Origin of the sequence: Streptomyces sp. SKN60 (assembly GCF_026236535.1) — a bacterium.
GTDB lineage: Bacteria > Actinomycetota > Actinomycetes > Streptomycetales > Streptomycetaceae > Streptomyces.
On sequence record NZ_JAHTMW010000019.1, the window covers coordinates 110,840 to 152,374 of the forward strand.

Here is a 41,535-nt window from a genome sequence, read left to right on the forward strand (position 1 = left end):
AAGTGAGCGAGGAAACATCCACCATGTGAAATCGGCCCTCTGCCTCGGAACTCATGTGAGCTATTGTGCTTGGCAGAGGATCCGGGCAATGCAGCCCCCGGGTCCTTTTGTGTTTTCCGACCGTTGTTACGGACAGGTGAACAAAAGCTCTCGGGGCGCGAGGGCCGAGGAGGAACCGACGTCATGGACGATCGACCCCGTACGAAGCACGACCGACCGACGAGCGTGGCAGGTGGGACGCGATGAGTTCTCTGCTGCTCCTCACCAACGCTCTGCAGCCGTCGACCGAAGTGCTGCCCGCCCTCGGTCTACTGCTCCACAACGTGCGGGTGGCCCCCGCCGAGGGCCCGGCCCTGGTGGACACCCCGGGCGCCGACGTGATCCTGGTGGACGGGCGGCGTGACCTGCCACAGGTGCGCTCGCTCTGTCAGCTGCTGCGCTCCACCGGCCCGGGCTGTCCGCTGATCCTGGTCGTCACGGAGGGCGGTCTCGCCGCCGTCACCGCCGACTGGGGCATCGACGACGTACTGCTCGACACGGCGGGGCCGGCCGAGGTGGAGGCGCGGCTGCGCCTGGCCATGGGCCGGCAGCAGATCGGCGTGGACGACTCCCCCATGGAGATCCGCAACGGCGACCTGTCGGTCGACGAGGCCACGTACAGCGCCAAGCTGAAGGGCCGGGTCCTGGACCTGACCTTCAAGGAGTTCGAACTGCTCAAGTACCTCGCCCAGCACCCGGGGCGGGTCTTCACCCGGGCGCAGCTCCTCCAGGAGGTGTGGGGGTACGACTACTTCGGCGGCACCCGAACGGTCGATGTGCACGTACGGAGGCTCCGCGCCAAGCTCGGCCCGGAGCACGAGTCGCTGATCGGCACCGTCCGCAACGTCGGCTACCGCTTCGTGACGCCGGAGAAGGCGGACCGCTCGGCCGACCGTTCGGCCGACCGTTCGGCGGATCGGTCCACAGATCGTTCGGCCGACCGTTCGGCGGACCGATCGGGGGATCGATCGGCGGACCGATCGGGGGATCGATCGGCGGACCGATCGGGGGACCGTTCCGAAGGGCGCGCGGAGGCGCGCGTCAAGGCGGACACGCGGGAACTCACTCCGGTGGAGGACCGTTAACGTGGCGTATGCCACAGCGCGACCTGCCGGTAGGTAGGTCACCCCGCGTAGACTTCCGCGCGTGGCCAAGGTGACGCGGGATGACGTTGCGCGACTGGCGGGTACTTCTACCGCGGTCGTGAGTTACGTGATCAACAACGGACCCCGGCCGGTCGCCCCGGCCACGCGCGAGCGTGTCCTCGCCGCCATCAAGGAGCTGGGCTACCGACCCGACCGGGTGGCCCAGGCGATGGCCTCCCGGCGCACCGACCTCATAGGCATGATCGTGCCGGACGCCCGGCAGCCCTTCTTCGCGGAGATGGCGCACGCGGTCGAGCAGGCCGCCGCCGAGCGCGGAAAGATGGTCCTGGTCGGCAACTCCGACTACCGCACCGAGCGCGAGATCCACTATCTGCGGGCCTTCCTCGGCATGCGGGTGTCCGGTCTGATCCTGGTCAGCCAGGGCATGAGCGAGCAGGCCGCGAGCGAGATCGAGGCCTGGGACGCCAAGGTCGTGCTGCTGCACGAGCGGCCCGAGGCGATCGACGACGTCGCCGTCGTCACCGACGACATCGGCGGCGCGCAGCTCGCCACCCGGCACCTCCTGGAGCACGGGCACCCGTACGTGGCGTGCATGGGCGGCGTGCCGAACACCCCGGCCGTCGGCGACCCGGTCGCCGACCACGTCGAGGGCTGGCGGCGGGCCATGCTGGAGGCCGGCCGCCCGGTCGAGGGCCGGCTCTTCGAGGCCCCGTACAACCGCTACGACGCGTACAAGATCGCGCTGGAGATCCTGGCCGGGCCGCAGCGGCCGCCGGCCATCTTCTGCTCGACCGACGACCAGGCCCTCGGCGTGCTGCGGGCCGCCCGCGAGCTGCGCATCGACGTGCCGAGGGAGCTGGCCGTGGCCGGCTTCGACGACGTGAAGGAGGCGGCGCTCGCGGATCCGCCGCTGACCACCGTCTACTCCGACCGCCCGGCGATGGCCCGGGCGGCGGTGGACCTGGTGCTCGACGACTCGCTGCGGGTCGCGGGCTCGCGGCGGGAGCGGGTGAAGCAGTTCCCGTCGGCGCTGATCGTGCGCGGCTCCTGCGGCTGCGAGCACTGACCCCGTAAACCCGGCCCTGCCTGACCCGTACACGTCGAGTCTTTATTTCGGGCATACAGGCTTCTGTCGGGCTTCTCACCCCGTCCTCAGACGGTTCTCATGTACGGCTCCGAGAGTCGTAGCCATGACGGACGACACACAGCCCCAGCCGCAGCAGCCCCAGCCGCAGCAGCAGCCGTACTACCCGCCGCGGCCCCCGTACGAGCCGACGTACCCGACGTACGACACGACGTACGCCCAGGCCCCCGCGCCCTCGCCGCGCCGCCGTGCCAAGCGCGGGGTCGGTCTCATGGCCGCCGTGGCCATCGCCGCGGCGGCGGTCGGCGGCGGAACCGCGACCCTCGTCGAGCGCTGGACCGACGGCGGGACCGCGACCGCGTCCGGCGCCGTGAGCGGCACCAACGTCTCCGCGAGCAGCAAGGGCACCGTCGCCGGCGTGGCCCAGGCGGTGTCCCCGTCCATCGTGGAGATCTCGGCGAGCTCGAACTCCGGCAAGTCGACCGGCTCGGGCGTGATCATCACCTCCGACGGCGAGATCGTCACCAACAATCACGTCATCTCCGGCGCCTCGCAGATCAGCGTGCAGCTCAGCGACGGCAAGACGTACACCGCGAAGGTCGTCGGCACCGACCCCGACAAGGACCTCGCGCTGATCAAGCTGCAGGGCGCGTCCGGACTGAAGACCGCCACGCTCGGCGACTCGTCCAAGGTGCGGGTCGGCGACGAGGTCGTGGCCATCGGCTCGCCCGAGGGCCTGACCGGCACCGTCACCAGCGGCATCGTCTCGGCGCTCGACCGCGATGTGACCGTCGCCAAGGAGGACGGCGGCCAGGACGGCGGTCAGGGCGACGGCCAGGGTCAGCAGCAGTGGGACCCGCGCCAGGGCTGGCCGTTCGAGTTCGGCGGGCAGCAGTTCAACGGCGACACCGGCTCCTCGAAGACCACGTACAAGGCGATCCAGACCGACGCCTCCCTCAATCCCGGGAATTCCGGCGGCGCGCTGATCAATATGAACGGCGAGATCATCGGCATCAATTCGGCCATGTATTCGCCCAGTTCTTCGAGCGGCTCCACGGCCGGCAGCGTCGGCCTCGGATTCGCGATCCCGGTGAACACCGTCAAGGCCGACCTGGACCAGCTCCGCTCTGGCGGCGACAGCTGAACAGCACCCCGGCCGCGTGCGACGCTGACCCCATGACCGGCCCACAGAACGATGCACGGAACGATGTCGAACGCATCCTCGTCGTCGACGACGAGCCCGCCGTCCGCGAGGCCCTGCGGCGCTCCCTCGCCTTCGAGGGGTACGGGACCGAGGACGCCGTCGACGGGCTCGACGCGCTCGCCAAACTGGAGTCGTACGACCCCGACCTCGTCGTCCTCGACGTCCAGATGCCCCGCATGGACGGGCTCACCGCCGCCCGCCGGATCCGCGCGTCCGGCTCGACCGTGCCGATCCTGATGCTCACCGCCCGCGACACCGTCGGCGACCGGGTCACCGGCCTCGACGCGGGCGCCGACGACTATCTGGTGAAGCCCTTCGAGCTGGACGAGCTGTTCGCGCGGATCCGCGCCCTGCTGCGGCGCAGCTCGTACGCGGCGCAGCAGGCGGCGGCGACCGCGGGCGCCGTGGCCGAGGACGTCCTCGCCTTCGAGGACCTGCGGATGGACCTGGCGACCCGCGAGGTGACCCGGGCCGGGCGGCCGGTGGAGCTGACCCGTACCGAGTTCACCCTCCTGGAGATGTTCCTGGCGCACCCGCGGCAGGTGCTCACCCGGGAGCAGATCCTCAAGACCGTGTGGGGCTTCGACTTCGAGCCGAGCTCCAACTCCCTGGACGTGTACGTGATGTATCTGCGGCGCAAGACCGAGGCGGGCGGCGAGCCGCGCCTGGTGCACACCGTGCGGGGCGTCGGCTACGTCCTGCGCGGCGGAGGCGCCGAATGACCAGCCCCGTCGCCTGGTTCCGGGCCCGGCCGCTGCGCTCCCGGCTCGCGCTGCTCACCGCGCTCGCGGTGGCGGTCGCGGTCGCCGCGGTGTCGCTGGCCTGCTGGTTCGTGACCCGGGCGCAGCTGGAGCACGAGCTGGACTCGGGGCTGCGCGGCACCAAGGTGGACAACGGCTATCTGACGATGGTGATCGCCGGCTGCCGGACCGGGCGCCAGGCGCCGCCGCTGCCGCCGTACACCGTGCAGCTGGTCTTCACCGACGGCACGGTGTGCACGTCGGGCAAGGCGCCGATCCCGGCGCAGGCCTCGGACGTGGGGGTGGCGCGCCGGCTGCTCGACGACGCCCTGCACACGACGAAGGACGGCGACGGGCGCGAGATGCGCGTCTACACCTACGCGGACCCGTCCCGGCCCGACGCGGCGGTGTCGCTGGCCCGTCCGCTGTCCGAGATCGGCAACTCGATGAACACCCTGGCCTGGGTGCTGTTGCTGGTCTCCGGGATCGGCGTGGTCGGCGCGGGCGCGGCCGGGCTGTGGGTGGCGCGCACCGGGCTCGCGCCGGTGGACCGGCTGACCGGGGCGGTCGAGCACGTGGCGGCGACCGAGGACCTGACGGTGCGGATCCCGGTGGAGGGCGAGGACGAGATCGCCCGGCTCTCGCGCTCGTTCAACGCGATGACGGCGGCGCTCGCGACCTCCCGGGACCGGCAGGCGCAGCTGATCGCGGACGCGGGGCACGAGCTGCGCACGCCGCTGACCTCGCTCCGTACCAACATCGAGCTGCTCGCGCGCAGTGAGGAGACGGGCCGCGCGCTGCCGCCGGACGACCGGCGGGCCCTGATGGCCTCGGTGAAGGCGCAGATGACGGAGCTGGCGGCGCTGATCGGCGACCTGCAGGAGCTGTCCCGGCCGGAGGCGGCGGCGCTCGGCCCCCTGGAGGTCGTACCGCTGCACACCGTGCTGCGGTCGGCGCTCGACCGGGCCCGGCTGCGCGGTCCGGAGCTGCGCTTCGAGACGGATCTGGCGCCCTGGTACGTACGGGCGGAGCCGGCGGCGCTCGAGCGCGCCCTGGTGAACGTCCTGGACAACGCGGTGAAGTTCTCGCCGCCGCGCGGCACGGTCGAGGTGCGGCTGATGCGCGGCGAGCTGACCGTGCGGGACCACGGGCCGGGCATCCCGGCGGACGAGCTGCCGCATGTCTTCGACCGCTTCTGGCGCTCGCCGTCGGCGCGCAGCCTGCCGGGTTCCGGTCTCGGCCTGTCCATCGTGGCCCGTACGGTCGGGCAGGCGGGCGGCTCGGTCGCGCTGGCCCCGGCGGCGGACGGGGGCGGCGGGACGGTGGCGACGGTGCGGCTGCCGGGGGCGCCGACACCGCCGCCGGAAGCGGTTGGTGGGACCGGTGGGTCAGTTGTGGCGGATGAGGGACTCGACGAGTCCTGAACGGGTGTTGGGGTAGTCCATCGGGACGATCCCGAGGCCCTTCCAGCCGGCGCCCTCGCCGTCGATGAGGGAGTGCACCTGCGGGTTGAGCCGGTCGGCGTTCCAGCGGGGCGGGAGGCCGGCGGCGGTGGAGACGAAGTTGACGTAGAAGGGGCCGGGCCGGCCGGCCGCCTCGCGGAACTGGTCGCGGATCTCGGGCCACTTGGCGAACGGCTCGGCCTGGTAGTCGTCCTGCACGTCGAAGTACCGCCCGTCGGCCCAGCGCAGCCCCGGCAGGCCCGCGTTGTCGGCGAGCAGCACGACCTTGCCGCGGGCCTCGCCGAGGGTGGGCACGCCGTCGCCGATGCGGAACAGCGGGCGCCAGCCGCGGTTGTCGAGGTAGTCGTCGAAGATCGCCCGGAAGGTGGCGTCGGAGTCGGTCGAGTACTCCTGCTTGACCCGCATCAGGACGGTCTCGGAGGGGTGTGCGGCGAGGAAGTTCCAGCAGGCCACGAGGACGTCGCCGAACATCATGTTCTGGTAGAAGGACCCGTGGTGGATGGCGAAGGAGCCGCCGGTGACCCGGCAGCGGATGTCCAGGAAGCGGATGCCGCTGTCCAGTTGCTGGGCGATGGTGGTGTTCTGGCACTCGGTCCACAGCCCGCCGTAGCGGGCCCCGGAGTCGTGCGTTCCGGGGATCGTGAGCTTCTGGAGCGGGGTGGGGTCGCCGTGGGCAGCCATCCAGTCCTGCGTCCCGAGGGCGGTGGCCGCCCGGGCGGAGGGGGTGCCCACGAGGAGTGCGGCACCGGCTGCGGCGGCGCCCGCGAGAAAGCGTCGTCGGTCCATGGCGGCACTATGACAGCGCTTGACGTGCCCCTGCCAGACTCGTGCGCGCCCCACTTACCGCCGGGTACGCCGGGACGCCGGGACGCCGAAGGGTGGCCCACCGTCGCGGGACGGTGGACCACCCTTCGGCTCAGGCCTCCGCGGCCTCGGCGTCTCAGTCCGTGTAGTAGCCGAAGACGTCCACGATCACATCGGTCGAACCGGCCCGGTTGTAGAAGGTGATCCGGCCGTTCACCACCGGGACGATGACCTGGTTCGCCACCGTCTGCCCCGCCCCCAGGTTCAGGTTCGAGTTCACCGGCCGATCGGTCAGGGTCGGGTGCACCGCGATGTACGTCGACGCCGTCGCGTTCGTTGCCGTCACGTTCAGCACCACGGCGGACGCGCCGGTGGCCGGGACCCCGCCGATGCCGGCGATCTCCAGGACCGCGGACTGGTCGGGGCCGAGCTTGAGCGCCATCCAGTTCTCCCGGGTGTCCATCACCCGCTGCGGCGGCAGCGGCCGGAACCGGTCGCCCGGCCCGCTCGCGGTGAAGTACCCCGACACGTCGGCCAGCAGATCGACGCTGCCCGCGTGGTTGTACAGCGTCACCTTGCCGTCCCTGACCGGTACCACGACCAGGTTCGCGACCGTCTGGCCCGCCACCACGTTCAGGTTCGAGGCGCTCGGGCGCGGCGACCCGTAGGGGTACACCGACACGAAGCTCGACGCCGTCGGGCCGGTCGCCGTCACGTTCAGCACCACCGCCGACACACCGGTCGCCGGCACCCCACCGCGGCCCGCCACCTGGACGCTCACCGTCCGCGCCGCGCCCACCTTGGCCTTCGGCGCGCCGAGGCCGCTACGGGTGTCCAGGACCCGGGCCGGCTCGACCGGCAGGAAGCGGTCGCCCTCACCGCTCAGCGTGTAGTAACCGGCCACGTCCGCGACCAGGTCGACCGCGCCGGCGTGGTTGTACAGCGTCACCTTGCCATCCTTGACCGGCACGGTCACCAGGTTCGGCACGGTCCGGCCGGCGGCCGCGTTCAGGCTGGACGAGGTCGGGCGCTGTGTCCCGTACGGGTACACCGAGACGAACGTCGACTGCGTCGGGTTCACCGCGGTGACGTTCAGGACCACCGCCGTGACGCCCGCCGAGACCACGCCCCCGCGCCCCGCGACCTGCAGCGTCACCGTGCCGCGCGGCCCGACCTTGGCCTTCGGCGCGCCGAGCCCGCTGCGGGTGTCCAGGACCCGGGCCGGCTCGACCGGCTCGTACGTCCCGAGGCCGCCGCGCGTCAGGAACACCTCGCCGACGCGGCGCGGTTCGGGCCCGGAGCCGTCGGCGGGAGCCGCGGTCAGCGTCCACTCGTACCGCCCGTCGGCGAGCGCCGCCCCGTCCTCGCCCTTGCCGTCCCAGCCGGCCTTCACCAGCCCCCGGGCCTCGCCCCCGGTCAGCGTCCGGACGACGGCACCGGTCCGGTCCTTCATCGTCAGCGTCCAGGACGCGGCGGGCTTGTTCAGCCAGAAGCGGCCGGTCCAGGAGGCGCCGGCGGCCGACTCCAGGTCGAGGACCTGCGGGGTGTCGGCGTCGATGACGGACACGGCGGAGGCGGGGACGCCGGAGGGGACGACGTGGATCCGCTGCTGCGCGTCCGCGTAGTAGAGGTGGCCGCCGAAACGGTCCACGGTCCAGCTGTGGTTGTCCTGCGGGAGGGTGGCGACCAGGCGGGTCGGCCCGGCCTCGCGCAGCGGGGTGAGGGAGAGCTCGTGCCCCTTCGTGTGGACGATGAAACCGTTGCCGAGCTGCGCCGTGTCGTGCGCGGGCAGGGGGATGTCGAGGGCGGGGCCGTACTGCTGGACGCCGTCCTTCCCGTTGGCGCACCGCCAGTACAGGTAGCCGCCGTTCACCTGGAGATCGGTCAGGTCGCAGTCGGACACCGTCCGCGACCACTTCCAGGCGCCGGTGCGCACGTCGAACGCCTCGACCTCACCGGTCCGGCTGCTCTCCTCCCAATAGGTGTCGCCCTCCATCGCGACGGCCCGGTCGGAGAGGACGCCGCCCGGTCGGCGCAGGAGGACCTGCTGGGTGTCCAGGTCGGCCACCTGCCGCTCGCCGCCGGCCTCCGGAGCGGTGACGTAGGTGACGTAGCGGCCCGACACCTGCCAGACCCCGCTGGGCCGGGGAAGTCCGGTGAGGGCCGTGCCGGGCAGCTGCTGACCGGCCTCGACCACACGCAGGGACCCGTCCGAGCCGCTGAACACCGTGCGGCCGTCGCCCGTCTGGGCCCCCTCGCAGTCGACCTGGGCCCCGCAGACGCCGTCACCGGTGAGCTCCCGCTTCGGCCCGGCGGCGAGTTCCCCGCCGGTCGTGACCATGCGTTCCCGCACCCGGGGAGTCGTGTAGGGCAGCTGCTCGTACGAGAGCAAAACGCCCTGGGCCGCGCTCATCCGCCCGATCCGCGCCGGCGCCGGCGGGATGTCGGCGATCTTGCCCGCGACGGGCGCGCCGCCGTTCTCCCCGGCCCGTACCGCATACGCCATGCGCTCGTCGCCGCTGCCGGAGCGCGCCGCGACGACCCGCCCGTCGGGGCCGGCCACCGTGTCACCGGTGATCCGGTCGAGGACCTCCTGCTCGGCGCCGCCGGCCAGCGGACGGGCGACCAGACGGTCACCGCCCTCGCCGGGGACCCGGGCCAGGATCCGGTCGCCGAGGAGGGCGACCGGCTTGCCGCCGGCCCAGTCGGCCTCGTGGAGCGGGGCGGAGAGGTCACCGGTCAGATCCCAGACCTGGACGCGCCCGGCCTCGGTGAACCGGAAGTAGTACCGGTCCGCGACGACGTCGCCTGTGGTCCCCTTCGGGGGCATCGGATGCAGGGTGAGGGACCGGTCCAGCCACACCCGCCGCTGGATGCCGTCGAGCCGGTAGCTCAGGAAGGATCCGTACGGGCTGTGGGCCGCTTCGGCGGTCGCCTCGGTGGCACCTTCCGGAAGCGAGACGCTCCGGTCCTGCACGGTGCCGCTGCCCTGGTCGAGGGTCAGCAGATGCCAGATCCGGCGGTCGGCGGTCTCGAACGTCAGGAGCGACCGCCCGACCATGGCGGCGGTCTGCTGCCCGCTGGGCGCCTGGACGGTCTGCGTGGTGTTCGTCGCCGGATCGTAGAGGCGCGCGAAGGTGCTGCCCAGGATGGCGATCATGTCCGTGCCCGTGGGCCGCGGCGACAAGAACGGGAGCTTCGTCCGGGTGCCGTCGGCGTACGAGATCCAGTGGTATCCGCCGTAGGCGCCGCCCTGGACGAACCCCGTCAGCCCGACCACGGGGAACCTCCCCGCGTACGGATCCGCCGACAGCTCCGCCGGGATCACCACCTCGCCCGGCGGCTCCGCCGCCTCCGCCGCCACCGCCGTCCCCATGCCCGTCCCCACCGGTCCCGCCGGTGCCACCGACAGCAGTGCCGCTCCGAAGGCGACCGCTGCCACGGCCGTCGTCACACGACGGCCCGACCACGTTCTGATCACGCTGTGAACCCCTCCCCAGTGGTCCCAAGTCGCCCGAGGCTACCAGCATTTCGAACGCGTTCACGCGGAGATACGGCCGCGGAGACACGCACCCGGAGATACGCCGAAGGGCGGCGCCCGCCACGCGGACACCGCCCCTCTGACTGCTGCGATGACTACTGCGATGACTACTGCAGTGACTACTTCACGATCGTGATCCGGCCGAGCGCCGGCGGCGCCAGCGGGGCGCTCGCCGAGGAGTGGGCGGTCATGTAGGCGACGAGCACGTCCAGGTCGGAGGCGCCGACCAGCTTGTTCTTGTGCTCCTTCAGCACGGGGAAGCCGTCGCTGCCGGCCGCCAGGAACTCGTTCATCGCGACCCGGTAGGTCTTCGCCGGGTCGATCGCCTCGCCGTTCAGCTTCACCGAGTCGACCACGATCCGGTCCGCGCCGGTCTTGGTCGTGTCCAGGGTGTACGTGAAGCCCTTCGACACCTGCAGGTACTTCGGGGCGGCCAGGTTCGCGCCGCTGACCTGCTGCTGCAGCGTGGTGATCAGCTGGGCGCCGGTCAGGTCGACCGTCGTCATCATGTTGGTGAACGGCTGGACGGCGTACGCCTCGGCGTAGGTCACCACGCCGTCGCCCTCACCACCGGACTGCGCGTAGGTCAGCGGCATGCGGATGCCACCCGGGTTCATCAGCGCGAGCTGCGCGCCGCCCTTGTCCGCCGGGGCCATGGCCTCCAGCTGCGCGTCGGCGATCAGGTTGCCGGCCGGCCTCTCGACGTCGGCGAACGGCTTCTTGGGGTCCGGGAGCGGGTTCTCGATGTCGGCCGAGATGTGACCCACCGGACGGTTCGCGACCGGCGCGGACAGCGTCTTGTAGCGGCTGATCAGGTCGGTCATGTCCTTCGCCGGGGTCACGTCACGGGTGACGACGTGGTTCGCGGAGGCGACGGCGGTGCGGACGATGTCCTTCGTACGGCGGTCGTAGGTCAGCGTCGTGTCGGTGTACAGCCGGCCGAAGGAGGCCGCCGAGGTGACGGTGCGCGGCTTGCCGGACGGGTCCGGGATGGTGCACGCGTACGACTGGTGGGTGTGGCCGGTGACCAGGGCGTCGACCTGCGGGGTGACGTTCTTGGCGATCTCCACGATCGGGCCGGAGATGCCGGCGCCCGCGCCCGGGGTGTCGCAGTCGTAGTTGTACGCGCCGGAGGCCGGCATGCCGCCCTCGTGGAGCAGCGCGACGATCGACTTCACGCCCTTGCGCTCCAGCACCTTGGCGTACTTGTTGATCGTCTCGACCTCGTCGCCGAACTTCAGGCCCTTGATGCCGTCGGCGTTCACGATGTCCGCCGTGCCCTCCAGGGTCACGCCGATGAAGCCGATCTTGATGCCGTCGCGCTCCCAGATGTAGTACGGGTCCAGCATCGGACGGCCGGTCTTCTCGTCCGTCACGTTCGCCGCGAGGTACGGGAAGTGCGCGCCGGAGAAGGTCCTGCCCTCCTCGTAGCAGCCCTCGACCGGGTGACAGCCGCCGTTCTGCAGACGGGCGAGCTCGCGCCCGCCCTCGTCGAACTCGTGGTTGCCGACGGAGGTGACGTCGAGCTTCAGCTTGTTCAGCGCCTCGACGGTCGGCTCGTCGTGGAAGAGGCCGGAGACCAGCGGCGAGGCGCCGACCATGTCGCCCGCGGCCGCGGTGATGGAGTAACGGTTCCCCTGACGGGCCTGGCGCAGGTGCGTGGCGAGGTACTCGACGCCGCCGACGCCCTCGATGGTCTTGGTGGTGCCGTCCTCGTTCAGCTGCGTGAGGCGCCCCGAGGAGCCGGTCGGCGGCTCCAGGTTGCCGTGGAGGTCGTTGAAGGAGAGGAGCTGGACGTCGACCATCCGCCCCCAGCCCTTGCCGTTGCCGTACCCGGCGTCCGCGGCGCGGTCCTGCGAGGCGCCGGCCGGCATCGCCGCCACGAGCGCGCCGACGGTGGCGAGTCCCGCCCCGAGGGCGAGGATCCGCCGCCCCGCCTTGTTCTTCTTCCGTGTCGCTGCCATTTCTCCCCAGTTCCCTGAACGACTCCGGTGTTGCCCGCGCAGCCTAGGGTCAACGCGCGTAGCGCAACAGGGGGGTGCGGGTTACGAGCTGGTTGACTTTGCTCACGTCTCGCCGCCCCCGGCCCTCCCTACCTGACAGTCTCCGGGTGATCTCCCACAGGCCGCCGCGCCCCCGCCGTACGCTCGGAGGCATGACTTCCGACGCGGCGCCGGCCCTCGAACCCGGACGGCAGATCAAGAGTTACGAAGAGCTGAGCCCCGAGCAGATCAGTGATGTCCTCGACCTCCTCGAGGCCGCCGACCGCGCCGACGGCGTGCACGCCGTGTCGGAGCAGGGGCGGCTGTATCTGCGGCACGGGCGACGGGAGGGGGTGCGGCACTTCCTCCTGACGGTCGGCCCGCATCTGTACGGCTACGCCCAGCTGGAGGAGACCGATCCGGTGGAGGCGCCGGCCGCGGAGTTGGTGGTGCACCCGGCGCACCGGGGCCGCGGGCACGGCCGGGCGCTCGGCACCGCGCTGCTCGACGCGTCCGGGAAGCGGCTGCGGGTCTGGGCGCACGGCGGCAAGTCGGCGGCCCGGCACCTCGCGCAGGTGCTCGGCCTGACCCTGTTCCGCGAACTGCGCCAGCTGCGCCGGGCGCTGGTGCCGCTGGACATTCCGGAGCCGGTGCTGCCCGAGGGCGTGACGGTGCGCACCTTCGTACCGGGTCAGGACGACGCGGCGTGGCTCGCGGTGAACGCGGCGGCCTTCGCCCACCACCCCGAGCAGGGGTCGCTGACCCAGCGGGACCTGGACGACCGGATCGCGGAGCCGTGGTTCGACCCGAAGGGCTTCTTCCTGGCGGAGCGCGAGGGGAGGCTGGTCGGCTTCCACTGGACGAAGGTGCACGCCGAGGAGCAGCTGGGCGAGGTGTACGTGGTGGGCGTGCTGCCCGGCGCGCAGGGCGGCGGCCTGGGCAAGGCGCTGACGGCGATCGGCCTGCGGCATCTGGCGGCGGAGACGCTGCCGACGGCGATGCTGTACGTGGACGCCGACAACACGGCGGCGGTGCGGGTGTACGAGGGCCTGGGCTTCCGGACCCACGAGGTGGACCTGATGTACCGCACGGAGTCCTGAGACCCCGTCAGTACGGCGGAGCGAGGGGGCGGTTGACACCGCCCCCTTCTTTGCACCACCCTTTCACTACTTGATTAGTGAAAGGGTGGTGCAAGCACACGTGCTCGCCTACCGGATCGACCGCCGCAGCGGGGTCGCCACCTATCTCCAGATCGTCCAGCAGACCAAACAGGCCCTCCGCATGGGCCTGTTGGAGCCCGGCGACCGGCTGCCGACCGCCCGCGAGGTCGTCGAGGCCACCGCCGTGAACCCGAACACGGTCCTCAAGGCCTACCGGGAGCTGGAACGCGAAGGCCTGGTCGAGGCCCGCCGCGGCCTCGGCACCTTCGTCCGCGCCACCCTCGGCACCCTCGCCACCGGCCCCGCCGACTCGCCGCTGCGCGGCGAACTCGCCGACTGGGCCCGGCGGGCGCGCGAGGCGGGCCTGGAGCGGGACGACGTGGCCGCGCTCTTCACATCCGTACTGAACGAATTCTTCGAGGGGGACATGTGAGTGAGGACATCGCGCTGAGGGCGGAGGGCATCGGCGTACGGTACGGAGGACGGGCCCGGCCCTGGGCGCTGCGCGACTGCGACCTCGCCCTCCCCGCCGGCCGCGTCTGCGCCCTGGTCGGCCCCAACGGCGCCGGCAAGTCCACCCTCCTCGCCCTCGCGGCGGGCCTGCTCCGCCCCACCGAGGGCACGATCACGGCCCCGCCCCGCGCGAAGCTGGCGTACGTGGCGCAGGACAAACCGCTGCACCCCCGGCTGTCCGTCGCGGACACCCTGCGGATGGGCCGCGAGCTGAACCCGGGCCGCTGGGACGAGACCACCGCCCGCCGGGTCGTCGACGGCGGCGGCTTCTCCTCCGACACACTCGTACGCCGCCTCTCCGGCGGTCAGCGCACCCGGGTCGCCCTCGCCCTCGCCCTCGGCAAGCGCCCCGAACTCCTCCTGCTCGACGAACCGATGGCGGACCTGGACCCGCTGGCCCGGCACCAGCTGATGGGCCTGCTCCTGGCCGACGCCGCCGAACACGGCACCACCGTCGTCATGTCCTCGCACATCCTCACCGAGCTGGAGGGCGCCTGCGACCACCTCCTGCTGCTCCAGGGCGGGCGGATCCGCCTCGACGGGGCCGTCGACGAACTCCTCGCCGCCCACACCCTGCTCACCGGCCCCGTGGCCGACCTCGCCCCGCACACGGTCGTCGAGTCCCGCACCACGGGCCGCCAGCTCACCGCGCTGATCCGCCACGAGGGCCCCGTCGAGGGCCCCTGGGAAACCAGCGAACCCTCCCTGGAGGACGTCCTCCTCGCCCACCTCCGCACCACCGAAGGAGCCGCCGCGTGAGCGCTCTCGCCCTCAAGGGCCCGTACTGGGTGACGGTCCGCCAGTACCGCCGGACGCTGTGGCTGGCGGTCGCGACGGTCGGCGTCTCCCTCGGCGTGATCGGCGGACTGCGGATCTGGGACGCCCAGACCCCGGACCGGTACTACGAGGACGGCGGGCACTACGCCCCCGACGACAACACCGCCTTCGAGCTGCTGCGCGTGGGCATCGAGTACGCGGGCGTGTACCTGCTCCTCCTGCCGCTGCTCGCCGGCGCCTTCGTCGCGGGCCCGCTCGTCGCCCGGGAATTCGAGTCGGGTACGTACCGGCTCTCCCTCACCCAGTCGGTGAGCCCGGCGGCCTGGCTCCGCGCCAAGCTCCTCACCACGACCGCCGTCGCTCTCCTGGCCACGCTCGCCCTCATGGGCGTCCACCGGATCGGCTGGGTCCGGGTCGGCGGCGTGTGGAACCTCAACTGGGCCGACCGCGGCCCGTACGAGGCGAACGGCATCGTGCTCTTCGCGTACGTCCTCGCGGCCATCGCCGTCGGCGCCCTCGTCGGCCTGGTGATCCGCCGCACCCTCGTCGCCATGTCGGTGACCGGCCTGGTCATGGGCGTGGTCCTGCTGGTCCTGGGCGCCTTGCGCTGGTCCTTCCTGCCGGTGAAGACGGTCACCGGCCCGGCGGGCCCGACGCTGTGGACCCCGGAGAACGGCCTGATGATGGACGGGGGGCTGCTCACGTCCTCCGGCGCCCGCTTCGACCAGTCGGTCTGCTGGGACGAGGTCGAACGGATCCCCGGCCTGGACAGCATGGAGGACGGGGGAATGAAGCTGTTCGAGCGCTGTCTCGCCCAGCGCGACGTCACCGGCCAGTACGTCGACTACCACCCGCACTCCCACTTCTGGCCCACCCAGCTGATCGAGGCCGGCATCCTCCTCGCCCTCGCCGCCCTCGCGGCCTTCGCCGCCTTCCGGGTCCTGCGCGCCCGGCTTCCGTAGGAACGCCCCCGGCGGGGCCCCGCCCCGGCCCCGCCCCCGATTCCCTCACGTCACGTCCCCGTTACCAACCATTCAGACGCGCTTGCGACGCTCACGCAATGAAGCGCTCCGTGCCCGCCCACCCGAGGGGCAGACTTCCCAAAGGAAGACTCCCTTCCCCCACGGCCCGCTCCGACGCGCCCGACCAGCCCTTCGCGCGGAAGAATGGGGCCATGAGCCAGCAGCCCGCCGAGGTCCCGGTCCAGTCGTCCACCCCGTCGTCCGCCAAGACGTCCACGAAGACGACCGCGAAGACGCCTGCCAAGTCGCCCGTGAAGACGCCCGCGAAGGCGTCCGGCACGACGCCCGTCACGGCGCCCGTCACGACGCCCGACAAGGCCGCGAAGCCCGAGACGCAGCCCTCCCTCGGCTCCATAGCCGCACACCGGCCGCACGCCGTCAACGGCGCCGCCCTGAGCGACCTCGCGCCCGACCTGGACGCCGACCTCGACGCGTACGAGGAGGACGGCTCCGGCGGCGAACTGCCTCAGGGCCGGTTCCTGGACCGGGAGCGCAGCTGGCTCGCCTTCAACGAGCGGGTCCTGGAGCTCGCCGAGGACCCGAACACCCCGCTCCTGGAGCGGGCCAACTTCCTCGCGATCTTCGCGTCGAACCTCGACGAGTTCTTCATGGTCCGGGTCGCCGGCCTCAAGCGCCGCATCGCCACCGGCGTCGCCACCCGCTCCGCCTCCGGCCTGCAGCCCCGCGAGGTGCTCGACCTCATCTGGACCCGCTCGCGCGAACTCATGGCCCGGCACGCCGCCTGCTACCAGCAGGACGTCGCCCCCGCCCTCGCCGACGAGGGCATCCACCTGATCCGCTGGCCCGAGCTCACCGAGAAGGAGCAGGCGCGCCTCTTCACCCTGTTCCGCCAGCAGATCTTCCCGGTCCTCACCCCGCTGGCCGTGGACCCGGCGCACCCCTTCCCGTACATCTCCGGGCTCTCCCTCAACCTCGCCGTCGTCGTGCGCAACCCGGTCAGCGGGCACCGCCACTTCGCCCGCGTCAAGGTGCCGCCGCTGCTCTCCCGCTTCCTGGAGGCCTCTCCCGAGCGCTACGTCCCCCTGGAGGACGTCATCGCCGCGCACCTGGAGGAGCTGTTCCCGGGCATGGAGGTGCTGGCCCACCACATGTTCCGGGTGACCAGGAACGAGGACCTGGAGGTCGAGGAGGACGACGCCGAGAACCTGCTCCAGGCCCTGGAGAAGGAGCTCATGCGGCGCCGCTTCGGCCCGCCGGTGCGCCTGGAGGTCGAGGAGTCCATCGACCCGTACGTGCTCGACCTGCTCGTCCGCGAGCTGAAGATCTCCGACGCCGAGGTCTACCCGCTGCCCGGCCCGCTCGACCTCACCGGCCTCTTCGGCATCGCGTCCCTGGACCGGCCCGAGCTGAAGTACCCGAAGTTCGTCGCCGGCACCCACCGCGACCTCGCCGAGGTCGAGTCGGCGTCCGCGCCCGACATCTTCGCCGCGGTGCGCGAGCGCGACGTGCTGCTCCACCACCCGTACGACTCCTTCTCCACCTCCGTCCAGGCCTTCCTGGAGCAGGCGGCGGCCGACCCGGACGTCCTCGCGATCAAGCAGACGCTGTACCGGACCTCCGGCGACTCGCCGATAGTCGACGCCCTCATCGACGCCGCCGAGTCCGGCAAGCAGGTCCTCGTCCTGGTCGAGATCAAGGCCCGCTTCGACGAGCAGGCCAACATCAAGTGGGCCCGCAAGCTGGAGGAGTCCGGCTGCCACGTGGTCTACGGCCTGGTCGGCCTGAAGACCCACTGCAAGCTCTCCCTGGTGGTACGCCAGGAGGGCGAGACGCTGCGCCGCTACAGCCACGTCGGCACCGGCAACTACCACCCCAAGACCGCCCGCCTCTACGAGGACCTCGGGCTGCTCACCGCCGACCCGCAGGTCGGCGCCGACCTCTCCGACCTCTTCAACCGGCTCTCCGGCTACTCCCGCCGCGAGACCTACCGGCGCCTGCTCACCGCGCCCAAGTCGCTCCGCGACGGCCTGGTCTCGCGGATCAACAAGGAGGTCGCCCACCACCGGGCCGGCCGGCCCGCGTACGTGAAGATCAAGGTCAACTCGATGGTCGACGAGGCCGTCATCGACGCCTGCTACCGCGCCTCCCAGGCCGGAGTGCCGGTGGACGTCTGGGTCCGCGGCATCTGCGCCGTGCGCCCCGGCGTCGAGGGCCTGTCCGAGAACATCCGGGTCCGCTCGATCCTCGGCCGCTTCCTGGAGCACTCCCGGGTCTTCGCCTTCGGCAACGGCGGCGAGCCCGAGGTGTGGATCGGCAGCGCCGACATGATGCACCGCAACCTGGACCGCCGCATCGAGGCCCTGGTCCGGGTCACCGACCCCGCCCACCGGGCCGCCCTGACCCGGCTCCTGGAGACCGGGATGTCCGACACCACCTCCTCCTGGCACCTGGGCCCGGACGGGAACTGGACGCGGCACGCGACCGACCCCGAGGGCCAGCCGCTCCGGCACGTCCAGGAGATGCTCATCGACGCGCGGAGGCGCCGGCGTGCACAACCCTGACATCACCTCGGCGGCGATCGCGCCGGACACCGGCGCGTCCGGTTCCGGGTCCGGGTCCGGGTCCCGGTCCGGGTCCGCGGCCCCGTCCGCGACCTCGCCCGAGGTCTACATGCCCGAGGCCGCCGCGGGCGAGCTCTCCGCGAGCGAGGTGCTCGGCCCCTATCTGCACGGGCGGGCCGCGGACTTCCTCCGCGGCCTGCGGCTGCACACCGAGAGCGGCGCCGACTCGGCCGGCTCCGAGGAGGCCGCCCGCACCCTGCGGGCGGCCGCCCGCCGGATCAGCGGCACTCTCCACACCTTCCGGCCGCTGCTCGACCCCGGCTGGGCCGACCAGCTCCGCGCCGAGCTGGCCTGGCTCTCCGGCACCCTCGCCCTGGAGCACGCCAGCACCGCCCGGCTCGTCCGCCTGGTGGACGCGCTGTCCCGGCTGTCGAGCGACGGACCCGTGCCCGCCCCGCGCGGCGCGGACAGCGCCGCCCGCGGCCTGGCCGTCGGCGCCGCCCGGGCCGGCGCCCTGCTCGAACGGCAGCTGACCCTCGCCCGGACCCGCGCCCACTCCGCCGCCCTCCAGGCCCTCGGCTCCTCCCGCTTCCACGCCGTCGCCGACGCCGTCGCCCTGCTCGCCTCCGAGGTGCCGTTCGGCCCGGCCGGCGCCGCCCGCGCCGCAGAGGTCCTTGAGGCGCCCGCGAGCGTCGTCGAGCACCGGCTGCTCGACGCGATCGGCGCCCTGCCGCTGGCCCGCGCCGCCCACCCGTACAACGCCGAGGCCCTCGCGCTCGCCGCCGGCGAGGCCCAGGACGCCCCCTGGCACCAGACCCGCGGCCTGCTGCGGCTGCACCGCTACGCCGGCGAGGTGCTGCGCGGCACCGATCCCGACCCGGTGCTGTACGAGGCGGCCCGCGCCCTGGACCGGCACAGGGACGCCGCCGAAGCCGCCGCCGCGGCGGCCGCCGCCGCCCGCACCCCCCGGATCGCCCCGGCCACCGCGTACGCCCTCGGCGTCCTCCACGCCGACCAGCGCCACGAGGTCGAGGCCGCCCGCTTCGCCTTCCAGCGCGCCTGGACCCGCGCCACGGCGGCGGTGCCGTGACCACCCCTGCCCCCGTCCTGGCGGCGGGCTGCGTCCTGTGGCGCCGGGCCCCGGCCGGCGAGGGCATCGAGATCGCCCTCGTCTTCCGCCCGAAGTGGTCCGACTGGTCCCACCCGAAGGGCAAGCTGAAGCACGGGGAGGATGCGCTGGCGGCGGCGGTGCGGGAGGTACGGGAAGAAACCGGTATGGCCTGCGTCGTGGGCATCGAGCTCCCCACCGTGCGGTACCTGGTACAGGACCGCCCCAAGGAGGTCCGTTACTGGGCGGCCGAAGCGACCGACGGCTCGTTCGAACCGAGCCGCGAAGTCACGCAGATGCTGTGGCTCTCGCCGGAGGCCGCCCGGGCCCGTGTCACCCGGGACAGGGACAGGGAACTGCTCGACGCATTGCTCACGGCACTGAGGGCCGGGCAGGCGTCTCCCGGTGCCATGAAGGGATGAGCAGGGACGGGTCGAACGGAGCCTTGTCGCTGACACCCTCTGGCACGGGGAGGACGAGCACCGACGTGAGGACCCGCGCGATCACCTCCCGCTTCTCGCGCACCTCGAGAGGGCGCCATTTCTCTCGGCTCCAGCCGCGCAGGAGGTTCTCCTTGGCATGCAGCTCCACATGCTCCCGCCACTCGGCCTCCAGGCTCTCGATGTTCCGGTTGACACGCGCGAGCAGGTCTCGGACATCGCGACACCACGCGGCATCCCCGGTGGCCAGCGACGCCTCGATGCCTTGCCGCGTCCCTCGCAACGCGGCCAGCTTCTTGTCGCCGCGCCATGCGACGGGCTCGGCCGTGCCCCCCGAGAAGTGTTCATCGAGGTGGTCGAGGACCAGATCCTCCAAGTGCGCGTCCACGGCGCCCGCCCGCCGGCCGACGCCCTTGCAGTTGGGATCTCCGCAGCGGTAGTAGTCCCCGTACTTCGCGTTCCTTCCGGTCGCCTTGTTGCCGCAGAGCTTGGAACGGCAGACCTCGCCGAGGTCATTGAGCCTTCCGCATCGAAGGACGCCGGAGAAGAGGTACGTTCGAGCAGTCGCTGCTGTCTCGGGTCGATGCGCCCCTTCACCCTGGCTCATGCCTCGGTGCAGACGGGCGGCCCGTACCTCCTTCATGATTCCGTTCCAGGTCTCGTAGCCGACCCCGTCGTGAGCTTCGTCTGCGTGATCCCACTCCCCGATGACCGGATCACCCGTCTCGGGATCCGTCACCAGTGCGCCACTGAGAATCCGGCCACCCCACCAGGCCGGATTGGCAACAAGGGCCTTCACCCCCTGTTCGGACCACCGACCTCCCCTTGCGGTCCTGGCCCCCCGGCGGTTCAGGTCACCGGCGATCCCCCGCCATGACTTTCCCGCAGCCCGTTCCTTGATCATGACCAGCAGGTATGGCCACTCCCTCTCGTCCCTGTGCTTGTTGCCGAGCCTGTACGGCTCCGCAGACGCTCCCAGCCAGCCGAACCGGCGGGGCCCCGCGAAGACCCTGCCTTCCTCCGCACGGTCGGCGCGGCTCCTCGCCGTACGGGTGCGCACTCGGTCCACTTCCGCCGGTCCCGGAGTCGGACCGCCGACCGGAAGGTGATCAAGCATCGTGGCACCCTCGACAAAGACCCCGTCGCCGGCCATGACCAAGGCGTCCTGAAAGGCGACGCGATCGCGCCGAAGCCGGTAGACCCTCTCGCGCTCGACGCTGACGCACCCCCGGACCGGAATCCTCGTCTCCCGCTCATGACCGTGGATGATGTCCTGGCACATGCGGCGGAACGCCGGACGCAGGACCGTCTCCTTCGCCGCCGTCAGGTTGTTGTCCTCGTAGTGGAGGACAACGGCGCAGCCCAGGCCCTCTGCACTCCGGGTGTTGTTCCGATGCTGGCGGCCGACACCGATGGCATCACCCCTCAGCCTGTCCGCGGAGATCCGCGCATACGAGATCAGGGGAATGCGTCCACGCAGCCAGTCCTCCGCAGTGCCGCCGTTGTCAAGCCACACCTGAAGTTGCGGCGCCACGTAACAGCGGGAAAAGGTCCTGGACGGCCTCTCCGGGTCTCTCGTGTCGAGCATGTTGCCCCCCTTGCACCGTGGTCGGTACCAGCTCAACGAGCCGTGTCACCGAAAGGGCACTGCCCGCATCCGCCCCCGAGCGACCACACCCGGGCTTACGGCATGGTTCACCTCCCGTTCACTCTCCTCCGTCGACCGCTTCACCTGTTCTGCCTAATTTCGGTCGTACACGGTGCGGAACCCAGTGATGCACCGACCACCCCGACACGCGCCGCCGTACAACGTTCAGGACGCCACGGTCCACGGCAGGCGACTTCTGGAAGGAACAGCCGAAAGTGAAGCTTTCGCGTAAGAACGGGCTTCGCGCCTCCGCGATCGGTGCCCTCGTCGTCTCCGGCGCGCTCGTCCTCTCGGCGTGTGGTTCGGACAACAACAACGAGCCCACCAAGGACGGCGGCAAGACCTCGGCCGCCGCGTCGAACATCAAGTGCGACGGCGCCAAGGGCCAGCTGCTCGCGGCCGGTTCCAGCGCGCAGAAGAACGCCATGGACCTGTGGGTGAAGAACTTCCAGGCCGCCTGCTCCGGCGTCGAGATCAACTACCAGCCGATCGGCTCCGGCGGCGGCATCACCAAGTTCAACCAGGGCCAGGTCGCCATGGCCGGCTCCGACTCCGCCCTGAAGGACGAAGAGGTCGCCGAGTCGCAGAAGATCTGCAAGGGCGGCAAGGGCGTCAACCTCCCGATGGTCGGCGGCCCGATCGCCATCGGCTACAAGCTGGACGGCGTGGACAACCTGGTCCTGGACGCCCCCACCCTGGCCAAGATCTTCGACAACAAGATCACCAAGTGGAACGACGCGGCGATCGCCAAGCTGAACCCGGGCGCCAAGCTCCCCGACTCCACCATCCAGGCCTTCCACCGCTCCGACGAGTCGGGCACCACCCAGAACCTGGGCAAGTACCTCTCGACCGCCGCCGCGGCCGACTGGAAGTACGACCCGAAGTCGAAGTCGTGGCCCGCCCAGGGCGGCCAGGCCGCCAACGGCTCCTCCGGTGTCGCCACCGCGGTCAAGGACGCCGAGGGCTCCATCGGCTACTTCGAGCTCTCCTACGCGACCGCCAACAAGATCAGCACGGTCAGCATCAACACCGGCGCCTCCGCCCCGGTCGCCGCCACCGCCGAGAACGCCTCCAAGGCCATCGGCGCCGCGAAGATCAAGGGCACCGGCAGCGACCTGGCGCTGTCCCTCGACTACGCCACCAAGGCCGAGGGCGCCTACCCGATCACCCTCGTCACGTACGAGATCGCCTGCGACAAGGGCAACAAGGCCGAGACCCTCTCGACCCTGAAGGCGTTCCTGAACTACACCGTCAGCGAGGAGGGCCAGAAGGTCCTGCCCGCCGCCGGCTACGCGCCGCTCCCGGCCGAGATCGCGGCCAAGGTCCGCGAGATCGTCCCCACCCTGTCCTGACCCCGACCGGGGACGGCCCCTCATCTCCCGTAGGGGGGCCGTCCCCGGCATCCGGTGCACCGCCGCCAGGGGACCGGACCGTACGTACGCGCCGCAGCTAGCTCGCTCGCGCGCCGTCCGTACCGGCCCCCGCAGACCGGAGAAACTCAGATGGCTTCCACCACACCAGACATACAAAGGAGCCGGCGCGCCAAGAGCGCGACCCGCCCCGGGGACCGCGTCTTCAGCGGTCTGTCCCGCGGCTCCGGCATCACCCTCCTCGTGATCATGGCCGCGATCGCGGTCTTCCTCACCTACCGCGCCGTCCTCGCGATCTCCGACGACAGCACGAACTTCTTCACCACCTTCGAGTGGAACCCGGCCGGCGACCCGCCGGTCTTCGGCATCGCCGTCCTCGCCTTCGGCACGATCGTCTCCTCGATCATCGCGATGCTCATCGCCGTGCCGGTCGCCATCGGCATCGCGCTCTTCATCTCGCACTACGCCCCGCGCAAGCTGGCCAAGCCGCTCGCATACGTGGTCGACCTGCTCGCCGCCGTGCCCAGCATCATCTACGGCCTCTGGGGCGCGATCTTCCTGGTGCCGTACCTCGACGGCCTGAACCAGTGGCTCGACCAGTACCTCGGCTGGACGTACATCTTCGACAAGTCCAGCGACGGCGTCGCCCGCAACATGTTCACCGTCGGCATCCTGCTGGCGATCATGATCCTCCCGATCATCACCAACGTGACCCGCGAGGTCTTCCTCCAGGTCCCGCGGATGCACGAGGAGGCCGCGCTGGCCCTCGGCGCCACCCGCTGGGAGGTCATCCGCATGTCGGTGCTGCCCTTCGGCCGCTCCGGCATCATCTCCGCCTCGATGCTCGGCCTGGGCCGCGCCCTCGGCGAGACGATGGCCGTCGCCGTCGTCCTCTCCCCCAGCTTCCTGCTCTCGGGCCACCTGCTCGACCCGGGCGGCGGCACCTTCGCCCAGAACATCGCCGCGAAGTTCAACGAGGCCAACGAGTTCGGCCGCGACGCCCTGATCGCCTCCGGTCTCGTCCTCTTCGTCATCACCCTGCTGGTCAACGGCGCCGCCCGCATGATCATCGCGCGCCGCAAGGAGTACTCGGGGGCGAACGCATGAGCCACGCCGTACAGGACCGTCCGGTGGCCGTCGCCCCGCGCCGCCCGCTCGCCCACGCCCACCTCCCGCGCTGGACCCCCGCCGCGATCGCCGTCGGCTCCATCGCCGCGGGCATCGGCATCGGCCTCGGCGCCGGCTGGCACAGCAAGGTCCAGTGGGGCCTGATCGCCGCGCTGATCTTCGTCCTCGCCACCTTCGCCATCACCACCAAGGTCGAGGGCGCCCGCCAGGCCAAGGACCGGGTCGCGACCAGCCTCGTCTGGGTCTGCTTCGTCCTCGCCGTCGTCCCGCTGCTCTCCCTCGCCTGGGTCACGATCAGCAAGGGCATCGAGGTCCTCGACCCGTACTTCCTCAGCCACTCCATGAACGGCGTCCTCGACGCCGAGGCCGGCGGCGGTGTCTACCACGCCCTGCTCGGCACCATCGAGCAGGTCGGCATCGCGACCCTGATCGCCGCCCCGATCGGCCTCCTGACCGCGGTCTACCTCGTCGAGTACGGCGGCGGGAAGCTCGCCTCCGCCGTCACCTTCTTCGTCGACGTCATGACGGGCATCCCGTCGATCGTCGCGGGCCTCTTCGTCCTCGCCACCTGGAACCTGATCCTGGGCTTCGGCCCCTCCGGTTTCGCCGGCGCGATGGCCCTCGCGATCCTGATGATGCCGGTCGTCGTCCGCTCCACCGAGGAGATGCTCAAGCTCGTCCCGAACGAGCTGCGCGAGGCCTCCCTCGCCCTCGGCATCCCCAAGTGGCGCACGATCCTGAAGGTGGTCCTGCCCACCGCGATCGGCGGCATCACCACGGGCGTCATGCTCGCGGTCGCCCGCATCACCGGTGAGACGGCCCCCGTACTCCTCCTCGTGTTCGGTACGAAGCTCATCAACCCGAACCCCTTCGAAGGCGCCCAGTCCTCCCTGCCGCTCTACGTGTACGAGCAGTACGCGGTCGGCACCGACGCCGCCGTGGCCCGCGCCTGGGCCGCCGCGCTCGTCCTGATCGCCTTCGTCATGATCCTCAACCTGGTGGCCCGCGGCATCGCCCGCTGGAAGGCCCCGAAGACCGGCCGCTGACCGCGGCACTCTGGATGTGAATTGATATGGCCAAGCGAATCGACGTCAGCGGCCTCTCCGCGTACTACGGCAACCACAAGGCGATCGACGACATCTCCATGACCGTCGAGCCCCGCTCCGTGACGGCCTTCATCGGCCCCTCCGGCTGCGGCAAGTCCACCTTCCTGCGCACCCTGAACCGCATGCACGAGGTCACCCCCGGCGGTCGCGTCGAGGGCAAGGTGATGCTGGACGACGAGAACCTGTACGGCTCCGGGGTCGACCCCGTCGCCGTGCGCCGCACCGTCGGCATGGTCTTCCAGCGCCCGAACCCCTTCCCCACCATGTCGATCTTCGACAACGTGGCGGCGGGCCTGCGGCTCAACGGCTCGTACAAGAAGTCCCAGCTCAGCGACATCGTCGAGCGCTCCCTCAAGGGCGCCAACCTCTGGAACGAGGTCAAGGACCGCCTGAACAAGCCGGGCTCCGGCCTCTCCGGCGGTCAGCAGCAGCGCCTGTGCATCGCCCGCGCCATCGCGGTCGAGCCGGACGTCCTGCTGATGGACGAGCCCTGCTCGGCCCTCGACCCGATCTCGACGCTGGCGATCGAGGACCTCATCGGCGAGCTGAAGGAGCGCTTCACGATCGTCATCGTGACGCACAACATGCAGCAGGCCGCCCGCGTCTCGGATCGCACCGCCTTCTTCAACCTGGCGGCGGTCGGCCAGCCCGGCAAGCTGATCGAGCTGGACGACACCGAGCGCATCTTCTCCAACCCGAGCGTCCAGGCGACCGAGGACTACATCTCCGGCCGCTTCGGATAAACACGTCGTACGGCGCTGCATGGCGGTGCCGCCGTACGACAACGAGAGGGCCCGGCTCCCCCACAGGGGAGCCGGGCCCAACCACATTCCAGAGGTGCTACCCGAAGAAGAGCGCCACGATGTAGTAGCTCACCGCCGCGACGATCGCGGCCGCCGGCATCGTGATACTGCATCCCCCGGGGGATAACCCCCGGACCCCCAGCAAGGCCGGGTGGCGCCGCTCGTCACCCGAAAAAAAGCGCCACGATGTAGTAGCTCAGCGCTGCCACGATGGCGGCCGCCGGCATCGTGATGAACCAGCCCAGGATGATGTTCTTGGCGACGCCCCAGCGGACCGCGTTGACCCGCTTGGTCGCGCCCACACCCATGATCGCCGAGGTGATGACATGGGTCGTGGAGATCGGCGCGTGGAAGAGGAACGCCGAGCCGAACATGATCGAGGCGCCGGTGGTCTCGGCCGCGAAGCCCTGCGGCGGGTCCAGCTCGATGATCTTGCGGCCGAGGGTCCGCATGATCCGCCAGCCGCCCGCGTACGTACCGAGCGAGAGCATCACGGCACAGACGATCTTCACCCAGACCGGGATCGCGTCGCCCGCTTCCTGCACATCGGCGATGACCAGGGCCATCACCACGATGCCCATCGTCTTCTGCGCGTCCTGCAGACCGTGGCCGAGGGCCATGCCGGCCGCCGAGACGGTCTGCGCGATGCGGAAGCCGCGCTTGGCCTTGTGCGGGTTGGCCTTGCGGAAGAGCCACAGGATGACGCACATCACCAGGTAGCCGACCACGAGGCCGACCACCGGGGAGACGAACATCGGGATGACGACCTTGTCGAGCACGCCCGACCAGATCACCTCCGTGCCGCCCGCGAGCGCCGCGCCCACCATGCCGCCGAACAGCGCGTGCGAGGAGGACGAGGGCAGCCCGAAGTACCAGGTGACCAGGTTCCAGAGGATCGCACCGACCAGCGCGGCGAAGAGGATGCCCATCCCCTTGTCGCCCTGCGGGGTCTCGATCAGGCCCTCGCTGACGGTCTTGGCGACGCCGCTGCCCAGGAAGGCACCGGCGAGGTTCATGACCGCGGCCATCGCGAGCGCCGCCCGCGGGGTCAGCGCACGGGTCGACACCGAGGTGGCGATGGCGTTCGCCGAGTCGTGGAATCCGTTCGTATACGTGAAGCCGAGCGCGACACCGATGGTCACGATCAGAGCGAAGGTGTCCACGAAGCCTCAGGACTCCTTGACCGCGATGGTCTCCACCGTGTTGGCCACGTGCTCGAACGCGTCCGCCGCCTCTTCCAGCACATCCACGACCTGCTTGAGCTTGAGCACCTCGATGGCGTCGTACTTGCCGTTGAAGAGGTGGGCGAGCAGCTTGCGGTGGATCTGGTCGGCCTGGTTCTCGAGCCGGTTGACCTCGATCCAGTACTCGGTGAGGTTCGCCATGGTCCGCAGGTTCGGCATCGCCTCGGCGGTCAGCTCCGCCGCCCGGGCCAGCACCTCGATCTGCTGCTCGACGCCCTTGGGCAGTTCCTCGATGTTGTAGAGGACGACCAGGTCGACGGCCTCCTCCATGAAGTCCATGATGTCGTCGAGGGACGAGGCGAGGGAGTAGATGTCCTCGCGGTCGAACGGCGTGATGAAGGAGGAGTTCAGCTGGTGGAAGATGGCGTGGGTCGCGTCGTCGCCGGCGTGCTCCGCTGCCCGCATCCGTTCCGCGATCTCGGCCCGGGCGGAGGAGTCCGCTCCGAGCAGTTCCATCAGGAGCTTGGCGCCCGTGACGATGTTGTCCGCGGACGCGGCGAACATGTCGTAGAAGCTCGTCTCCCTGGGGGTCAGACGAAATCGCACGTGGGGTCCTCGGGGTGCTGGAATTCGGTCAGGCTGATGCTAGGCGCATCATCCGGCCACGGCTAACCGGCGTCCCTTCAGTGTCGCCCATCAGGCACAGTGATCTGCACGGGCCCCCGCCCCGATTCGCGGGGATCGGTACCATATACCCACGAGGGGTATAGACACCCTTTCTGAGCCTTTCTTTCCTGACCGCGGGAGGACGCGATGACCACCACCGAGGCGGCGGCCGAGGTCACCCCCGAGACCGCCCTCGAATCCGCGCAGCCGACGACGGACCACGACCACGGCGTGCACGGCTACCACAAGCAGAAGGACGAGCACCTGAAGCGGCTGCGCCGCATCGAGGGCCAGATCCGCGGGCTCCAGCGGATGGTCGACGAGGACGTCTACTGCATCGACATCCTCACCCAGGTCTCCGCCTCCACGAAGGCCCTGCAGTCCTTCGCCCTCCAGCTCCTGGAGGAGCACCTGCGGCACTGCGTCGCGGACGCGGCCACCAAGGGCGGCGACGAGATCGAGGCGAAGGTCGAGGAGGCCACGAAGGCCATCGCGCGCATGATGCGCACCTGAGCGCACCTGCGGGGTCAGCGGGGTACGGCTCCGACCGGAACCCCGACCGGGGCCCCGACCCGGAGGACCTCGTCGATGCGGTCGGCGCTCAGCCGCTCCCCGTCGACGGCGGAGGCCGCGATGATCAGCTCACCGCACAGTTCGATTTCGGCCAGGGCCACGCACTCGGGATCCCCGAGCGCGACGGTCGCGGTACCGAGCGGCGGAGCCATGTGCCTTCACCTCTTCCTGCCGGCGTCGGTCTCCCAGCGTAGGGAGGGCCCTACGGACCGCACATGACACGTCTGGACCATTTGCCCATGGCCCGACACCCGCCGTCAGGCCTTGATCTTCCCGGCGTAGATGTCCTTCCGCGCCGGCAGCTCCACCGAGACCCGCGCCCCGAACCCGTAGAGCAGCGTGGTCGACGCGACCGCGACCGTACGGCCCTGATTGCTGAAGCTGAAGCGGTGGCGCACCTTGCGCAGCCGGCCCTCCGCGTCCAGGTACGCGTCGAAGGGCACGGTGTCCGTGGTGAACCCTTTCGCCGCCGCCGCGAGCGCCCCGCGCACCTGCGGCGAGGCAAGCCGCGCGGCCTCGCCGATGTCCGCCGTCCCCCGGTAGTGCCACACCTTCACGCCGGCGAGCTCGGTCTCCCCCACGTACGTCACGTCCCGCGCGCCGCGCAGCAGCTCGGCCGCCGCGGCCGGGTCGGTGGCCCCGCCGGTGACCAGGTTCCCGTCGTCGAGGGTGGTGGTGTCGACCCGCACCCACTTGTCGGCGGGCACGCCGGCGCCCCGGTTCTTCATGTACAGCGCGCCCGGCGCGAGCAGTTCGGTGATCGGCCGGTGCTCGCTCTCCCCGGCGGCGTCCTTGGGCAGCACCACCTGCAGGGCGCCGGTGCGGCGCCGGAAGTCGTAACTGCCCTCGCCCCGGATGGTGACCCGGGTGCCGCCGGTGGCCATCTCCATCGAGGTGCTCGCCCGAGAGGACCCGGCCCGGGTCAGCCCCTCGGCCGCCGCGCGCACGGTGCCGGCCGGATCGTCCCCGCCCGGGACGGCGTCGTCCTCGCCGCCCCCTGCGCAGCCGCCGACCAGCAGCGCCGCGGCGACGGCCCACGCCCCGCCCGTGTGTCCCTTCCGCACCACCATCGCCTGCCAACCCCCAACAACTGCCGCCGCTGTCCGGATCCCGCCCACCGGATAACGACGGTCCGGACGCCCCGTCACGCGCAGTACGGTGTTGACGTGCATGACGAGGCGCCGCATCACACGGAGACCACGGAACGCGGTTCGTTCGCCTTCGCCCGCTGCAGCTGCGGCTGGCGCGGCCCGGCACGAAGATCCCGGGACCGTGCGCGTACGGACGCGACGGAACACACGGAGCAGGCCGCGGCGGGCCGTACCGCGTAGGAGCCGTACCGCGTAGGAAAGGCTCTGGAAGGCCCTGGAACACGAGACCCCCGCCGTGGTGGCGGGGGTCTCGGTACAGCCGGGGGCCCGGCTCAGGCGGCGAGGTCGCTCTCGCCGGCGTCGAGGCGGGGCTCCGGGACGACCGGGGCCTCGGCGACGGCGAGGCGTTCGGCGGCACGGCGGGAGCGGACCAGACGGGCGCCGCGCGGGGCGCGGGCGACGGCGGAGACCAGCGGGGTCAGCAGGGCCAGCGCGAGCGGCGCGAGGAGCAGGGCGACGGCGGTGCCGAGGGCGAGGCCGCCGAGCACGTCGGTCGGGTAGTGCACGCCCATGTAGACCCGGCAGAACCCCTCGGCGAGGGCCAGGCCGATGGCGAGGAGCCCGAAGCGCCGGTGGGCGATGAAGACGCCGACGGCAAGGGCCATCGTCAGGGTCGCGTGGTCGCTGACGAACGAGAAGTCCGTCTTGCCGGGGACCAGGACCTCCAGGCCCTGGTGGTCCTTGAAGGGCCGGGGCCGTTCGACGAAGCCCCGGATCGGGATGTTGACGAGCAGTGCGATGCCGGCCGCCAGCGGCGCCCACAGCAGCCCGGCGACGCCGGCGACGGAGTCACCGGTCGCGGCCCGCCTGCGCACGCTCCACCAGCAGCCGAGCACCACGAGGAGGAGGCCGAGCACGATGCCGTACTCGCCGATGAACTCCATGACGCGGTCGAACCACGGCGGGGCGGCCTTCGCCAGCCCGTTGATGTCGTAGAGCAGGCTGACATCGGGGTTCGAACCGTCCGATGCGAGTCCAGCCATCTGCTGCGGCCCCTTGCTTCCGTGTTGGTGGTGTCCAACCCCCGTGGTCAGAGTGGTCGGATCGGAAACGATCCGCCCGAGGGCAGCGTTCCGCTCTCCGCCCAAGATCACTACGACGTTATCGAAAGGTGACGGGCCGTCGCAGCTCAGGGCCGGAGCCTCACGGAGAGTCCCGAGGGTCCCCGGCTCCGCGGCCGCGGCCTATTGCTGCGGCAGATGGGTGGGCAGCGCCGCGGCGCCGTCCTTGGTGACCCGGGTCGCCCCGAAGTAGTCCGGAGTGTCGATCCGGTCGAAGCGGATCACGGCGCCGGTGCGCGGCGCGTCGATCATGTATCCGCCGCCGACGTAGATGCCGACGTGCCGGATGGCCCGGGAGTTCGTCAGGTCGTCCGAGAAGAAGACCAGGTCACCGGGGAGCAGTTCGTCCCGGCCCGGGTGCGGCCCGGCGTTGTACTGGTCGTTGGCGACCCGCGGCAGCGTGATCCCCACCGACTCGTACGCCGCCTGGGTGAGCCCCGAGCAGTCGAACCGCCCGTTCTGCGCGGCCGTGCCCGTACCGCCCCACAGATACGGCGTGCCGAGCTTCTGCTGCGCGTAGTAGATCGCCCCGGCGGCCTGCTTGGACGGATCGACCCGGCCGACGGGCCGGGCGAAGCTCTTCTCCAGGGACCGGATGATCCGCACGTAGTTCTGCGTCTCGCTGATCGCGGGCACCCCGCCGGACCGGATCACCCGGTACGCCCCGGCGTTGTACGCGGCCAGCATGTTGTTCGTCCGGTCGCCCGGCACGTCCTTCACGTACCCGGCCAGCTCGCAGTCGTACGAGGCGGCCGACGGAATCGCGTCCTTCGGGTCCCACACGTCCCGGTCCCCGTCGCCGTCCCCGTCGATGCCGTGCCCTGCCCAGGTGCCCGGGATGAACTGCGCGATGCCGCGGGCGTTCGCGGGCGAGACGATGGTCGGGTTCCAGCCGCTCTCCTGGTACAGCTGCGCGGCGAGCAGCGCGGGGTTGATCGCGGGGCACAGGTTCCCCCACTGCTGCACCAGGCCCTGGTACGCCGCCGGCACGGCCCCCTTGGCCAGCGCGACGGCCCCGCCCTTCCCGTTCCCGGCCGCGCCGAGCATCCCGGCGGCCGCGGAGAACGTCCCGACGACGAGCAGCGCGACGAAGCTGAGGCAGACCCCGACCGCCCCGCCCGCCACGAGCCAGACCCCGCGCGCCTTACGCACCGTCAACCACCCCTCGGTCCCTGCCAGTACGCCCGGCCGTCCAGTCTAGGTGGGCGGGCGTCCGACGGGGCGTGGACGAACCGGACGGAACGGAAAGACGCCGCCCCAAAGGTGCCACAACGACAATCATTGCCCGGAGTCACCCTCCGTGATACACAGAGTGACCATACGCGTCTTCGCATACAAACCGGCCACACCGTCGCAGGTCAAGACGGTCGGATCGGTCAACTGTGCGGTGATCGGGTAAAGAGAGCCGTCAAGCCGTCACACGCGAGCGGTTTCATCAGCGAAGATAGGTCGACGACCCATGCCGTCTGGCAGGGGCGACGAACTACCCAACAGGGGCGGTGAGTTATATGTACCTGGCGGCCGAGAAGGGCGACATCACCACCATCATCGGTGGAATCGCCCCGAACTGGGGGCCTTTCGGGAGCCTCGGTGCCGAAGCCAAGGTGATGATCGAGGTCGTGATGGCCGTGGCCATCCTGCTCTGCCTCGGCATCGCCATCTGGGGCGCGGCCAAGCAGCGTATCGGGGCCACCGCCCTGCGCGACACCTTCAGCGCCGAACAGGGCAAGGGCCTGATCGTGGCCGGCCTGACCGGAGTCTTCATCATCGGCTCCCTGGGGACGCTCTTCACCATCGTGTACGGGATGGCCGTCTAACCCGTTTCTCACCACCGAGGTCGCGTTCCCTGATGTCCAGTCACCACGCCGCGCCCGCGCGGAAACCAGCACGGCTCCCGTCGTCGTACCCGTCGAGCCCGTCGAGCCCGCCGTATCCGCGAAGGGCCGAAGGGGCGTGCCCGGCATGAGCTTCGGCGACGACCACGACGGCCAGACCCGCACCCGCCTCCCCGACGCCGCCCCCGGCACCACCCGTCCCCCCGCCCGGAGCTCCCGCTCCCTCGTCGCGGTGATCGGCGTGGTGGTCCTCCTGGTCGCGGCGATCGCCCTCGCCAACCGCGGCGACGGCACCCCCTCCGACGCGCCCCACCAGGGCGCCGGCCCGAACTCCCCGTCCCGTTCCGCCGCCCCGACCGCCGCGACCGGCGTCCCCCCCGTCACGGGCAAGAACGGCCAGATCCCGACGGGCTTCGCGCACGACGAGCAGGGGGCGCAGAGCGCGGCGGCGAATTACGCGGTGGCGCTGGGGTCGGTGGACATGTTCCAGCCCGGCCCGCGCGAGGCCCTCGTACGCGCCACCCACGACCCGGCCGTCGCCGACGCCCTCGTGAAGAGCCTGAACGACTCCTACTCGGCCGGCTTCCTGTCCAACGTGGGCCTGCAGCCCGACGGGACCGCGCCGAACGGCCTGACCTTCGTGTCCCGGACCATCCCCGTCGGCACCAAGGTGAAGGACTACACGGGCAACACCGCCACGGCGGAGGTGTGGTGCACCGGCCTCGTCGGCCTCGCCGGCGAGGGCTCCACCAAGCCGGTGACCTCCACCTGGTTCACCATCACCGAGAAGCTGAAGTGGGTCGGCGGCGACTGGAAGGTCGTCAGCTCGGAACAGGCCGAGGGCCCGACCCCCGTCAACGGCGACAACCGCGCCTCGGTCGCGGACGACATCGCCAGGGCCGTCGAGGGTTATGGAGGCTTCACCTATGCCCGCTAGCCGACGCACCCCGCTCCGCACCCCGCTGCGTGCCCTGACCGCCGGTGTGGCGGCCCTGCCGGTCACCCTCGTGCTGCTCGCCTCGCGGGCCTACGCGGCCCCGACGCCCACGCCCGCCGGGACGCCGTCACCCGGCACCCCGTCGCCGAGCGCCACCAACGACCCCTGCGCGCTCATCGTGGGCCAGGCCAAGGAGTACTGCGAGAACGGGCAGAAGACGGGCGGCTCCACCCCCACCCTCGACGACCCCACCACCACCACCGACCCCCTCTCCTCCCTCGCCAGCGGCTGCGCCAAGGCCGCCGCCTGGGTCGTCGACACCCTCTCCTCCGCCGTGAAGTCGACCGCCACCGTCGACTTCACCAACATGGAGTTCCTCGGCCGCTACGCCATCGTCTTCGCCGCCGCCACCTTCCTCACCCTCCTCCTCTGGCTGCTCGCCGTCGCCAAGCGCGCCATCCGCGGCGTCCCCCTCACCACCGCCGTCTCCGAGGCCGTCGGCTTCCTCTGGCTGACCGTCCTCGCCTCCGCCTTCACCCCGCTGATCCTCTACACCGTCGTCAACGCCACCGACGCCATCACCGAGGTCATCGCCTCCGGCACCGGCCAGCAGACCGACGTCTTCTTCGGCAGCTTCAAGCAGGCCCTGGAGAAGGGCGACAGCATCGGCGGCGGGCCGATCATGCTGATCATCGTCTCGCTCGTCACCGTGCTCGCCGCCGGCGTGCTCTACCTCGAACTCGTCCTGCGCGCCGTCCTGCTCTACGTCGGCGCCCTGCTCGGCGTCGTCGTGTACTCCGGGCTCGTCGACAAGAACATGTGGGGCCACGTGCGCCGCTGGGCCGGCATCATGATCGCGGTCATCCTGGTCAAGCCGGTCATCGTGATCGTCCTCGGCCTCGCCGGCGCGCTCTCCTCCGGCACCGGCCCCGACGCGTTCTCCGCCGTCGTCTCCGGCCTCGCGATCATCCTGCTCGCGATCTTCGCCTCCGCGATGATCTACCGCTTCGTACCCGGCTTCGGCGACGAGATCATCGCCTCCCGCGACAACCGCCTGCACCGCGCCGGCGAGAACACCGCGGCCGCCGTCATCTCCTCCCCCGCCTCCCTCGTCTCGCAGGGCATCAAGACCCACAGCACCCGCGGCGACGGCGGCGGAGGCTCCCAGGGCTCCGGCGGCAGCGCGCCCCGCCCCGCCAACCCCCTCTCCGGCGGCGTCGCCGCCCACAGCAGCCGCGGCGGAGACAGCCGCGGCGGAGCGGGCGGAGGCGGCGGCGCCGCGCCCGCGCCCCGTAGCAGCAGCCCCACCGCAGGCACCCCGCACACCAGCCGCAGCAACAGCAAGAACTCAGGAGGTGCAGGGCGTTGACGACCCAGTCCCAGCCGGTCTCGCCCCGCCGCACGTATCTCATCGGCCGCGCCCGGCCGAACGCGATCGTCGGCAAGAACCGCGAGACCGGCGAGATCGCGCTCATCATCGCCGGCGCGTTCCTCGGCATGATGAGCGGACTGATCGTCCAGGTCCTCGCCCTGCGCATCGCCCTGCTCGCCGGCCTGCCGATGCTCGCGCTCGCCGCCGTCTACGTCCCGTACAAGCAGCGCACCTTCTACAAATGGTTCGAGATCAACCGCAGTTACAAGCGGATGCTCAAGCGCGGCACCGCCTACCGCTCCGCCGCCGTCGAGGCCGGCACCCGCCTCGACGGCCGCGAGGTCGAGATCGGCCCGCCCCCCGGCATCGGCGGCGTCACCTGGCTCTCCGCCCCCTTCGGCCCCGACGAGATCGCCGTCCTCCTGCACGCCGACCGCCGCACCGTCACCGCCGCCATCGAGATCGAGGGCCCCGGCGTCGGCCTGCGCGACTCCGAGGACCAGGAAGCCCTCGTCGACCGCTTCGGCACCCTCCTCAAGCACGTCGCCAACGGAGACGGCTTCGTCACCCGCCTCCAGATGCTCGCCCGCACCCTCCCCGCCGACCCCGACGCCCACGCCAAGGACGTCGCCCAGCGCGGCGACCACCAGGCCCCGGCCTGGCTCCAGGAGTCGTACGACCAGCTCCAGTCCATGGTGTCGACCTCCAGCGAGCAGCACCGCGCCTACCTCGTCGCGTGCATGCACTACACCCGCGAACTCGCCGCCGAGGCCAACGCCATGGCCCGCGCCGCCCGCCACGCCTCCGGCGCCCGCAAACTCGACCGCGACGCCGGCCTCGCCGTCGTCATGGCCCGCGAACTCACCGACATCTGCGCCCGCCTCGCCGAGGCCGACATCCGCGTCCGCCAGCCCCTCGGCCAGTCCCGGCTCGCCTCCCTCGTCCACTCCATGTACGACCCGGACCACCCCATCGACCACATCCAGGCCATGTCGAAGCGCAACGCCTGGCCCGCCGAACTCGACGCGATGGAACCGACGTACCTCCAGGCCAAGACCCGCGAGTCCGCCACCCGCGCTCCCTGGTGCCACGCCACCGCCTGGATCAAGGAGTGGCCGATGACCCCCGTCGGCGTCAACTTCCTGGCCCCGCTCCTCGTCCACACCCCCGACGTCATCCGCACCGTCGCCGTCACCATGGACCTCGAACCCACCGAGGTCGCCATCGAGCGCATGCTCACCGAGAAGACCAACGACGAGGCCGACGCCAGCCGCGCCGCCAAGATGAACCGCACCGTCGACCCGCGCGACATCGCCGCCCACGGCCGGCTCGACCAGCGGGGTGAAGATCTCGCCAGCGGCGCCGCCGGGGTCAACCTCGTCGGGTACATCACAGTGTCGTCGCGCTCGCCCGAGGCCCTGGCCCGGGACAAGCGCACGATCAGGGCCTCCGCCGGAAAGTCGTACCTGAAGCTGGAGTGGTGCGACCGCGAGCACCACCGGGCCTTTGTGAACACCTTGCCGTTCGCGACCGGCATCCGCCGCTAGGGCCGAAGGGGCACAGACCGATGCGAGATCCGCTGTCCGTCCTCACCGAAGCCTTCACCTCCTTCCTCTTCGGCAAGGTCGAGACGACCCGCCTGCCCGTACGCACCTCCACGGGCCAGGCCCAGGCCGTCTACCTGCCGACCGCGGCCCCCGGCCTCGGCGACTCCGGCGTGATCATCGGCCGCGAGGTCTACAGCGGCAAGGGGTACATCTACGACCCCTTCCAGCTGTACGGCCAGCAGCTCCCGGCCCCCCACTGGCTGGTCCTCGGCGAATCCGGCAACGGCAAGTCGGCGCTCGAGAAGACCTACGTGCTGCGCCAGCTCCGCTTCCGCGACCGCCAGGTCGTCGTCCTCGACGCCCAGGGCGAGGACGGCGTCGGCGAATGGAACCTCATCGCGCAGGAGCTGGGGATAACTCCCATCCGGCTCGACCCGATGGTCGCCAACGACGACGGCATCCGCCTCAACCCGCTCGACCCGTCCATCACCACCACCGGCCAGCTCGCGCTGCTCCGCACCATCATCGAGGTGGCGATGGGCCACGGCCTCGACGAGCGCTCCGGCTTCGCGCTCAAGGTCGCCCACGCCTACGTCAACGAGCACATCACCGACCGCCAGCCGATCCTCACCGACATCGTCGAGCAACTCCGCCACCCGGAGGCGGAGTCGGCCGAGGCCATGAACGTCGACATAGACGATGTACGGGCCTGGGGCCTCGACGTCGCGCTCGTCCTCGACCGCCTGGTCGACGGCGACCTCCGCGGCATGTTCGACGGCCCCACCACGGTCGGCATCGACCTCGACGCCCCGCTCATCGTCTTCGACCTCTCCCACATCGACCGCAACTCCATCGCCATGCCCATCCTCATGGCGATCGTCGGCGTCTGGCTGGAACACACCTGGATCCGCCCCGACCGGAAGAAGCGCATCTTCCTCGTCGAGGAGGCCTGGCACATCATCAACAGCCCGTTCGTGGCCCAGCTGTTCCAGCGCCTGCTCAAGTTCGGCCGCCGCCTCGGCCTGTCCTTCGTCGCCGTCGTCCACCACCTCTCCGACGTCGTCGACGGAGCGGCGGCCAAGGAGGCCGCGGCGATCCTCAAAATGGCCTCCACACGCACGATTTATGCGCAGAAGGCCGACGAGGCACGCAACACCGGCCGCGTCCTCGGCCTGCCCCGCTGGGCCGTCGAGATCATCCCGACGCTCACCCCCGGCATCGCCGTCTGGGACGTCAACGGCAACGTCCAGGTCGTCAAACACCTCATCACCGAGAAGGAACGCCCGCTCGTCTACACCGACCGCGCCATGACCGAGTCCTCCCCGGCGGACCCGGAGCTGGAGTGGGAGACGGAACAGCGCGCGATCCTCGTCGAGCAGCAGATGAACGCGCAGATGAACGACTCGTCCCAGTCCACGGTGGCGTGAGATGCAGCAGGAGCGCAAGCAGTCGGGCGGCGGCATCCCCGACGGATTCGTCGTCGGGCTGCTCGCCCTCCTGCTCGGCCTCGCCGTCCTGGTCTGGACGGCGACCGGCCTGGCCGGCCTGTTCTCCCACGGCGCCTGGCCCCCGGGCGTCACCTTCACCCGTACGCCCCTGGCCCTGCGCTCCCTGATGGGCGCCCCGACCGACCTCGCCGCCGCCTGGCCGGACACCCCGCCCGCCGCCCTCTCCGGCTACGGCCTGTTCTGGGGCCTGGTCATCGGCGAGGCCATGGTCCTGATCGTCCTCACGGTCTTCGTCCTCGGCACCCTCACCCGCTGGCGCGCGGTCCGCGCCAACCGGAAGGCGGGGAAGGGGGCCTTGTACGAGAACGAGCGCGCCGCCCGTACGGAGGAGGCCAAGGCCGTCGCGCCCCCGGCCACCACCCAGCCCCCGCCCCCGCGCCGCCCCGCCGAGGACCCGGCGCCGGAGCGCCCGGAACCCGACAGCCCGGCCACCCCGACCACCCCGGCCCCCGTGTCCGAACCCCGGATCGTCTTCGGCCCCGCCGCCACCCGCCGCCCCACCGCCGCCCAGGCGATCCGGGACGCCGAGGGCGCCGTACTCGTCGTCACCTCCGACCCGACGCTCTGGGCCGAGACCAAGGACGCCCGCGGCAAGCTCGGTCCGGTCCTCGTCCACGACCCCGGCCACCTCTGCGACACCCCCGCCCGGCTCCACTGGAACCCCGCCGAGGGGTGCGAGGACCCGCAGGAGGCCCGCGACCGGGCCGCCGCGCTGCTCGCGCCCGTACGCCCGCAGTCCCGGCTCGACGCGGCCGTGGCGGACACCGCCGAAACGCTCATGCGCTGCTGGCTGCACGCCGCCGCCATCGACGGCCGGCCCTTCAAGCAGGTGCACCGCTGGGCCCAGGGCACCGACGCCCACGAGCCCGTACGGATCCTCCGCACCCACCCCAAGGCCGCCGCCGGCCACGCCGGCCTCCTCGAATCCGCGCTCACCGCGCACCCCGAACGCCGCGCCACCGCCCAGGAACTGACGGCCCGGGCGCTCTCCGCCCTCAGCTCGATCCACATCCGCCAGGCCTGCACCCCGAATCGAACAGACTCGCTCACGCTCGCATCTTTCGTCGCCGAGCAGGGCACCCTTTACGTGGTGGGTGAACCGATCGAGGACCCGCGCACCCACCCGGGCGCGATGCCCCTCCTGACCGCGCTCGCAGCAAGCGTGGTCGAGCACGGCCGCCGCATGGCCGCACGGTCATCCGACGGTCGGCTCGACCCACCACTGACCCTCGTCCTCGACGACGTCGCGGCCGTCGCGCCGATCCCCCGCCTCCCCGAACTCGTCGCCACGGGACGGGAGCTCGGCCTGCCGACCCTCGCCCTGATGCGCTCCCAGGAGCAGGCCCGAGCCCGCTGGCCCGAGCCCCTCCCGTACCCCTAGACGGCCTGCTGCGGCCCCGGCCGGGGCACCTCGTACTCCAGGTCGTATCCGCTCCCGGAGCCCGGCATCACCGTCCGCTCGCCCGTCGGAACGAAGCCGAAGCGCCGGTAGAAGGCGCCGGCCCGCGCGTTGTCCTCGTGCACGTACAGCCGCACCCGCTCGATCGTCGGCTCGGGCAGCGCCCAGGACCACTCCACGGCCGTACGGAAGAGCGCGTCGATCACACCGGCGCCGCGCGCCTCGGGCCGCACGTACACACCCACCAGATGCGTCTGGTCGACCTTCGCCGGCTCCCCGAACAGCGGCTCCGCGTCCGACGGCCGCTCGACGAGCACCGTGGTCGTACCTATCCAGCGCCCGTCCGGCGTCTCGGCGACGAACTGCCGCACCCGCCCCTCACCGTCCTCGGACGCGTTGGCCGTCCGCCCCTGCCAGAAGGAATCGGGCTGGGCGACGGCGGTCTCGTACGTCTCCACGAAGGCGAGGTGCGCGACCGGGTCCTGAAGCGCCACGAGCCGCAGCTCGCGCACCTTCTCCCACTCGTCGGCACGGACGGGGCGAATCGAATAGTCCATGCCGCGATCTTCGCCATCGCCGCACCCCGCTGACAAGCGCGTTATCGATCCAGGGATTCGTCGTACCTGGGTACGACGACGCCGCCGAGCCCCGCCGCCTAGCGTGGCCGGGTGACAACGGGGACGACGCGGACGCCAGAAACGACGGGAACGACAGGGCCGACAGGCTCGACAGGCGCGACAGGCGCGACAGGCGCGACAGGCGCGACAGGAACGACGGCACCGAGCCGCTACGTACGCCGGCTGCTCGCCCGGGTCCAGGCCTTCGACGCGCGCCGCCAGTGGGTCTGGGACGCCCTGGTGACCGCCGTCCTCCTGATCACCGCGCTCGTCGACGCGTCCGGCGGCTGGCGGAACACCGCCCGCGACCCGTCCGTCCCCGTCTGGCTGGTGGCCACGCTCAGCACCGCCATCGTCCTCCCCGTCCACTGGCGCCGCCGGTCCCCGCTCGCCGTACTCTCCGTCATGACGGTCCCGGTCCTCGTCAGCGAGGCCTCCGGCGCCTTCCTCCAGGCCGGCTACCTCCAGGCCCTCCCCTTGTTCCACATCGCGCTCCGCCGCCCGCCCCGCGCCCTCCTCTGGGCCGCCGCCCTGCTGCTCGCACCCCTGCTGACCGGTGCCTTCCGCCACCAGGCCGAGACCTGGGACCTGCACGTCGTCCCCGCCGTCTGGGGCTACCTCCTCGTCGCGCTGCTCGGCATCACCGTCCGTTCCCGCAAGGAGGAACGAGAACAGGAGGTGCGGCTCGCGGCCGCCGCCGAACGCGCCCGCATCGCCCGCGAGATGCACGACATCATCGGCCACAACCTCTCCGTCATCACCGGCCTCGCCGACGGCGGCCGCTACGCCGCCGCCAAGAACCCCGAACGCGCCGCCCAGGCCCTCGACGCCATCTCCACCACCAGCCGGCAGGCCCTCACCGAACTCCGCCGCCTGCTGGACGTCCTGCGCGAGGAGGAGACCGAGTCGGCGGTACGGAACCCCCAGCCCGGCCTCGCGGACCTGCCGGCCCTCATCGAAGGCGTACGGAGGGCGGGCCTCCCCGTCGAGGCGACCCTCCCCGCCCCGGCTCATCCGCTCTCCCCAGGAGCCGAGCTGACGCTCTATCGGGCGGTACAGGAGGCGCTGACGAACACGCTGAAGCACGCGGGCGAAGGCGCGAAGGCCGAGCTGACGCTGGCGTACGGGCCGGAGGGAACCGTCCTCGTCGTCACCGACACGGGCGGGCCCGCCGCCGAGCCGCCGGGTCCCCGGCGCCAAGGCCAAGGCCAGGGCCGGGGCCTGGCGGGAATGCGCGAGCGTGCGGCGCTCTACGACGGCACACTCGAGTCCGGCCCCCTCCCCGAGGGTGCCGGCTGGCGCGTACGTCTCCGACTTCCTCTGGAGGACTCCCCCTCGTGACGACCGTTCTGATCGCGGACGACCAGCCGATGCAGCGCCTCGGCTTCCGCATGCTGCTCGAAAGCCAGGACGACATGACGGTCGTCGACGAAGCCGGCAGCGGCACGGAGGCCGTCCGCCTTGCCGACCGCCACCACCCGGACGTGGTCCTGATGGACATCCGCATGCCGGGCCTGGACGGCATCGAGGCCACCCGCCGCATCGCCGCCACCGGCTCCCGCACCCGGATCCTGATCGTCACCACCTTCGACCTCGACGAGTACGCGTACGAGGGCCTGCGCGCCGGCGCGAGCGGCTTCCTGGTGAAGGACGCCCAGCCCGAGGAGCTCCTCACGGGCATCCGCTCGGTCGCGAGCGGCGACGCGGTGGTGTCCCCCAAGCTCACCCACCGCCTCCTGACCACCTACCTCCGCCCCGTGCCCGCGCCCGCGGCGCCCACTCCCCTGCCCTCTCCGAAGGACGACCCTCGGCTGGCTCCGCTGACCGACCGCGAACGCGAAATCCTCACGGTCGTCGGTCAGGGCTGGACGAACACGGAGATCGCCACCCGCTTCCACCTCGCCGAATCCACGGTGAAGACCCACATCACCCGCATCCTCGCCAAGACCTCTTCGCGCGACCGCATCCAGGCGGTGATCCTGGCCTACGACACGGGCCTGGTCACGCCGGCGGCCTGACCGTGAACGCAGAAAAGCCCCGCACCATGAGGTGCGGGGCTTTCCCACAATGATTGTTCGGCGGCGTCCTACTCTCCCACAGGGTCCCCCCTGCAGTACCATCGGCG

Annotated in this window: 37 protein-coding genes (1 of these 37 running past the window's edge); 25 read left to right on the forward strand and 12 right to left on the reverse strand. The window is 71.3% G+C overall.

Translation table 11 applies throughout. The features are described 5' to 3' along the window. Positions 1–55, reverse strand: partial view of a S9 family peptidase gene (locus tag KV205_RS28010; protein WP_265867438.1) — the beginning only. Its footprint begins 824 nt before the window's first position; only the first 55 of its 879 coding nucleotides appear in the window; the start codon lies at positions 53–55; its stop codon lies off the left edge, out of view. Between the two features lie 187 nt (positions 56–242). Between KV205_RS28010 and KV205_RS28015 the strand changes: the two genes are divergently transcribed. From KV205_RS28015 to KV205_RS28035, 5 genes are all read left to right on the forward strand, one after another. After that, on the forward strand, positions 243–1,124 hold the full coding sequence (locus KV205_RS28015; RefSeq protein WP_265867439.1) for a response regulator transcription factor: 882 nt from the start codon (positions 243–245) through the stop codon (positions 1,122–1,124). A 61-nt stretch (positions 1,125–1,185) separates the two neighbouring features. Further along, positions 1,186–2,211, forward strand: a complete 1,026-nt coding sequence (locus tag KV205_RS28020) for a LacI family DNA-binding transcriptional regulator (protein ID WP_265867440.1) — start codon at positions 1,186–1,188, stop codon at positions 2,209–2,211. Positions 2,212–2,335: 124 nt separating this feature from the next. Further along, a complete protein-coding gene (locus KV205_RS28025) occupies positions 2,336–3,373 on the forward strand; it encodes a S1C family serine protease (protein WP_274710928.1) in 1,038 nt (345 codons plus the stop codon). Positions 3,374–3,405: 32 nt separating this feature from the next. Further along, positions 3,406–4,155, forward strand: a complete 750-nt coding sequence (locus KV205_RS28030) for a response regulator transcription factor (protein WP_265867442.1) — start codon at positions 3,406–3,408, stop codon at positions 4,153–4,155. Then, positions 4,152–5,597 (forward strand): cell wall metabolism sensor histidine kinase WalK, encoded by a 1,446-nt coding sequence (locus KV205_RS28035; RefSeq protein ID WP_265867443.1) that lies wholly within the window; start codon positions 4,152–4,154, stop codon positions 5,595–5,597. The genes KV205_RS28030 and KV205_RS28035 overlap by 4 nt, the downstream gene beginning before the upstream one ends. Here the strand turns inward: KV205_RS28035 and KV205_RS28040 are convergent. The 3 genes from KV205_RS28040 to KV205_RS28050 all read right to left on the reverse strand — a co-directional run bounded on the left by KV205_RS28040 (position 5,562) and on the right by KV205_RS28050 (position 11,945). Continuing rightward, the gene (locus KV205_RS28040; RefSeq protein WP_265867444.1) at positions 5,562–6,422 is read right to left on the reverse strand and encodes a phosphatidylinositol-specific phospholipase C; all 861 of its coding nucleotides are present in this window, start codon (positions 6,420–6,422) and stop codon (positions 5,562–5,564) included. The two genes, KV205_RS28035 and KV205_RS28040, sit on opposite strands and share 36 nt — an antisense overlap. Positions 6,423–6,576: 154 nt before the next feature. Further along, on the reverse strand, positions 6,577–9,921 hold the full coding sequence (locus tag KV205_RS36350) for a FlgD immunoglobulin-like domain containing protein (RefSeq protein ID WP_265867445.1): 3,345 nt from the start codon (positions 9,919–9,921) through the stop codon (positions 6,577–6,579). Between the two features lie 179 nt (positions 9,922–10,100). Next, positions 10,101–11,945 (reverse strand): bifunctional UDP-sugar hydrolase/5'-nucleotidase, encoded by a 1,845-nt coding sequence (locus KV205_RS28050; RefSeq protein ID WP_265867447.1) that lies wholly within the window; start codon positions 11,943–11,945, stop codon positions 10,101–10,103. A gap of 191 nt (positions 11,946–12,136) precedes the next feature. Between KV205_RS28050 and mshD the strand changes: the two genes are divergently transcribed. The 7 genes from mshD to KV205_RS28085 all read left to right on the forward strand — a co-directional run bounded on the left by mshD (position 12,137) and on the right by KV205_RS28085 (position 19,487). Next, on the forward strand, positions 12,137–13,063 hold the full coding sequence (gene mshD / locus KV205_RS28055) for a mycothiol synthase (RefSeq protein WP_265867448.1): 927 nt from the start codon (positions 12,137–12,139) through the stop codon (positions 13,061–13,063). A 70-nt stretch (positions 13,064–13,133) separates the two neighbouring features. Beyond that, complete coding sequence (locus tag KV205_RS28060; RefSeq protein ID WP_274710929.1) at positions 13,134–13,556, forward strand: GntR family transcriptional regulator; 423 nt, start codon at positions 13,134–13,136, stop codon at positions 13,554–13,556. Beyond that, positions 13,553–14,395 (forward strand): ABC transporter ATP-binding protein, encoded by an 843-nt coding sequence (locus tag KV205_RS28065; protein ID WP_265867449.1) that lies wholly within the window; start codon positions 13,553–13,555, stop codon positions 14,393–14,395. The genes KV205_RS28060 and KV205_RS28065 overlap by 4 nt, the downstream gene beginning before the upstream one ends. Further along, on the forward strand, positions 14,392–15,375 hold the full coding sequence (locus tag KV205_RS28070; protein ID WP_265867450.1) for an ABC transporter permease: 984 nt from the start codon (positions 14,392–14,394) through the stop codon (positions 15,373–15,375). Before KV205_RS28065 ends, KV205_RS28070 begins: the two co-directional genes overlap by 4 nt. A 98-nt stretch (positions 15,376–15,473) precedes the next feature. After that, positions 15,474–17,957, forward strand: a complete 2,484-nt coding sequence (locus KV205_RS28075) for an RNA degradosome polyphosphate kinase (protein ID WP_265867451.1) — start codon at positions 15,474–15,476, stop codon at positions 17,955–17,957. Between the two features lie 109 nt (positions 17,958–18,066). After that, positions 18,067–19,047 (forward strand): CHAD domain-containing protein, encoded by a 981-nt coding sequence (locus KV205_RS28080; protein WP_265867481.1) that lies wholly within the window; start codon positions 18,067–18,069, stop codon positions 19,045–19,047. Beyond that, complete coding sequence (locus KV205_RS28085; protein WP_265867452.1) at positions 19,044–19,487, forward strand: NUDIX hydrolase; 444 nt, start codon at positions 19,044–19,046, stop codon at positions 19,485–19,487. The genes KV205_RS28080 and KV205_RS28085 overlap by 4 nt, the downstream gene beginning before the upstream one ends. On the opposite strand, the gene KV205_RS28090 is transcribed toward KV205_RS28085, so the two are convergent. Continuing rightward, entirely contained in the window at positions 19,438–21,093 is a 1,656-nt protein-coding gene (locus KV205_RS28090; RefSeq protein WP_265867453.1) for a recombinase family protein, read from the reverse strand. The genes KV205_RS28085 and KV205_RS28090 overlap by 50 nt on opposite strands. A 275-nt stretch (positions 21,094–21,368) precedes the next feature. Here KV205_RS28090 and pstS point away from each other — a divergent pair, with 275 nt between their 5' ends. The 4 genes from pstS (at position 21,369) to pstB (ending at position 25,500) form a co-directional block, all read left to right on the forward strand. Beyond that, entirely contained in the window at positions 21,369–22,505 is a 1,137-nt protein-coding gene (pstS, locus tag KV205_RS28095; protein WP_265867454.1) for a phosphate ABC transporter substrate-binding protein PstS, read from the forward strand. Positions 22,506–22,655: 150 nt separating this feature from the next. Then, entirely contained in the window at positions 22,656–23,630 is a 975-nt protein-coding gene (pstC, locus tag KV205_RS28100; RefSeq protein ID WP_265867455.1) for a phosphate ABC transporter permease subunit PstC, read from the forward strand. Then, a complete protein-coding gene (pstA, locus tag KV205_RS28105) occupies positions 23,627–24,697 on the forward strand; it encodes a phosphate ABC transporter permease PstA (protein ID WP_265867456.1) in 1,071 nt (356 codons plus the stop codon). The genes pstC and pstA overlap by 4 nt, the downstream gene beginning before the upstream one ends. A 26-nt stretch (positions 24,698–24,723) precedes the next feature. Further along, on the forward strand, positions 24,724–25,500 hold the full coding sequence (gene pstB / locus KV205_RS28110) for a phosphate ABC transporter ATP-binding protein PstB (RefSeq protein ID WP_265867457.1): 777 nt from the start codon (positions 24,724–24,726) through the stop codon (positions 25,498–25,500). Positions 25,501–25,724: 224 nt separating this feature from the next. Here the strand turns inward: pstB and KV205_RS28115 are convergent, their stop codons facing one another. Together KV205_RS28115 and KV205_RS28120 are read right to left on the reverse strand one after the other, a co-directional pair. Continuing rightward, positions 25,725–26,723, reverse strand: coding sequence for an inorganic phosphate transporter (locus KV205_RS28115; protein WP_265867458.1), 999 nt, complete (start codon positions 26,721–26,723; stop codon positions 25,725–25,727). 6 nt (positions 26,724–26,729) lie between these two features. Then, positions 26,730–27,350 carry a DUF47 domain-containing protein gene (locus KV205_RS28120; protein WP_265867459.1) on the reverse strand — a complete coding sequence of 207 codons (621 nt, stop codon included), beginning with the start codon at positions 27,348–27,350 and terminating at the stop codon, positions 26,730–26,732. A 207-nt stretch (positions 27,351–27,557) separates the two neighbouring features. On the opposite strand from KV205_RS28120, the gene KV205_RS28125 reads away from it, so the two are divergent. Beyond that, positions 27,558–27,923, forward strand: a complete 366-nt coding sequence (locus tag KV205_RS28125) for a metal-sensitive transcriptional regulator (protein WP_265867460.1) — start codon at positions 27,558–27,560, stop codon at positions 27,921–27,923. A 14-nt stretch (positions 27,924–27,937) separates the two neighbouring features. On the opposite strand, the gene KV205_RS28130 is transcribed toward KV205_RS28125, so the two are convergent. The 4 genes from KV205_RS28130 to KV205_RS28145 all read right to left on the reverse strand — a co-directional run bounded on the left by KV205_RS28130 (position 27,938) and on the right by KV205_RS28145 (position 31,347). Further along, positions 27,938–28,135 carry a hypothetical protein gene (locus KV205_RS28130; RefSeq protein ID WP_265867461.1) on the reverse strand — a complete coding sequence of 66 codons (198 nt, stop codon included), beginning with the start codon at positions 28,133–28,135 and terminating at the stop codon, positions 27,938–27,940. Between the two features lie 105 nt (positions 28,136–28,240). Then, on the reverse strand, positions 28,241–29,053 hold the full coding sequence (locus KV205_RS28135; protein ID WP_265867462.1) for a hypothetical protein: 813 nt from the start codon (positions 29,051–29,053) through the stop codon (positions 28,241–28,243). A gap of 353 nt (positions 29,054–29,406) precedes the next feature. Then, positions 29,407–30,117: a phosphatase PAP2 family protein gene (locus tag KV205_RS28140; RefSeq protein ID WP_265867463.1), complete on the reverse strand. Its 711-nt coding sequence runs from the start codon at positions 30,115–30,117 to the stop codon at positions 29,407–29,409. 201 nt (positions 30,118–30,318) lie between these two features. Beyond that, positions 30,319–31,347 carry a bifunctional lytic transglycosylase/C40 family peptidase gene (locus KV205_RS28145; protein WP_308404104.1) on the reverse strand — a complete coding sequence of 343 codons (1,029 nt, stop codon included), beginning with the start codon at positions 31,345–31,347 and terminating at the stop codon, positions 30,319–30,321. 356 nt (positions 31,348–31,703) lie between these two features. Here KV205_RS28145 and KV205_RS28150 point away from each other — a divergent pair, with 356 nt between their 5' ends. The 6 genes from KV205_RS28150 to KV205_RS28175 all read left to right on the forward strand — a co-directional run bounded on the left by KV205_RS28150 (position 31,704) and on the right by KV205_RS28175 (position 38,775). Further along, positions 31,704–32,012: a hypothetical protein gene (locus KV205_RS28150; RefSeq protein WP_046908545.1), complete on the forward strand. Its 309-nt coding sequence runs from the start codon at positions 31,704–31,706 to the stop codon at positions 32,010–32,012. Between the two features lie 145 nt (positions 32,013–32,157). Beyond that, complete coding sequence (locus tag KV205_RS28155) at positions 32,158–32,967, forward strand: hypothetical protein (protein WP_265867464.1); 810 nt, start codon at positions 32,158–32,160, stop codon at positions 32,965–32,967. Further along, entirely contained in the window at positions 32,957–34,336 is a 1,380-nt protein-coding gene (locus KV205_RS28160) for a hypothetical protein (RefSeq protein WP_265867465.1), read from the forward strand. Before KV205_RS28155 ends, KV205_RS28160 begins: the two co-directional genes overlap by 11 nt. Further along, on the forward strand, positions 34,333–35,886 hold the full coding sequence (locus KV205_RS28165) for an SCO6880 family protein (protein ID WP_265867466.1): 1,554 nt from the start codon (positions 34,333–34,335) through the stop codon (positions 35,884–35,886). Before KV205_RS28160 ends, KV205_RS28165 begins: the two co-directional genes overlap by 4 nt. Positions 35,887–35,906: 20 nt before the next feature. Beyond that, positions 35,907–37,313, forward strand: a complete 1,407-nt coding sequence (locus tag KV205_RS28170) for an ATP-binding protein (protein WP_265867467.1) — start codon at positions 35,907–35,909, stop codon at positions 37,311–37,313. Between the two features lies 1 nt (position 37,314). Continuing rightward, positions 37,315–38,775, forward strand: coding sequence for a type IV secretory system conjugative DNA transfer family protein (locus KV205_RS28175; protein ID WP_265867468.1), 1,461 nt, complete (start codon positions 37,315–37,317; stop codon positions 38,773–38,775). On the opposite strand, the gene KV205_RS28180 is transcribed toward KV205_RS28175, so the two are convergent. Continuing rightward, the gene (locus tag KV205_RS28180; RefSeq protein WP_265867469.1) at positions 38,772–39,350 is read right to left on the reverse strand and encodes a GNAT family N-acetyltransferase; all 579 of its coding nucleotides are present in this window, start codon (positions 39,348–39,350) and stop codon (positions 38,772–38,774) included. The genes KV205_RS28175 and KV205_RS28180 overlap by 4 nt on opposite strands. 300 nt (positions 39,351–39,650) lie before the next feature. Between KV205_RS28180 and KV205_RS28185 the strand changes: the two genes are divergently transcribed. Together KV205_RS28185 and KV205_RS28190 are read left to right on the forward strand one after the other, a co-directional pair. Next, positions 39,651–40,751, forward strand: a complete 1,101-nt coding sequence (locus KV205_RS28185; protein ID WP_265867470.1) for a sensor histidine kinase — start codon at positions 39,651–39,653, stop codon at positions 40,749–40,751. Further along, on the forward strand, positions 40,748–41,428 hold the full coding sequence (locus KV205_RS28190) for a response regulator transcription factor (protein ID WP_265867471.1): 681 nt from the start codon (positions 40,748–40,750) through the stop codon (positions 41,426–41,428). Before KV205_RS28185 ends, KV205_RS28190 begins: the two co-directional genes overlap by 4 nt. The last annotated feature ends 107 nt before the right edge of the window (positions 41,429–41,535 follow it).

Coding starts and splice junctions, on each gene's coding strand:
- KV205_RS28015 (WP_265867439.1), top strand. CDS start 243: ATGAGTTCTCTGCTGCTCCTCACCAACGCTCTGCAGCCGTCGACCGAA.
- KV205_RS28025 (WP_274710928.1), top strand. CDS start 2,336: ATGACGGACGACACACAGCCCCAGCCGCAGCAGCCCCAGCCGCAGCAG.
- KV205_RS28030 (WP_265867442.1), top strand. CDS start 3,406: ATGACCGGCCCACAGAACGATGCACGGAACGATGTCGAACGCATCCTC.
- KV205_RS28035 (WP_265867443.1), top strand. CDS start 4,152: ATGACCAGCCCCGTCGCCTGGTTCCGGGCCCGGCCGCTGCGCTCCCGG.
- KV205_RS28040 (WP_265867444.1), bottom strand. CDS start 6,422: ATGGACCGACGACGCTTTCTCGCGGGCGCCGCCGCAGCCGGTGCCGCA.
- KV205_RS28050 (WP_265867447.1), bottom strand. CDS start 11,945: ATGGCAGCGACACGGAAGAAGAACAAGGCGGGGCGGCGGATCCTCGCC.
- mshD (WP_265867448.1), top strand. CDS start 12,137: ATGACTTCCGACGCGGCGCCGGCCCTCGAACCCGGACGGCAGATCAAG.
- KV205_RS28075 (WP_265867451.1), top strand. CDS start 15,474: ATGAAGCGCTCCGTGCCCGCCCACCCGAGGGGCAGACTTCCCAAAGGA.
- KV205_RS28080 (WP_265867481.1), top strand. CDS start 18,067: ATGCCCGAGGCCGCCGCGGGCGAGCTCTCCGCGAGCGAGGTGCTCGGC.
- KV205_RS28090 (WP_265867453.1), bottom strand. CDS start 21,093: ATGCTCGACACGAGAGACCCGGAGAGGCCGTCCAGGACCTTTTCCCGC.
- pstC (WP_265867455.1), top strand. CDS start 22,656: ATGGCTTCCACCACACCAGACATACAAAGGAGCCGGCGCGCCAAGAGC.
- pstA (WP_265867456.1), top strand. CDS start 23,627: ATGAGCCACGCCGTACAGGACCGTCCGGTGGCCGTCGCCCCGCGCCGC.
- pstB (WP_265867457.1), top strand. CDS start 24,724: ATGGCCAAGCGAATCGACGTCAGCGGCCTCTCCGCGTACTACGGCAAC.
- KV205_RS28125 (WP_265867460.1), top strand. CDS start 27,558: ATGACCACCACCGAGGCGGCGGCCGAGGTCACCCCCGAGACCGCCCTC.
- KV205_RS28130 (WP_265867461.1), bottom strand. CDS start 28,135: ATGGCTCCGCCGCTCGGTACCGCGACCGTCGCGCTCGGGGATCCCGAG.
- KV205_RS28135 (WP_265867462.1), bottom strand. CDS start 29,053: ATGGTGGTGCGGAAGGGACACACGGGCGGGGCGTGGGCCGTCGCCGCG.
- KV205_RS28140 (WP_265867463.1), bottom strand. CDS start 30,117: ATGGCTGGACTCGCATCGGACGGTTCGAACCCCGATGTCAGCCTGCTC.
- KV205_RS28150 (WP_046908545.1), top strand. CDS start 31,704: ATGTACCTGGCGGCCGAGAAGGGCGACATCACCACCATCATCGGTGGA.
- KV205_RS28155 (WP_265867464.1), top strand. CDS start 32,158: ATGAGCTTCGGCGACGACCACGACGGCCAGACCCGCACCCGCCTCCCC.
- KV205_RS28160 (WP_265867465.1), top strand. CDS start 32,957: ATGCCCGCTAGCCGACGCACCCCGCTCCGCACCCCGCTGCGTGCCCTG.
- KV205_RS28170 (WP_265867467.1), top strand. CDS start 35,907: ATGCGAGATCCGCTGTCCGTCCTCACCGAAGCCTTCACCTCCTTCCTC.
- KV205_RS28175 (WP_265867468.1), top strand. CDS start 37,315: ATGCAGCAGGAGCGCAAGCAGTCGGGCGGCGGCATCCCCGACGGATTC.
- KV205_RS28180 (WP_265867469.1), bottom strand. CDS start 39,350: ATGGACTATTCGATTCGCCCCGTCCGTGCCGACGAGTGGGAGAAGGTG.